This is a genomic window from Actinoplanes sp. NPDC026670, from assembly GCF_040638175.1.
Lineage (GTDB): Bacteria > Actinomycetota > Actinomycetes > Mycobacteriales > Micromonosporaceae > Actinoplanes.
This window is the reverse complement of the sequence record NZ_JBEZXU010000002.1, coordinates 168,646-225,874: the sequence shown is the minus strand read 5'-3', so window position 1 is coordinate 225,874 and position 57,229 is coordinate 168,646. Positions and strand designations below refer to the sequence as shown.

At 71.6% G+C, this 57,229-nt stretch carries 49 protein-coding genes and 1 pseudogene (2 of these 50 running past the window's edge); 24 read left to right on the top strand and 26 right to left on the bottom strand.

Annotated elements, in window-relative coordinates; translation table 11 throughout:
• Both AB0E94_RS02780 and AB0E94_RS02775 read right to left on the bottom strand, forming a co-directional pair.
• Positions 1–581, bottom strand: the 5' portion of a protein-coding gene (locus AB0E94_RS02780) for a CBS domain-containing protein (RefSeq protein WP_360321479.1). The gene continues 106 nt to the left of window position 1, outside the view; only the first 581 of its 687 coding nucleotides appear in the window; it begins with the start codon at positions 579–581; the stop codon falls past the left edge of the window.
• Positions 582–692: 111 nt separating this feature from the next.
• The gene (locus AB0E94_RS02775) at positions 693–1,310 is read right to left on the bottom strand and encodes a TetR/AcrR family transcriptional regulator (RefSeq protein ID WP_360321476.1); all 618 of its coding nucleotides are present in this window, start codon (positions 1,308–1,310) and stop codon (positions 693–695) included.
• A 67-nt stretch (positions 1,311–1,377) separates the two neighbouring features.
• Between AB0E94_RS02775 and AB0E94_RS02770 the strand changes: the two genes are divergently transcribed.
• Positions 1,378–3,384 carry a 2Fe-2S iron-sulfur cluster-binding protein gene (locus AB0E94_RS02770; RefSeq protein WP_360321473.1) on the top strand — a complete coding sequence of 669 codons (2,007 nt, stop codon included), beginning with the start codon at positions 1,378–1,380 and terminating at the stop codon, positions 3,382–3,384.
• Here the strand turns inward: AB0E94_RS02770 and AB0E94_RS02765 are convergent.
• Complete coding sequence (locus AB0E94_RS02765; RefSeq protein WP_360321470.1) at positions 3,374–3,835, bottom strand: hypothetical protein; 462 nt, start codon at positions 3,833–3,835, stop codon at positions 3,374–3,376. The genes AB0E94_RS02770 and AB0E94_RS02765 overlap by 11 nt on opposite strands.
• Before the next feature lie 17 nt (positions 3,836–3,852).
• The gene (locus tag AB0E94_RS02760; protein ID WP_360321467.1) at positions 3,853–5,316 is read right to left on the bottom strand and encodes a CHAT domain-containing protein; all 1,464 of its coding nucleotides are present in this window, start codon (positions 5,314–5,316) and stop codon (positions 3,853–3,855) included.
• A gap of 77 nt (positions 5,317–5,393) precedes the next feature.
• On the opposite strand from AB0E94_RS02760, the gene AB0E94_RS02755 reads away from it, so the two are divergent.
• Entirely contained in the window at positions 5,394–6,479 is a 1,086-nt protein-coding gene (locus AB0E94_RS02755) for a DUF6745 domain-containing protein (RefSeq protein ID WP_360321464.1), read from the top strand.
• A gap of 43 nt (positions 6,480–6,522) precedes the next feature.
• On the opposite strand, the gene AB0E94_RS02750 is transcribed toward AB0E94_RS02755, so the two are convergent.
• The 3 genes from AB0E94_RS02750 to AB0E94_RS02740 all read right to left on the bottom strand — a co-directional run bounded on the left by AB0E94_RS02750 (position 6,523) and on the right by AB0E94_RS02740 (position 14,311).
• A complete protein-coding gene (locus AB0E94_RS02750) occupies positions 6,523–8,154 on the bottom strand; it encodes a methyl-accepting chemotaxis protein (protein WP_360321461.1) in 1,632 nt (543 codons plus the stop codon).
• A 108-nt stretch (positions 8,155–8,262) separates the two neighbouring features.
• The gene (locus tag AB0E94_RS02745; RefSeq protein ID WP_360321458.1) at positions 8,263–13,320 is read right to left on the bottom strand and encodes an AAA family ATPase; all 5,058 of its coding nucleotides are present in this window, start codon (positions 13,318–13,320) and stop codon (positions 8,263–8,265) included.
• 163 nt (positions 13,321–13,483) lie between these two features.
• The gene (locus AB0E94_RS02740; RefSeq protein WP_360321455.1) at positions 13,484–14,311 is read right to left on the bottom strand and encodes an SDR family oxidoreductase; all 828 of its coding nucleotides are present in this window, start codon (positions 14,309–14,311) and stop codon (positions 13,484–13,486) included.
• Positions 14,312–14,418: 107 nt separating this feature from the next.
• On the opposite strand from AB0E94_RS02740, the gene AB0E94_RS02735 reads away from it, so the two are divergent.
• Positions 14,419–14,994, top strand: coding sequence for a TetR/AcrR family transcriptional regulator (locus AB0E94_RS02735; protein WP_360321452.1), 576 nt, complete (start codon positions 14,419–14,421; stop codon positions 14,992–14,994).
• A gap of 16 nt (positions 14,995–15,010) precedes the next feature.
• Here the strand turns inward: AB0E94_RS02735 and AB0E94_RS02730 are convergent, their stop codons facing one another.
• Together AB0E94_RS02730 and AB0E94_RS02725 are read right to left on the bottom strand one after the other, a co-directional pair.
• Complete coding sequence (locus tag AB0E94_RS02730) at positions 15,011–15,310, bottom strand: hypothetical protein (RefSeq protein WP_360321449.1); 300 nt, start codon at positions 15,308–15,310, stop codon at positions 15,011–15,013.
• Positions 15,311–15,399: 89 nt separating this feature from the next.
• Complete coding sequence (locus tag AB0E94_RS02725; RefSeq protein WP_360321446.1) at positions 15,400–16,437, bottom strand: tetratricopeptide repeat protein; 1,038 nt, start codon at positions 16,435–16,437, stop codon at positions 15,400–15,402.
• Between the two features lie 37 nt (positions 16,438–16,474).
• On the opposite strand from AB0E94_RS02725, the gene AB0E94_RS02720 reads away from it, so the two are divergent.
• From AB0E94_RS02720 to AB0E94_RS02710, 3 genes are all read left to right on the top strand, one after another.
• Positions 16,475–17,830, top strand: coding sequence for a phenylacetate--CoA ligase family protein (locus tag AB0E94_RS02720; RefSeq protein WP_360321443.1), 1,356 nt, complete (start codon positions 16,475–16,477; stop codon positions 17,828–17,830).
• 333 nt (positions 17,831–18,163) lie between these two features.
• Positions 18,164–18,976, top strand: coding sequence for an NAD(P)H-binding protein (locus tag AB0E94_RS02715; RefSeq protein ID WP_360321440.1), 813 nt, complete (start codon positions 18,164–18,166; stop codon positions 18,974–18,976).
• Between the two features lie 120 nt (positions 18,977–19,096).
• On the top strand, positions 19,097–20,227 hold the full coding sequence (locus tag AB0E94_RS02710; protein ID WP_360321437.1) for a molybdopterin-binding protein: 1,131 nt from the start codon (positions 19,097–19,099) through the stop codon (positions 20,225–20,227).
• Positions 20,228–20,346: 119 nt separating this feature from the next.
• On the opposite strand, the gene AB0E94_RS02705 is transcribed toward AB0E94_RS02710, so the two are convergent.
• Entirely contained in the window at positions 20,347–20,898 is a 552-nt protein-coding gene (locus AB0E94_RS02705) for a GNAT family protein (RefSeq protein ID WP_360321434.1), read from the bottom strand.
• A gap of 42 nt (positions 20,899–20,940) precedes the next feature.
• Here AB0E94_RS02705 and AB0E94_RS02700 point away from each other — a divergent pair, with 42 nt between their 5' ends.
• Genes AB0E94_RS02700 through AB0E94_RS02685 form a run of 4 tightly spaced genes read left to right on the top strand, consistent with a single transcriptional unit; the run spans position 20,941 to position 26,301 of the window.
• Entirely contained in the window at positions 20,941–22,182 is a 1,242-nt protein-coding gene (locus AB0E94_RS02700) for a hypothetical protein (protein ID WP_360321431.1), read from the top strand.
• Positions 22,183–22,214: 32 nt separating this feature from the next.
• A complete protein-coding gene (locus tag AB0E94_RS02695; RefSeq protein WP_360321428.1) occupies positions 22,215–22,733 on the top strand; it encodes a hypothetical protein in 519 nt (172 codons plus the stop codon).
• A 2-nt stretch (positions 22,734–22,735) separates the two neighbouring features.
• Positions 22,736–25,537, top strand: coding sequence for a DUF4132 domain-containing protein (locus AB0E94_RS02690; protein WP_360321425.1), 2,802 nt, complete (start codon positions 22,736–22,738; stop codon positions 25,535–25,537).
• Entirely contained in the window at positions 25,534–26,301 is a 768-nt protein-coding gene (locus AB0E94_RS02685; RefSeq protein ID WP_360321422.1) for a DUF4253 domain-containing protein, read from the top strand. Before AB0E94_RS02690 ends, AB0E94_RS02685 begins: the two co-directional genes overlap by 4 nt.
• A 1,129-nt stretch (positions 26,302–27,430) precedes the next feature.
• Here AB0E94_RS02685 and AB0E94_RS02680 read toward each other — a convergent pair.
• The gene (locus tag AB0E94_RS02680) at positions 27,431–28,078 is read right to left on the bottom strand and encodes a GPP34 family phosphoprotein (RefSeq protein WP_360321419.1); all 648 of its coding nucleotides are present in this window, start codon (positions 28,076–28,078) and stop codon (positions 27,431–27,433) included.
• A gap of 175 nt (positions 28,079–28,253) precedes the next feature.
• On the opposite strand from AB0E94_RS02680, the gene AB0E94_RS02675 reads away from it, so the two are divergent.
• Entirely contained in the window at positions 28,254–28,781 is a 528-nt protein-coding gene (locus AB0E94_RS02675; protein WP_360321416.1) for a hypothetical protein, read from the top strand.
• A 55-nt stretch (positions 28,782–28,836) separates the two neighbouring features.
• Here AB0E94_RS02675 and AB0E94_RS02670 read toward each other — a convergent pair whose 3' ends face one another.
• Positions 28,837–29,994 carry a HAMP domain-containing sensor histidine kinase gene (locus tag AB0E94_RS02670; RefSeq protein WP_360321413.1) on the bottom strand — a complete coding sequence of 386 codons (1,158 nt, stop codon included), beginning with the start codon at positions 29,992–29,994 and terminating at the stop codon, positions 28,837–28,839.
• Positions 29,995–30,125: 131 nt separating this feature from the next.
• Between AB0E94_RS02670 and AB0E94_RS02665 the strand changes: the two genes are divergently transcribed.
• Both AB0E94_RS02665 and AB0E94_RS02660 read left to right on the top strand, forming a co-directional pair.
• Positions 30,126–30,752 (top strand): TetR family transcriptional regulator, encoded by a 627-nt coding sequence (locus AB0E94_RS02665; protein ID WP_360321410.1) that lies wholly within the window; start codon positions 30,126–30,128, stop codon positions 30,750–30,752.
• Between the two features lie 191 nt (positions 30,753–30,943).
• The gene (locus tag AB0E94_RS02660) at positions 30,944–32,740 is read left to right on the top strand and encodes an NAD(P)/FAD-dependent oxidoreductase (RefSeq protein ID WP_360321407.1); all 1,797 of its coding nucleotides are present in this window, start codon (positions 30,944–30,946) and stop codon (positions 32,738–32,740) included.
• A gap of 63 nt (positions 32,741–32,803) precedes the next feature.
• Here AB0E94_RS02660 and AB0E94_RS02655 read toward each other — a convergent pair.
• The 3 genes and pseudogenes from AB0E94_RS02655 to AB0E94_RS02645 all read right to left on the bottom strand — a co-directional run.
• A pseudogene (locus tag AB0E94_RS02655) lies at positions 32,804–33,421 on the bottom strand (lipoprotein); the annotation flags it as partial.
• Positions 33,422–33,442: 21 nt separating this feature from the next.
• A complete protein-coding gene (locus tag AB0E94_RS02650; protein WP_360321404.1) occupies positions 33,443–33,604 on the bottom strand; it encodes a hypothetical protein in 162 nt (53 codons plus the stop codon).
• Between the two features lie 117 nt (positions 33,605–33,721).
• On the bottom strand, positions 33,722–34,849 hold the full coding sequence (locus AB0E94_RS02645) for a phospholipase D-like domain-containing protein (protein WP_360321401.1): 1,128 nt from the start codon (positions 34,847–34,849) through the stop codon (positions 33,722–33,724).
• Between the two features lie 52 nt (positions 34,850–34,901).
• On the opposite strand from AB0E94_RS02645, the gene AB0E94_RS02640 reads away from it, so the two are divergent.
• From AB0E94_RS02640 to AB0E94_RS02625, 4 genes are all read left to right on the top strand, one after another.
• On the top strand, positions 34,902–35,549 hold the full coding sequence (locus tag AB0E94_RS02640) for a hypothetical protein (RefSeq protein WP_360321398.1): 648 nt from the start codon (positions 34,902–34,904) through the stop codon (positions 35,547–35,549).
• Between the two features lie 97 nt (positions 35,550–35,646).
• On the top strand, positions 35,647–36,240 hold the full coding sequence (locus AB0E94_RS02635; protein WP_360321395.1) for a sigma-70 family RNA polymerase sigma factor: 594 nt from the start codon (positions 35,647–35,649) through the stop codon (positions 36,238–36,240).
• Complete coding sequence (locus tag AB0E94_RS02630) at positions 36,230–36,724, top strand: hypothetical protein (RefSeq protein WP_360321392.1); 495 nt, start codon at positions 36,230–36,232, stop codon at positions 36,722–36,724. The genes AB0E94_RS02635 and AB0E94_RS02630 overlap by 11 nt, the downstream gene beginning before the upstream one ends.
• Before the next feature lie 21 nt (positions 36,725–36,745).
• Entirely contained in the window at positions 36,746–37,954 is a 1,209-nt protein-coding gene (locus AB0E94_RS02625; RefSeq protein ID WP_360321389.1) for a S8 family serine peptidase, read from the top strand.
• 113 nt (positions 37,955–38,067) lie between these two features.
• On the opposite strand, the gene AB0E94_RS02620 is transcribed toward AB0E94_RS02625, so the two are convergent.
• The gene (locus AB0E94_RS02620) at positions 38,068–41,133 is read right to left on the bottom strand and encodes a CHAT domain-containing tetratricopeptide repeat protein (RefSeq protein ID WP_360321386.1); all 3,066 of its coding nucleotides are present in this window, start codon (positions 41,131–41,133) and stop codon (positions 38,068–38,070) included.
• A gap of 646 nt (positions 41,134–41,779) precedes the next feature.
• On the opposite strand from AB0E94_RS02620, the gene AB0E94_RS02615 reads away from it, so the two are divergent.
• Positions 41,780–42,025: a hypothetical protein gene (locus tag AB0E94_RS02615; protein WP_360321383.1), complete on the top strand. Its 246-nt coding sequence runs from the start codon at positions 41,780–41,782 to the stop codon at positions 42,023–42,025.
• Between the two features lie 533 nt (positions 42,026–42,558).
• Positions 42,559–43,092 carry a DUF4190 domain-containing protein gene (locus AB0E94_RS02610; RefSeq protein WP_360321380.1) on the top strand — a complete coding sequence of 178 codons (534 nt, stop codon included), beginning with the start codon at positions 42,559–42,561 and terminating at the stop codon, positions 43,090–43,092.
• A gap of 752 nt (positions 43,093–43,844) precedes the next feature.
• On the opposite strand, the gene AB0E94_RS02605 is transcribed toward AB0E94_RS02610, so the two are convergent.
• From AB0E94_RS02605 to AB0E94_RS02595, 3 genes are read right to left on the bottom strand one after another with little or no spacing between them, the layout of a single operon-like run.
• A complete protein-coding gene (locus AB0E94_RS02605) occupies positions 43,845–45,092 on the bottom strand; it encodes an alpha/beta hydrolase (RefSeq protein ID WP_360321377.1) in 1,248 nt (415 codons plus the stop codon).
• Between the two features lie 10 nt (positions 45,093–45,102).
• Entirely contained in the window at positions 45,103–45,582 is a 480-nt protein-coding gene (locus AB0E94_RS02600) for a DUF1877 family protein (RefSeq protein ID WP_360321374.1), read from the bottom strand.
• Positions 45,583–45,623: 41 nt separating this feature from the next.
• Positions 45,624–46,094 (bottom strand): nitroreductase/quinone reductase family protein, encoded by a 471-nt coding sequence (locus tag AB0E94_RS02595; protein ID WP_360321371.1) that lies wholly within the window; start codon positions 46,092–46,094, stop codon positions 45,624–45,626.
• A gap of 194 nt (positions 46,095–46,288) precedes the next feature.
• Here AB0E94_RS02595 and AB0E94_RS02590 point away from each other — a divergent pair, with 194 nt between their 5' ends.
• The 4 genes from AB0E94_RS02590 (at position 46,289) to AB0E94_RS02575 (ending at position 48,565) form a co-directional block, all read left to right on the top strand.
• Complete coding sequence (locus AB0E94_RS02590; protein WP_360321368.1) at positions 46,289–46,765, top strand: macro domain-containing protein; 477 nt, start codon at positions 46,289–46,291, stop codon at positions 46,763–46,765.
• A 72-nt stretch (positions 46,766–46,837) separates the two neighbouring features.
• Positions 46,838–47,224 carry an STAS domain-containing protein gene (locus tag AB0E94_RS02585; RefSeq protein WP_360321365.1) on the top strand — a complete coding sequence of 129 codons (387 nt, stop codon included), beginning with the start codon at positions 46,838–46,840 and terminating at the stop codon, positions 47,222–47,224.
• A 10-nt stretch (positions 47,225–47,234) separates the two neighbouring features.
• Positions 47,235–47,960 carry an STAS domain-containing protein gene (locus tag AB0E94_RS02580; protein WP_360321362.1) on the top strand — a complete coding sequence of 242 codons (726 nt, stop codon included), beginning with the start codon at positions 47,235–47,237 and terminating at the stop codon, positions 47,958–47,960.
• A 53-nt stretch (positions 47,961–48,013) separates the two neighbouring features.
• The gene (locus tag AB0E94_RS02575; protein ID WP_093613220.1) at positions 48,014–48,565 is read left to right on the top strand and encodes a thymidine kinase; all 552 of its coding nucleotides are present in this window, start codon (positions 48,014–48,016) and stop codon (positions 48,563–48,565) included.
• Between the two features lie 7 nt (positions 48,566–48,572).
• On the opposite strand, the gene AB0E94_RS02570 is transcribed toward AB0E94_RS02575, so the two are convergent.
• From AB0E94_RS02570 to AB0E94_RS02550, 5 genes are read right to left on the bottom strand one after another with little or no spacing between them, the layout of a single operon-like run.
• Positions 48,573–49,190 carry a helix-turn-helix domain-containing protein gene (locus AB0E94_RS02570; protein WP_360321359.1) on the bottom strand — a complete coding sequence of 206 codons (618 nt, stop codon included), beginning with the start codon at positions 49,188–49,190 and terminating at the stop codon, positions 48,573–48,575.
• Positions 49,191–49,192: 2 nt separating this feature from the next.
• Complete coding sequence (locus tag AB0E94_RS02565) at positions 49,193–50,815, bottom strand: glycoside hydrolase family 36 protein (RefSeq protein WP_360321356.1); 1,623 nt, start codon at positions 50,813–50,815, stop codon at positions 49,193–49,195.
• Complete coding sequence (locus AB0E94_RS02560; protein ID WP_360321353.1) at positions 50,812–53,637, bottom strand: glycoside hydrolase family 2 TIM barrel-domain containing protein; 2,826 nt, start codon at positions 53,635–53,637, stop codon at positions 50,812–50,814. Before AB0E94_RS02560 ends, AB0E94_RS02565 begins: the two co-directional genes overlap by 4 nt.
• Positions 53,634–54,932 carry a glycoside-pentoside-hexuronide (GPH):cation symporter gene (locus AB0E94_RS02555; RefSeq protein WP_360321350.1) on the bottom strand — a complete coding sequence of 433 codons (1,299 nt, stop codon included), beginning with the start codon at positions 54,930–54,932 and terminating at the stop codon, positions 53,634–53,636. Before AB0E94_RS02555 ends, AB0E94_RS02560 begins: the two co-directional genes overlap by 4 nt.
• Before the next feature lie 48 nt (positions 54,933–54,980).
• Positions 54,981–55,715 carry a hypothetical protein gene (locus AB0E94_RS02550; protein ID WP_360321347.1) on the bottom strand — a complete coding sequence of 245 codons (735 nt, stop codon included), beginning with the start codon at positions 55,713–55,715 and terminating at the stop codon, positions 54,981–54,983.
• Between the two features lie 47 nt (positions 55,716–55,762).
• Here AB0E94_RS02550 and AB0E94_RS02545 point away from each other — a divergent pair, with 47 nt between their 5' ends.
• Complete coding sequence (locus AB0E94_RS02545) at positions 55,763–56,128, top strand: helix-turn-helix domain-containing protein (protein ID WP_360321344.1); 366 nt, start codon at positions 55,763–55,765, stop codon at positions 56,126–56,128.
• Between the two features lie 62 nt (positions 56,129–56,190).
• On the opposite strand, the gene AB0E94_RS02540 is transcribed toward AB0E94_RS02545, so the two are convergent.
• Positions 56,191–57,009 (bottom strand): GNAT family N-acetyltransferase, encoded by an 819-nt coding sequence (locus tag AB0E94_RS02540; protein WP_360321341.1) that lies wholly within the window; start codon positions 57,007–57,009, stop codon positions 56,191–56,193.
• Between the two features lie 210 nt (positions 57,010–57,219).
• On the bottom strand, positions 57,220–57,229 hold the 3' end of the coding sequence (locus AB0E94_RS02535; protein ID WP_360321338.1) for an MFS transporter. It continues 1,217 nt past the right edge of the window; only the last 10 of its 1,227 coding nucleotides appear in the window; its start codon lies off the right edge, out of view; it ends in the stop codon at positions 57,220–57,222.

Here is a 57,229-nt window from a genome sequence, read left to right as displayed (position 1 = left end):
CGTTCGGCCAGGATCGCGGTGGACCAGCGCTCGACCCGTCCGGTCAGGGTGACCTGGCCGCGTTCGACTGTCGCGCTGACACTCCCGTCACGTTCGGTGAGGGTGGCCTCGTGGACCGCGGCGTGCACGTCGACGAGGATGTCGTCGTCGTGGCGCAGGTGTTCCTTGAGCAGGTCGCTGCGGCTCACGATGCCGATCAGGCGGCCCAGCAGGTCCTCCACCGGGAGCTGCTTGACGTGTGCCTCGTCCATCCGGCGGGCCGCCGTGCGGATGCCGGTCGTGGCCAGCACCACCTCGGCCGGCGCGGTCATCAGCTCTCCTGCGGTCAGGGCGCCTGCCTTGCGCCGCGCGGCCCGCCCTCGGATCTCGAACCACTGCGGGCGGTCCGACCCGGCGTATTCGACCTTGCGGAGCAGGTCCGACTCGGACACCACCCCCAGGACGCGCCGGTCGGCGTCGACCACCGGCACCGCGTTGATCCGGTAGGCCGCCAGCAGGGCGACCACCTCCCGGTAGGGCGCCGCCGGGCCGACCGTGACGACATCGCTGGTCATCACGTCACTGACATGCCAGATCCTCATCTTCGATCCCTCCGCCACCGACGCTAGGCGCGGACCGGTCCGCCCCGGCAGGCCACAACGACCCGCCTGCCCGGGACCATCGGCAGGTCCGGACGGACAAGCCGGACGGGATCAGTCGCCGCGCAGGTAGCGGGTCACCATGTCGGCCAGTTCGGTGGCGAAGGTCTCGACCGGCACCGAGCCGGGCGCGGCCATCAGCTTGTGGGTGTTCATCTCGATGGTGAACAGGATCAGGTCGGCTGCGGTGCCGACGTCGCCGACGCGGACGTCCGGATGTCTGGTGAGCAGGTCGCGGATCTGGGCGGTACGCACCGCGCCGTGCCGTTCGATGGCGTCGAGGAGGTCCTGGGACAGTGGCGCCTCCTCGATCATGATGCGCAGCAGCTGCGGATCCTCGCTGTGGCTGTCGATCGCGTCGCGGACCAGGGCCTGGACTGTTTCCCGCAGCGTGCCCGGGGCGAGGGAGAGCCGGTCGGCCCCGGTCCAGGTGCCGCGGTCGATGTGCCGGATCAGCAGCTGGGCCAGGATCGCGTCCTTGTTCGGGAAGTACTGGTACAGCGAGCCGATCGAGATGCGGGCCCGTTCGGCGATGCGGTTGGTGGTGCCGGCGGCGTATCCGTGTTCGGCGAAAACGTGAGCAGCCGCGGTCAGGATCCGCTCGCGGGTCAGCTCCGCGCGGACCTGAAGCGGCTTGCGACGTGGTTGAAGACGGCGGTCGGCCGATGGCATCCCGGTGCCTCCTCAGGCGGTGGAAAGCGAGTAGCAGAATAGCTGAGCTATTACTCACAATAGTAGGGTGAACTGGGAAAACGCGAAGTCACTGACCACCGTCGACGAGGTCGAGGCACTGATCGGCCGGGCCCCCGCGCCGGTGCTGCGGAAACAGATCAGCGCGCTCGACGAGGGCTGCCGGGCGGTGCTCGCGCGCAGCCCGGTGGCCGCGTTCGGCTACCGCGACGCCGGCGGGACCATCGTCACCACGTTCGTCGGCGGGCGGCCCGGGTTCGCGCGGATGCTGTCGCCCACCCGGCTCACGTTCTCCGCGCCGCCGGCGGCGCTCGGGCCGGCTTCGCTGTTCTTCCTGCTCCCCGGGGTCGGCGAGGTCCTGCGGGTGAACGGCACCATCACCGCCGACGGCGTCCTCGGTGTCGAGGAGGCGTTCGTGCACTGCGCGCAGGCCGTCCTGCGGTCCCGCCTGTGGCAGCCTCCGGCGCCGGCCGGCCCGGTCGACGGGGTCACCGGCGACGGTCCGCTGGCCCGCCCCGGGGTGGCCGCCTTCCTCGCCGCCGCCCCGTTCCTGGCGCTGTCCACCTGGGACGGCCGGGGCGGCAGCGACACCAGCCCGCGCGGCGATCAGGGCGCGGTGGCCCGGGTCGTCGACGGCCGGACGCTGCTCATCGCCGACCGCCGGGGCAACAAGCGCGCTGACGCGCTGCACAACCTGATGAGCGACGACCGGCTCGCGCTGGCCGCGCTGGTGCCGGGCCGCACCGACGTGCTGCACCTGCGTGGCCGGGGCGCCGTCACCACCGACCCGGCACGGCTGGAGACGCTGGCGCTGCGCGGCTCGCCACCGCACGCGGCGCTGCTCATCGACGTCGAACACGCCGAACTGGCCACCGGCCCGGCGGTGGCCGGCGCCCGGCTGTGGTCGCCCGCCGGGCACGTCCGGCCGGGTGAGGCGCCGGACCTGATGATGCTGGCCGGCGAACATCTCGCGGCCAACACCGCGCCCCGGTTCGTGCTGACCGCGGTCCGGGCGATCCCGGGACTGGGCCGGCTGCTGCGCCGGGTGATGAACCGTGCCTACCGTTCCGGGCTGCGTAAGGAGGGGTACGCCGACGGCGTGCTGCGCGAGGTCCGGGTCGCCGAGGTCCGCCGGGAGACGCCGACCGCGGTCACCGTGGTGCTGGCCGACGGTCAGCCGTTCGATTTCCGGCCCGGCCAGTTCTTCACCGTCGTCACCGAGGTGGACGGCCGTCCGGTGCGCCGTGCCTACTCCGCCTCTTCGGCGCCCGGCGCCGACCGGCTGGAGGTCACCGTCAAACTCGTCGACGGCGGACGGTTCTCCACGCACGTGCACCGGAGGCTGCGGGCCGGCGACCGGCTGGCCCTGCGCGGCCCGTCCGGCACCTTCCATCCGCCGGCCTCGGCCGAGATCGTGCTGGTCGCGGCAGGCAGTGGGATCACCCCGATGATGAGCATGATCCGGACCCGGCTCGCCGGCCCGGACCGCGGCCGGATCGCCCTGCTCTACAGCAGCCGCGACGAGACCGAGATCATCTTCGGGGCCGACCTGGACCGGCTCGCCGCCGAACACCCGGACCGGCTGTCGGTCACCCACGTGTCGTCGCGCCGGGACGGCCGCCTCGACGCCGACGGCATCCGCCGCTGGGTCACCGGATCGGCGCCGGACCCGGCGGCCCACTACTACGTCTGCGGGCCCGAGGCGCTGACCGGCACCGTCCGGGCCGTCCTGACCGGGCTGGGCGTCCCCGCCCGGCAGGTGCACAGCGAACGTTTCGTCAGCGGCCCGGACACCGTGACGACCGAGCCGCAGGAGATGACCGTGACCGAGAACGGGCGTCTCGTCGGGACGGCCGTGGTGGCGCCCGGGCAGACGCTGCTGGACGCGGGGCTCGCCGCCGGGCTGCCCCTGCCGTACTCCTGCACGGTCGGTGGCTGTGGCTCCTGCACGGTCCACCTGACCAGCGGCGACGTCACGCAGACCGAACCGGACGGGACCGTGCTGGCCTGTGTGAGCTGCCCGCTCTCGGCGGTACGGCTCGACATCAGACGGTGAGCTCCGCTGACGGTGGGGCGATCCCGCGGATGGTCACCTCGATCGACTCCGCGGTGAGATCGTGATGCGGCAGGCGCACCTCGGCCCGGAAGGCCGGGCCGGTGACGACGGCCGTGGTCGACTCGGAGCCGCCGACGGTGGACGTCACCCGCAGATCCGGGAGAGACGCGGCGAAGCCCAGCTCCACGGCCCGCTGACGGGCGCTGACCTTCGCCAGCGCCTCCAGCGCCGCCTGCATGTCGACCTCCGACGAGTCGACCGGGCCTGACCTGTTCCGCCCGCGCAGCCAGCGCGTCAGGGCTTTCAGCCCGTCGTACGACGCATTGCCCAGCACGCCCGAGGCGAGGACCCCCGAGGTCCACTTGCCGATCTCGACCGCGGGTGGGAGATAGTCGGGCCACGATGGTCTCCGGTCGATCTCGAACCATTCGTCGGGGTCCGGCTGTGCCAACTGATCCTCCCTGAGGGTCATCCGTGTGCTCGCATGGTGGCCCAGCGGCGGGGGTCGGCGAAAGCGTCGCCGGGCAGCCGCTCGAAGGGCGCCTGGTACTCGCGCAGGAGCTCGGCCTGTTCGGCGGGGAGCGCCGCCAGCTGCTCGGGACGCAACAGCGCGGCCTTCCACGAACAATTGCGGAACGCGCGCTGCAACGCCGTCAGCGAGTGCGCCGGCGGCTTCCCCGCCTGAAGGAAAGACGAGGTCAGGCGTACGGCGGTGAAGGTCGCCACCGGATCACCCAGATCCCACATCGACGCGGCCACCGATCGCGCCCCGGCGATCCGGAACGCGACATCGAGCCCGCAGTACTCGTCGACCACCGGCGTCAGCGCCCCGTCCACCGCGCTCTGGCAGGAGGCCAGCACGACGTGCGGCCGGCCCGGCAGTCGCCAGGTGGTGGCGATCGTGCGCCCGGACACGACATCGTCGCCGAGCGTCAGGTAGCTGGCGCCCCACGCGTTCGGGCTGGAACGGCCGTGCCCGTGCCAGTTGACCCAGGTGTCGCCGGTCTGGAAGCCGCCGGGCAGGTCGCCGAGACGGTGCAGATCGTCGATCCGGATCTGTCCGCCGAGCTGGAGCCGGAGGGCGTCGAGCATCTTGCGGTAGAGCTCGACCCCCGGCAGCGGCGAGTCCCGCTCCATCACGGACACCAGCCGTGGCCCGGTCTGCGGGTGGCCGGGTGGCGCCACCCAGGTGCCGGAGGTGAGCGCGTCGAACAGCGACGAGCAGAACCGGATCGAGTTGACGACGTCGTGCAGGTACAGGCCGCTCGCCTCGTGCAGGACCAGGGCGTGCAGTGGCAGCGCGTGCAGGGCCTTGTGCGGCACGAAGATGACCTCGTGCACCGGCTGCCCGCCGAGCAGCGCCCCGACCGCGTACCCGAGTTCGGCGAGCGGCTTGCTCAGCAGGGCGAGGTCGGGCGCGCCGCGGTCGACCGACCGGCTGAAGGCGGCCACCGACTCCAGCAGGCCGTCGTCGATGCGGTTGATCACGGCGCAGCGGTACTCGACGCGGCCGTCGCCCGGCTGGCCGCCCATCGGATAGTTGGCCGCCGAGATCATCAGCAGCTGCTCGCCGGAGACCAGGTGGAAGGAGACGGCCGCGGTCGGCCGGGGCCGCTCGTTCAGATAGCTCTCGACGGCCGAACGGTGGGTCACGGCGATCCGGGCGTCGGCCGTGGAGCCGCTGTGGCCGGTCTGCGACTCGAACATCAGGTGGCGTGCCGACAGCCCTTTGACGCAGTCGAGCAGGGCGAACGCGTCGCCGAGGTGCATCTCGCCACGCTGGACGGCCCGGGCGACGGCGGCCACGCCCAGGTCCAGGACCTCACGGTTGTGGTCGATGAACGCGAGCAGCCCCTGCGCGTCGGCGAATCCGCCGGCCATCGCGACGACGGTCATGAACCTCCGGGTGAGCGCCCTGTCGGCGATGTCCATTCGCACCCTCCAGACAACGGCAACTATGGCACGGGCGCCGTCCTGCCACTATGGACTCAGGCCGGAGGGGGTGCCCCGTGGCGCAGACGACCGAAACGCAGCCAGCCGAGCGTGCACGCCTGGTGGACGGCATCCGCCGCCGTTACGAGGCGGCCGGTCTGCGCTGGCACGGCAACGTGGTCTGGGCGGCGTCGCCACGGCAGGGTCGCGTGATCACCGCGGAGCTGGCCCGCCGGCACGCCCGGCGACGTGACCGGTTCACCGGAGTGGCCGGGTATGTGTTGCGGGCCGCCCGCCCGGTGTGGATCGGGGTCTTCCATGTCGGGCTGTCCCTGGCAGCGTTCTGCGGCGGCTTGACGCTGTTGCTGTTGCTGCTGCTGACGGGTGAGACGGCCGTCATCTACCAGCCCGGCCCGCCGGATCCCGAGCCCGGGGTCTGGATCGGCGGGGCCGTCGGTGGCCTGCTCGTCACGCCGGTACTGGTCTGGGCCGGGGACAAGAACGACTGGCACCAGATCGGCACCGTCACGCACGTCGTCTTCGCCCCCGTCATCGGTCTGTTCTCCGGGCTCTTCACGTGCCTGTATGCGATCCCGCTGGCACTGATCGGGGTGGTGGCCGGAGAGGCGCTGAGCTCCGACGGATCCGGCCCGCCGACCACGGCGTGGATCACGCTCCGGCTCGGATGGATCATGGGGCCGGTCATCGTGGCCGGCACGATCGGCGGCATCGTGCGCCTGTGGCTGATCTATCCGCCGGGTCCGCTGCGTTTCCGCGATCCGGTGCACCGGCGGCTGGCGCGTGCACTGCCGGAAACGCGTGACCGAGACGACTTCGTCCAGGTCGACCGGGCCGTCGAGCGAGCTGTCGACTGGTCGGATCCGCGCGGGCCGGGGCGGTATGTGGTGGGTCGTTTCACCCACTGGGCCGACGACGCGCCGGGCACCTGGTCCGGCTGGTGGTGGCCGCACACCGGATTCGTCGTGATCACCGAACCTCCGGTGACCCTCCGGGTGGAACACGCCGGCTCGGCCGCTCCCGGCCGGCCGGCCGTCTGGCGGCTGCACAGCCTGGACGAGCCGGCCGCCGAGTGGTCCGACGGGTTCCGGTTCCACGCCAGCCACGGTGCGGTCGACCCGGAGATCCGTTCCGAAGCCGGGTGAAACAGTGCGGCCGGGCCACCCGGCCCGGCCGCACTGTCATCGGTCACACCTTGTAGACGGCGATCGTCTGGTGCAGTTCCTCGGCCATCCGGGCCAGCTCCTGCGCGGTCGACTGGGTTTCGGTCGCCCCGCTCGCCGCGGAGCCGGCCGACTGGGCCACGCCGGCGATGTTGGAGGCGATGTCGCCGGCGCTGGACGATGCCTCGGAGACGTTGCGGGCCATCTCGTTGGTGGTGGCCGTCTGCTCCTCGACGGCGGCCGCGATGGTCGCCGCGTAGTCGTTGATCCGGGCGATGACCTCGGTGATGTCCCCGATCGCGAGCACCGCCTGCGCGGTCTCCTCCTGGATGGAGCCGATCCGCTGGGTGATGTCGTCGGTGGCCCGTGAGGTCTCCTGGGCGAGGTCCTTGACCTCGGAGGCGACGACGGCGAAGCCCTTGCCCATCTCCCCGGCGCGGGCCGCCTCGATAGTGGCGTTGAGGGCAAGCAGGTTGGTCTGCTCGGCGATGCTGGTGATCGTCTGGACCACGCTGCTGATCTCGGCCGAGGACCGGCCGAGTTTCGCCACGATGCCGTTGGTGCGCTCGGCGGTCTGCGCCGCCTGGTTCGACACCTCCGCCGCCTGGGTGGCGCTGGTCGCGATCTCCCGGATCGCCTCGCCCATCTCGTCGGCGCCGGCGGCGACGGTCTGGACGTTCTGCGACACGATGTCCGCGGCGCCGGACACGACGCCCGCCTGCGCGGAGGTCTCCTCGGCGGCCGACGACATCTGCATCGACACCGAGGACAGCTCCTCGGAGGCGGTGGCGACGTGCCGGGCGTTGTCGGCGACCTGCCGCACCATGCGGGCCATCGAGTCGGTGGACTCGTCCAGGACCCGGGCCAGCACACCGACCTCGTCCTTGCCGCCCAGGCCGGTGCGGACGGTCAGGTCGCCGTCGTGGACCGCGGTCAGCACCTTCACGCAGCGCGCGAGTGGCCGGGTGATGAGCCGGGCGATGCCCAGGGCGGCGAGGACCCCGATCACCATGCCGGCGACGATCAGGGAGATGACCAGGTTGCGGGCGGTGGCGTAGGCGGATTTCTCGGCCGTCTGCACCTCGCGGGCGTGGGCGATCGTCCGTTCCGACAGCACGTCCATGTCGTGCCGGGCGGTGGCCACCAGCGGATCGATCTGCTCCTTGCGGACCTTCGCGACCTGGGCGTCCCGGCCGTCCCGGCTCAGCGGCAGCAGCGTCCCGTCGAGCAGGGTGACGTACTGCGACCACGCCTCGTCGTACTCGGCGAGCGCGTCGATCCGTTCCGCGTCGAGCTCGTACGCCTTGAACCGGTCCTCGGCCTCGGCAAGCGCCGCCAGGTCGGTCTTGATCGCCTTCTCGGCGTCGGCCTGGACCGCGGGGTCGTCGGTGATGAAGTGGTTGAGCGAGTCGATGCGGACGCGGTTGAAGGCGTTGCGCATCTCAGCGATGGTCTCCAGCTGGAGAGTGCCGGAGTACACCTCGTCGGTGCCCCGGTTGATCTCCGCCATCTTCGTCACCGCGTACGACGAGACGCCCACACCGACGACGGCGACGGCGAGCACCGCCGAGAGGATCTTCGTGCCGACCCTCCGGTCCCCCAGCCAGCCCCTCGATTCGAACCCGCTCGTGGGCTCACCCGTCGACCTCGGCTCCATCACACCTGCTTCCCGACTGGCGGCCGCGCAGGATCGCGTCCGCTGGTGACAGTCAGTTCGGAAGGTCCCGGCGACCGCTGACGCTCAGGGGGAATCGACACCGGATTACTACCGAGGGACCACCTGCGGAAGGGTGAACCAGAAGGTCGCCCCCTGTCCGGCCGCGCCCTCGGCCCAGGTCTGCCCGCCGTGCCGTTCCACCGCCCGGTGCACGGTGGTCAGCCCGATCCCGGTGCCGGGGAAGTCCTCGGCGCTGTGCAGGCGGGCGAACGGCTGGAACAGTTCGGCGGCCTTCCCGGCCGGGAAACCGACACCGTTGTCGCGTACGAAGAAGCCCCGTGCCGTGCAGCCGATCTCCACGGCCGGCCGTTCGGCGTCGCGGGTGAACTTCACCGCGTTGTTGATCAGGTTCTCCAGCACGACCCGGACCAGGCCCTCGTCGGCGTCGGCGGTCATCGCGTCGTGCACGGTGAAGTCGACCTTGAACTCCGGGTTGCGGGACTCGACATCGTCGATCACCTGGTGGGCCGTCGCGGTGAGATCGAACGGCGCACGGCGCAGCCGGCCGCGGCTGGCCTGGGCCAGGATCAGCAGCGACTCGACCAGCTCGGCCATCCGTCCGGCGGCGGCGTGGACGCGGCCCAGCCGGCGGTGGCTCTCCGGGCTGAGCCGGCCCTGCTCGTCCTCGAGCACCTGCTCGGAGTAGCTGCTGATCACCTGGAGCGGCCCGCGCAGGTCGTGTGAGACCGAGCCGGAGAACGCCTCCAGCTCCCGGTTGCGCCATTGCAGCTCGGCGACCAGGGCCGCGCTGGTGGCGGTACGCTCGGCGACCTTGCGTTCCAGGGAGGCGTAGAGCAGGGCGTTGTCGACCGACACGGCCAGCTGCCCGGCGATGAGGCGGACGGCGTCGAGCCGGTCGGCGGTGAACGCGCCACGGGCGAGCCGGTTCTCCAGCAGCAGGATGGCCCGTGGCACGCCCTGCGCGAAGATCGGCAACACCATCAGCGAGCAGCAGGCCAGACTGGTCAGATAGGGATCCCGGGCGAAGCGGTCATCGTGTGCCGCGTCGTCGACCAGCAGCGGCTCGCGGGTGCGTTCGGCGTACCGGACCACCGACATCGGCACCAGACCGCGCGCGGCGCCCTCCTCGGCCGTGACCGTCACCCCGGGATCGCCGGGCGGGACCGGGAGACACCAGCTGCCGTCCTGATCGTCGCGCAGCAGGACCTGCACGGCGGTGGCGCCGGTCATGGCGCTCAGCACCCCGCTGACCCGGGCCCGGATGCGATCGAGGCTGGTCTCCGAGCTGAGCGCCTGGGAGGCGTTGAGAACGGCGAGCAGGTCGATGGCGTCGGTGGACAGGTCGCCGGTGCTGTGCCGGCCGTCCACCCGGGGTTCGGCGGGCGAGCCGTTCAGGCCCGGGTGGGCCAGGTCGATCAGGCGGACCTTCGCCGTGGCGCCCCACGTCTCGTACCCGGCGCGGGCCTCGGCCAGCAGGGTCCGGCCGGTGTGTTCGAGTCCGTGCGCGGTGTGGAACTGGGCGGCACGTTCGTGGATCAGCGCACGATGCCAGGGCCGCCGGGTCGTCCCGGCCGTGCGGATCGCCGCATCGAACGCGGACGCCGCCGCCCAGGTGTCCCCGAGAGCCCACGCCTGCTCGGCCTCGATCAGGTGGGCGATGTGCGCGAAGTTGGCCGGCGCGTCCGCGGCGCGGGCCACGAACCAGCGGTGGCAGGCGGCGAGGGCGGTGGTGGCCGGCTCGTCCGCAGGTGCGGTCCGGACCTGCTCGGCGAGGGCGATACCGCGTACCAGCTGGGCGATCGCCGTGCAGTACTCGCCCGGACTGTCCGGTAGCAGGGCGGTCAGCACGGTCGCGTAGACGGTGAGTCCCGGCCCGCCGCCGCAGAGGAGCTGGGCGATCCCGTGCATCGCGTGGAACGTCATCGCCACGATCGGGTTCGCGGCCAGCCGGGCGACGAACGCCGGCTCGTCGAACGACTCGTCGTCGAAGGATCCGGGGGCCTCGGTCTCGCCGCGCAGCGCACGGGCCAGCTGGCGGATGGGCGTCAGCGCGTCGATGGCGTTCGGGTCGCAGGTCTCGCCGGTGCCGGCGATCGCGGCGTCCACCTCGGTGACCAGGTCGGTGAGCGTGGGCGCGCTGTCGACCAGGGCGATGCCGAGCGCGACCCGGCAGTAGGCCGCGGTATAGGGGTCCCCGGCCCGCAGCAGGCCGTCGTGGGCCCGGCGCATTGCGGCGACGGTGTCCTCGAGCCGTTCGAACCAGTGCGCTGCGCCGGTGTTGAACACCATGAGCGCGACCGGGGCGGTGGCGTACCGGCGCGCCTCGGCGACCTCGGCGGCGTGCCGCGCCACCAGGTAACCGGACCGGCGTTCCGGGCGCACCGACTGCTCGACGAAGGGCACGCAGGTCATCGGGACGACCAGTTCGGCGCAGGGTCCGTGCTCGACCCACCGGCGGCACGCCTCGAAGACCAGCCAGCCGTACATGGCCGGATCGCCCACGTGCGCGGTGGGCATCACGCGGGTCAGCAGCCCGGCGACGGCGAGCACCGGCGGATCGGTCACCGTCGGCCGGTCCCGGTCCGCGGCCGGTCCGCCGGCGGCCACCCAGCGGTCGAGGGCGGCCAGACCGTCCATGATCCCGGCGCGCACCGCCTCGGCCGGCGGCACCGCGACACCGAGGCGGCCGAGCAGGTCCAGGCCCAGCATCATCGCCTCGTTCACCCGGCCGCGGTTGACCAGGCTGGGGATCTGGGTGTTCGCGGCGGCGGCGAGCGCTTCCGGGCCCGGATCGCGGCTCTGAATCGACTGGTGGACCTCGTCTGCCTCCGCCAGCCGGCCCAGGGCGAACAGGGCGGCGTGCCGGTCGATCTCCAGCCGTACGAGCAGCGCCTCCCCCGCCACCGGACGGTCGCCGCCGACCAGGGCCAGTGCCGCGGCCAGCAGGCGTTCCGCCGTCACCGGGTCGACCACGCGCAGCGCCGCCGCGCGGTCGCGGAAGAGGCCGGCCGCCAGCAGCCGTTCGTCGCGGTCGACGATCTCGCCGGCCGCGGGCAGATATTGTTCCGCCGCGATGCCCCGGAACCGCGGGACCGCGGCCAGCCGCCGGGCCAGAGTCAGCCGCAGGCCCGTCCGGTCCGGCGGCGCCAGGTGAGCGAACGCGGCCTCCTGGACCCGGTCGTGCCGGAACCGCACCGCGTCGGTGGTTTCGCGCTCCATCAGCAGCAGGCCGTCCTCGAGCGCGGGCAGCAGGCGCTCCTCGACGACCTCGGCGCAGTGGCCCGCGGCGACCGCCAGCAGGTCCACCGTGACCTCGCTGCCCAGCAGGGCGGTCATCGCCAGCAGCTCGCGGGTGGGCGGCGGCAAGGTGTCGATGCGGGCCATCACGAGTTCCAGCACGTCCGCCCGGCCGACGTGGCGGCGCACCGCCTTCGCGTCCCACTGCCATCCGTCACCGCCGAGGACGAGCACGCCCTCGCGGCGCAGCGAGTTGACCACTTCGACGCTGTCGTAAGGGTTGCCCCCGGTCCGGGCGACCAGCGCCTCGGCCAGGCCGGCTGCACGGTCCGGGTCCAGTCGCAGCATCTGGGCGAGCAGCACGGCCAGGTCGGCCGGCGGCAGGTTGGCCAGCCGGATCCGGTCCGGGACCGGGCACCGCGACAACGGGTGCGCCCCGTGGATCTCGGTGTCCCGGTACGCGCCGACCAGCAGGAGCCCTCTGATCTGCGGATCGGTGAGCACCGCGTCGATGAAGCCGACCTGCGCGGCCCCGGCCCACTGCAGATCGTCGAGGACCAGCACCACCGGCCGCTCCGGCGAGGCGACGACCCGCAGCACGTCGAGCCCGATCCGTACCAGCCGCCGTTCGACGGTCATCGGGTCCGGCGGCGTCACCTCCGGCGTCACGTCCATCAGCACCGCGAGCTCGGGCGCGATCGCCGCGGCCAGGCCCACGTTGGCGCCCAGCGTGGCGTGCAGCCGCTGCCGCAGGGTGGCGATGGCCTCCTCCGGCTCGGCCAGCAACAGCCGGCACATCGCCCGCAGGGCCTGCCGTCCGGCGTCGGCGTCGATGTCGCGGCGGTACTGGTCGAACTTGCCCGACACCAGCCAGCCGCCACGCCCGGTCACGTACGGCCGCAACTCGTCGATCAGGCTGGACTTGCCGACCCCTGGCCCGCCGCTGACGAGCACGCCACGCCCCCGGCCGGCCATCATCTCGTCGAAGGCGGCCCGCAGCCGGGCGATCTCGGTGTCCCGGCCGACCAGCCGGGACGGCGGCGCCAGCCGAACCGGGAAGTCCCGCTCGCCCAGCGGGAACACGGCCGGCCCGGCGCCGCGCAGGCCGTCCCGCAGCCGCGACAGGTCATGGGCCAGGCCGTCGGCGCTCTGATAACGCCGGTCCGGTTCCTTCTCCAGCAGCCGCCGGACGATGTCCGACAGCAACCGTGGCACCAGCGGGTTCACCTCGGCCGGCGCGGCGGGCGTACGGGCCAGATGATCGTGGGTCAGCCGCAACGGGTCGCCGAACCCGAAGGGCGGCCCGCCGGTCAGCGTCTCGTACAGCGTCGCGCCGAAGCCGTACAGGTCGGCGCGCTGGTCCACCGGGCGGGCGGTGCGCCCGGTCTGCTCCGGCGCCAGGTAGGCCAGGGTGCCGACGATCTGGTTCTGGTGGGTGAACGCCGGCCGTTCCTCGGCGAACGTCGTCGCCAGGTCGAAGTCGATCAGCGCGGGACGCCGGAGCGGCCCGCACAGCAGCACGTTCGCCGGGCTGATGTCCCGGTGCACGACACCGCGGCGGTGCACCTGGGCGAGGATGCCGGCCAGGTCGGCCGCGAGGTCCAGGGCCTCCACCGGATCGAGTGGCCCCGCGGTGAGCGCCGAGGCGAGGCTGACACCGGCGACGTCCGGGTAGACGATCGCCTCGTCGTCGTGGTGGGCGAGCCCGGGCACGCCCTCGACTCCGGCCAGCCGTTCCAGGATCGCCCGCTCGTGCCGGCGCCGCCCGGCCGCGTCGGGCCCGAAGGCCTCCTTACGGATCACCACCCCGGCGCCGTCGGCCGGGCACACCCGGGCCACCCGGGTGCGGTCGCTCTCGTACAGCACCTCGTCGCCGGCTTCGGCAGCCGAGGTCCCACCCGTCGCCATGAGTCACCCCTCAAGCGTCATGCCGGGCTCGTACACGCGGCACCTCCTTGATCCTTCCCCTCGGGAGTGAGCAACTTCGGATTTCGCCGAGGCCCGGCAGAGCGTTCGAGCGGCGACTAGATTGCCCGGCGATCCCGGCCGCTCGGTGCGCCCTCCCGAGATCTCAGCGTGGCGTCGCGGTCAGCGCACCGGACCGGACCGCCGCCACCACACCGCCGTCGACCAGCAGATCGGTGCCGGTCACGAACGTGGCGTCCGGGCCGAGCAGGAAGGCCGCCGCGGACGCGATGTCGGTGGCGGTGCCGGTGCGCCCGGTGCCGGAGGCGGCGATCATGGCGCGCATCGCCGCGCCGCTGTCACCGGCCAGCTCCTCCTGACCCATCGGTGTGGCGATCACGCCGGGCGAGATGCTGTTGATCCGGGCGCCACGGGCGCCCCAGGCCAGGCTGGCGGCCTGCACACGCACCTGGTTGGCGCGCTTGGCGAGCGCGTACGCCGCACCGGGATCGTCGATCGCGGCGAGGAACGGCAACGACAGCAGCTCGCCGGCTCCGGTTGCGGCGAGGGCCCCTTCCAGCTCCGCCGGAAAAGCGCCTGCCGCCATCGAACCGGCCATGCTGGCGATCACCACACCGGCGCCTCCGGGTGCGATGACCCGCCCGAACTCCTCCAGGAAGTACGCGACACCGACCAGGTCGACCCGCAGGATGGCAGCGGTGGGCGCCTGCATCGGCGACAGCCCGGCGGTGTGCGCGACCTGGACGACCGGGCCGAGTGCCGCCGCGGCATCGGCGAGGGCGGCCATCGACGCACGGTCGGACACGTCCACCTGCTCAGTCCGGACGGTGAACCCTTCGCCGGTCAGCGTCTCGGCGACCCGCTTGAGCGTCGCGGTGTTGAAGTCGGCGAGCAGCACCTCGCGGCCGGCGCCGAGACGCCGTGCGATCTGCTCACCCATGCCACCGACGCCGATGACCACTACGACAGCCATGGTTTTCCGCCCTTCTTCGCTGCTGAGCCCTGGCACCTTCACTATACGAGACTTTTTGTCTCGCAAAAGAGGTGCTCGCAAAAGAGGGCCGGGATATCCTCGGCCGCATGGTTGAGGTCCGCCGCGGCCGTGTTCGCAACGAGGCCGTGCGCCAGGCGATCCTCGACGCCACCCGCGACGAGCTCGCCGCCCACGGATACGACAAGCTCTCCATCGACCGCATCGCCGCGGCGGCGGGCGCCGGCAAACAGACCGTCTACCGGTGGTATCCGTCGAAGACCCAACTGATCGCCGACTGCCTGCTGGAGGCCGACGTCCTCGGGCCGCTGCCGGCCCTGGACGACAGCGGAGACCTGGGCTGCGACCTGCGAGCCTGGCTGCGGGCGTTCACCGCACAGCTGGCGAACCCGGGCACCGCCGCCTTCATCCGCGCCGCCACCGCGGCCGCCGCCGAGAACGACGAGGTGGCCCGCCGCTTCTACGAGCGCAACACCTCGGTGGCCGAGGCCGCCCTCACCGACCGGCTCCGTCGCGGTGAACAGGCCGGACAACTGCGCCCCGGCACCTCGTCGGTGGCCGCACAGGCCCTGGTCGGCGCCGTCATCTACCGGCTGCTCACCCGGCAACCGGTCACGACCGGATTCGCCGACGATCTCGTCGACGCGATCTGCGGCAAACCGTAGCGGCGCGACCGTCCGGTCAGGAGTCCGGCGCCGCCGGCGTTCGCAGCGGATTGACCTGGGCCTCCTCGGCGGCGAGGGCAGCCATCGCGGTTCGGTAGGACTCCCGCGAGATCTTGCCGGCGCGCAGGTTCCCCAGCAGAGCCTTCTCCGGATCGGGGGCCGGTGGCAGCGGCAGGTCCAGCAGCGGGGCCAGGCACGGGTCGGGGTGTTGCGGTAGCGGGGTGGGTGGGCGATCGACCAGGGAGAGGGCGATCAGGCCCACGACTTTCATCAGCAGGATCACGGCGAACAGCACCAGCACGGCGGCCATGGTCACGTCACCTCCGATGAGGCCAGGAACACCGGTGACGTCCGCCGATGTCTCCGGACTCAATGTCACCACGTGAACGCCCGTAGTGATAGGGCTTATCGGCTCCCCTTGGTCACGGTCAGGGTGCTGACCGGGACAGGGTTCAGGGCGTTCATCCGGGTGCTGGTGTTCCCCCAGGTCCCGGCGGCGATGGCGGCGTCGCGTTCGGCGATCAGGGTGCCGAAGGTTTCGGTGGTCAGGCGGTCCAGGCGCAGTTGCCACGGCACCCCGGCGCCTTCCGGCTCGGTCGAGCCGAGATAGACGGTGTACGGCGCGGCGACACCGTCGTAGAGGTCGACCTTGCCGTCCAGGTAGCAGTGTCCGGCGACGCATATCGACAGGGCGATGACCGTATTGGTGGCGGTGGCGTCGGCCGCCGAGACGGCGAACTTCGCGTCGAACGGCCACGGGACGGTGCTGTCGTTCGCCGGGGAGACGACCGCGGTGTTCGGGGCGGTATCGACCGTACGAGATGGGACGGCAGCTTCCGGAACGGGCACGGGATCGTCATCCGCAAGGACGACGATGCCGGCGGAGACCATGGTGACCACGCCGATCGCCGCAGCGGCAAGCATCCAGGACAACCGAGACCTCGCCGCAGGCACCGACGACGGCGTGACCCTGGTAGGCGCGGGTGCGGGGATCTGACGGACCGGCGCAGGCGCGGGCTGGTCGGCGCTCAGGTAGTCGCGGGCCCGGATCACCGCCGGATGCTCCGGGCCGAGCACCGCCGGCCCGGCGGCCGCGACCTTCGCATGGTTGGCCCGGGCCACATGCCGGTTGCCCAGTTCTTCGGCGACGACGGCCAGGTCGTGGGCGAGCCACACCCCGACCGGATCCGTGTCCGGCAGGCCGTGCCCGACTTCGAGGGCCTCCTCGAGGACCCGCCGGGCCGCCATCGGGTCGTCCGCGCTCAGGTGGATCCCGGCGAGCTGTCGCATGGTGGACAACAACTCGGCGTCGCCCTGGGCCAGGTGGGTCCGCCCGATCTCGATGGCACGTTCGAGCAGCGCCTGGGCGTCCTCCAGGCGGCCCGCGCCGGCGAGGGTGCCGGCGTGTCGGCGGGCTTGGGCGAGGGCGGGCGAGTCAGGCACCCGATCATGCTGCCAGACCGGGTCTAATCTGATTTCCATGCAGGTGCTGGAGTTGTTCCGGGACACAGTCGCGCACGTGCCCGCCTACCGGTCGTTCCTCCGGGAGCAGGGCGTCGACCCGGATGCGGTGACCGAGCCGGCCCAGATCCCGCTGATGACCAAACAGGACTACCATCAGCGCTTCGATCTGCCGCAACGCTGCCGGGGCGGCCGTCTGGACGCGGCCGCAATGGTCGCGGTGTCGTCGGGTTCGTCGGGCCGCCCCACGGTCTGGCCGCGGACGATCGCCGACGAGGCCCCGGTGACGGCCCGGTTCGCGCAGGTGTTCCTCGACGGTTTCCAGGCCGACCGGCGCAGCACCCTGGCTGTGGTGTGTTTCGCGCTGGGCAACTGGGTCGGCGGCATGTATACGGTCGCCGCCTGCCGTCAGCTGCCGGTGACGGTGGCCGCTCCCGGCAACGACATCGACGAGATCCTGCGGGTGGTCGGCGAGCTGGGCGGCCACTTCGAGCAGACGGTCCTGCTGGGCTATCCGCCGTTCGTGAAGAACGTGATCGACGCCGGCGTGTCCCGCGGTGTCGACTGGCCGTCGCTGCGGGTCAAGCTGGTGCTGGCCGGCGAGGTGTTCAGCGAGCAGTGGCGTGACCTGGTGGCGGCCCGGGCCGGGATCTGCGATCCCGAGACCGACATCGCGTCGCTGTACGGCACGGCCGATGCGGGGGTGCTGGGCAACGAGACCCCGTTGAGCGTACGGGTGAGGCGTTTCCTGTCCACCCGGCCCGAGGTGGCGGCGAAGCTGTTCGGCGAGTCCCGCCTGCCGACGCTGGTCCAGTACGACCCGGCCACCCGCCTGTTCGAGCCGGCACCGGACGGCACGCTCGCGTTCAGCGCCGACGGCACAGTACCGCTGGTCCGCTACCACATCGCCGACGACGGCGGCCTGATCCCGCGCGACGACCTGGTCGCCCTGTGCCACGAGCACGGTTTCGACCCGGGCGACGGCCCCGACCTCCCGTTCGTGTACGTCTTCGGCCGCTCCCTGTTCACCGTGTCGTTCTTCGGCGCCAACGTGTACCCGGAGAACGTGACGGTGGGCCTGGAACGCCCCGACATCAGCGCCTGGTCGACCGGCCGTTTCGTGTTGAGCACCGTGGAGGACACCGACCACGACCGGCACCTGTCGGTGGTGGTGGAGCTGGCCCCGGCCGCCGAGGCGACCCCGGAACGCGCCCGGATCGCGGCGGAGTCGATCCGGGCCGAGCTGATCCGCCTGAACAGCGAGTTCGCCAACTACGTGCCACCCGGCTACCAGACTCCCCGGGTCGAGTTGCGCCCCGCCGACGACCCGGAGTTCTTCCCCAGGGGCGTAAAGCACCGGTACACCCGCCGCTAGAGCCTTCTCGCAGCAGTCACCCAGCAACGAAGCGCGGGCACCTTTCCGAGGATGCGGACCCTGCGCGATGACGCATCCTAAGCGCGATCTTGCAGGGTTCTTCATGTCTGGGTGTGGTTTGTCGTGCAAGGTCTACCGCGCCGGGGAGACCTTGCAGCCTTCTTCCTGCTGGGAGGCGCAAAGGGCTGCAAGATCGGCGCGCGGATGAAAAGTCGTGCAAGATCGCCGAGAAAGGGTTGCGGGCCCCTACCAGCCGTCGGCCTGGCACAGAACGCCCCGGATCCGCCGTATCTGTCCCCCGCACGGGCGTAGTCGCCAGGTTAGCGTGGGGTGATGAGCATTCTGGTGATCGGCGGGACCGGAACGGTCGGCGGACGCGTGACCGCACAGCTGCGGCAGGCCGGGCACGACGTGCGCGTGGCGTCGCGACATACCGGGCCACGGTTCGACTGGACGGACCCCGGCACCTGGGCGGCCGCGCTGAACGGCGTACCGACGATGTTTGTGCTTCTGCCCGATCAGACCGAAATGCCGGAGGCATTTCTTCCGGAGGCGCTACGCGCCGGGGTGCGCCGGGTGGTCCTGCATTCCGATCGGGGCCTGGACGTGATGGGTCTCGGTCACCTGCAAAAAGCCGAGGCTCAGGTACGGGACTCCGCCCCCGAATGGACCATCGTCCGCCCCGACTGGTTCCAGCAGGACTTCGAGACGTTCTTCCGCCAGCCGGTGATCGACGGCCGCCTGTGCGTGCCGGTCGGTGACGCCAGGCAGGGTTTCATCGACGCCGACGACATCGCCGCGGTCGAGGTGGCCGCCCTGACCGGTGACGGGCTGCTCGGCCGGCTGGTCGAGGTGACCGGCCCGCGGGCGCTGTCGTTCGGTGAGGTGGCCGCTGGGATCGCCGCCGCCATCGGCCGCCCGGTCGCCTTCGACGGTTCTCCCGGCGCGTATCGTGCGGCGATGCGCGCCGACGGCCTGCCGGACGGGATCGTCGAGTCCCTGATCGAGGGTTACGGCCGTCTGCGGGCCCGCGGCGACACCGAGCCGACGGGCGTGGTCGAGGAGGTGCTGGGCCGTCCCGGGCGGGACATCGCCGGCTACATCGCCGACGCCGCCGCACGCGGGGTCTGGAGCCCGGCCGGGTGACACCTGTCTCATAGAGGCAGGATCGGGTCACAACGGGAGCAGACAGTGGGTGAGGTTTTGGTCGCACACCGGCATCAGGGTGGGCACACCGCCGACACCGGGGGCGGATCTACTCGTGCGGTGCACAAGTCGTGGCCGGACGCCCATGCCATCGCGCGGGACGCCGCGAAACCGCTGGCCGCCGAGTTGACACCGGTGGTGGCGGCGACCGGGCGGGTGCTGGCCGCAGCGGTCCGCTGCGAGCGGCCGGTCCCGGCGTTCGACAACGCGGCGATGGACGGCTACGCAGTCACCGGTGACGGCCCGTGGGCGATCCGAGGGCGGGTGCTGGCCGGCTCGGCAGCCGCCGGTTCCCTGGCGCCGGGCACCGCGGTGGAGATCGCCACCGGCGCGCTGCTGCCGGAGGGCGCCGAGGCGGTGCTGCCCTACGAGGACTGCCGCGTCGAGGACGACCTGGTCATCGGCGTGATCGGGCCGCGACGCCACATCCGGCGGGCCGGTGACGCGCTCAGCCCCGGCACGCTGATCGCACCGGCCGGGCGGGTCGTCACGGCCACCGTCGCGGCGGCCGCGCTCCAGGCCGGGGCCGAGCAGGTGCTCGCGCACCGGTCGCCCACGGTGACGATGCTGGTCACCGGCGACGAGGTGATCACGGCTGGTTCGCCGGGGCCGGGCCAGGTGCGGGACACGTTCACCGGACTGGTCACGGCGGTCACCGCCCGGGCCGGCGGGCGGCTCGCGACGTCGCAGCGGCTGCCGGACGATCCGGCGGCGCTCACCGCGGCCCTCGCCGCCGCGGGCACCGACGTGATCGTGGTGAGTGGATCGTCGTCGGCGGGGGCCGCGGATCATCTGCACCGGCTGCTCGGCGAGGCGACGGCGACGTGGCTGGTGCGCGGGGTGGCCTGCCGTCCCGGGCACCCGCAGGCGCTGGCGGTGCTGCCGGACGGGCGTTTCGTGGTCAGTCTGCCCGGTAACCCGTACGCCGGCTTGGTCGCCGTCCTGACCCTGCTGGAACCGCTGGTGGCCGCACTCGCCGGACGCCCGCCCACGTCCCTGCCGACGGCGACGGTGACCGGCCCGGCCAAGCTGATGCCGGGCGGTGTCCGCATCGTCCCGGTCGGACCGGACGGTGATCTCGGCACCGCCGGCCCGGTCGGCCTGCACGCCGCGGCGGCCGCCGGAAGCCTGGCCGTCCTGCCCGGCGACTGGACCGACGGTGATCCGGCGGTCATCCTGGCCGTCCCCTGAAACTCAGGTGCGCCGGAGCCTGACGGTTCCTATCATCGACGGCGACGGCGGGCGGCCATCGCGGGGCTTCCTTCTTCTCACACTTCCAGGATTAGCCCCGCCTCTCTCCGCCCGCCGCCTCACATCGGCGGGTCGTCGTTGAGGATGCGCTCGTAGAGGTAGCTGTCCTGCCACCCGCCGTTGAGGAACAGGTGGCCGTGCGCGGTGCCGTAATGGGTGAAGCCGTTCTTGACCAGCACCTTCTGCGACGGCACGTTGCCCGGTGAGGTCGCCGCCTCGATCCGGTGCAGGCCGCGCTCCCCCGCCTCCTCCAGCAGGTGCGCGACTGCGGCGCTGGCCAGGCCGCGACCCTGCTCACCGGCGTCCGTCCAGTAGCCGAGATCGGCGCCGCACAGCGGGACCGGCGTGATCCGGGTCAGGCAGGAGAACCCGACGACCGTCCCGCCGCGGACCATCACCCGGCTGATCAGCTCGCCGTCGCGCTCCTTGGCCACGATCGACCGCATCCGGTCACGCTGGCCGTCGAGGGTGAAGAACGACTCCGGGCGGGGAAATTCGTACGGCGCCAGGTGCGCCCGGTTACGCACGTGCACGTCCAGCATCGCGGCGGCATCGTCCTCCCGCAGCGGGCGCAACACGACCCCGGACGGCAGAACCACCGAATCGGACATCGACGGATCCTACCGTGGCGCCGGTCGGGCAGACTGTCCGCCGTGGAGACCCTCGCCTGTGGTCACGTCGCCCATCCCGGCGCCCGACGCGTCTGCCCGCACATGCTGAACCCGGCCGAGAACGAGGACGTCGCGTACGTCCGGTTGCTCGCCGGCAACGGCCTGGACGGTGATCTGTGCTGCCTCGACTGCGACCGCGACGGTGATCCGGAGCTCACCGTCGTCTGCGAGGGCTGCGTGGCCCTCTACGACGATGACGAGTCCGGATACTTCGAGGGCTGGCGGGGTGAGCCGGGCGTTGTCGAGCGGCCGGAGCCGGTCGACGGCACGGTCACCGCGACTCCCCTGCCGGGCCCGGTGCTGGATCTGGCGCCGCTGCCGTCACCCCACGGCGAGCCGTCGTGGCTGGTGCTCGGCGAGGACGGGCAATGGCTGCTGCGTCTCTCACCGCGCGACACCGCGTACCACCGGGTCTGCCCGGTCGCGGTCCCGGCGGAGGCGAACGCCCAGCGCCGGCTGCACGTCTCGCCGGACGGCCGGTTCGCCGCGGTCGTCAACGACCGCGGCCGGTTCGGCCGGGTCTACGACCTGGCCTCCGGCAAGGCGACGATCAAACTCGACGGCGGGACCTACCACTGCGATCAGGTCCCGCTCTCCCTCGTTTTCTTCCGGTACGCGGGAAGCACTCTCGTGGCACACCGGACGGACTGGAATCGTCTCGACATCAGCGATCCGGCCACCGGACAGCTGCTGACCGGGCGGGCCCAGGACCGGATCGCCGGCCTGTTCCACGGCGAGCTGCGGGTGTCGCCGGACGGCCGGTGGATCGCCGACGACAGCTGGGCGTGGGCGCCGGCCGGCATCCCCTACGTCTGGGACCTGCGGCGCTGGGCCGGCGACAACGTGTGGGAGTCCGACGACGGGCCCAGCCGGCAGCGGCTGTGCCAGCGGTTCTACTTCTGGAACGAGCCGATGTGCTGGATCGGCGACAGCCTGCTCGCGGTCAGCGGAATAGGCGCCGACGACGAGGCGATGCTGCCCGGAGCCCGGATCTTCGACGCCGAGACGGGCCTGGAACTGAACACGTTCGCCGGGCCGAGCGGCGCGCTGTTCAGTGCGGGGCGGCGGCTGTACGCGGCCGGGGCGGACGGGCTGACGATCTGGGACCCGTTCACCGGCGAACGCACCGGCACGGTCCCCGGGTTCGTGCCCACCCACCAGCACCGGGACGCCGGGGTGCTGGCCGCGATCCGGGACGGGCAGCTGCTGACCTGGGCGTACTGAGAAATGTCGTACCCCTGTTCTAGGGTTCCGGCATGGTCGAGGTGGGAGTGCCCAGCGGTTCCGGCACGATCGATGTCGAGGTGCCCAGCCGTTCCGGCACGATCGATGTGGAAGTGCCCAGCGGTTCCGGCACGGTCGATGTGGAAGTGCGCAGCCGGGTCACCGGCACGGCCGGGGGTCTGCCGCCGGTGCTGGTGCGGCTGGCCGGTGAGAGCACGACCGCGCGCGAGCTGATCCGCCGGGCGGTCGAGGAGCAGATCCGGCTCGCCGGGGCCGACGCGGTCCGCTGCCGCCAGGCGCTGGACCGGCAGTTCCTGTCCGACGACGATCTGCGCGCCCAGGCGGCCACCGGGGTGATCCGCATGCCGTCCCGGCCAGCGGTCACGCCTGACGCCGAGGCGGAGGTCGCGCGGGCGCACCAGGCGTTCCGCCGGGGCACGTTCGTGATCTTCAACGGCGGCCGTCAGGTGCACTCGCTGGATGAGCCGGTCACCGTGCGGCTCGGGCAGCCGGTGGTGTTCCTGCGGCTGGTCGCGCTGGTGGGTGGCTGATCATGGATTCCACCGCCGTGATCCACTCCGAGCGGGCCGCCCTGTCCGAGCTGGTCGAGACGGCACGGGTCGCCGACCGGGCCGCGCTGGCGATCCTGGCCGACGAGATCACCCGCCGGATCGAGCGGGGCAATCGGCTGGCCGGCGGCCATCTGAGGGCGCATGTCGGCCACCTGATCGTTCAGCTCGACGAGATCTTCGACGCGGCGTTCCCGGTCGGTGATCCGGGCGACCTGCGCGACCTGCTGGACATCCCGTGGCCGACCGGGTCCCGCCACGCCCTGCTGTCCCGGGCGCTCGGCGTCGAGCGCGGGCGGCTGGTCCCGCTCGACGAGACCGCCGAGCAGGCCATCGCCGCCGGTGACGTGCGTCTGCTGCGCGTGCTGGTCCACACTCCGCTCGGCTGCCTGGCCCGGCATTCCCGGGCCCGGCTGCTGCAGGCCCTCCACGTGGCCGGCGCCTTGGACGCGGCGGCCGTCGAGCGCTCCTTCACCGCAGACCGCTACCTGTGGGACGGCATCGACGGCCGGTCCGGGCTGACCTGCGCCGACACGGTCCGCGACCATCTGGATGCTTTCGTGTGGCGCCTGGTGACCGCACCCGAGCCACCGCCGTGGACGGAGTTCCCCGAAAGGCCGTCCCCACGCGGCCTGCGTTTCCTGACGGCCGCACTCACCTGGCCCGGCGACCGCGAGGTCGCCGACCACCTGGGCCGGGCCGAGCTCACCTCCGCCGAACAGTCCGAACTCATCACGCTGCTACGCAACGACTCGCCGCCCGAGCCCACCACCCCACGCCACGACCATCCCGCCACCTCGCCGCACGTCGGCCATTCCGTCACCTCACGGCACGACCAGCCAGCGGCCGAACCCGTCACCTCACGGCACGACCAGCCAGCGGCCGAACCCGTCACCTCCCGGCACCACCAGCCGCAACCCACACCCTCCACCTCGCCACATGACCAGCCCCGCGCCGCGCCCCTCACTCCGCAACACGACTTGCCTGTCACCTCGCCGCACGACCAGCCCCCAGCCGCACCCCTCACTCCGCAACACGACTTGCCTGTCACCTCGCCGCACGACCAGCCCGGCGTCGCGCCCCTGCCCTCACCGCATGACCGGGTGGAGGCCGACCGGCAACGGGTCTGGCGATGGCGGGTGGCGGCCGGTGACGCCGAGGCGCTGCTGCCCGCGTTCGGCCTGGAGGCGGCGGCGCCGCTGCTGCGCCTGATCCAGGCGATGCCCGACGGTCACGAGCCGTTCCGGCAGGACCGGGCCGAGCTGCTTGCCGTCGTCGAGGCCGTCGGTGTGGAGACCGCCCGGCAGCTGCTGAAACGGCAACCGCACGAGCTGGTGTCGGCGGTCCTCGGCGACAACCGGGCCGCCGTGCTGAAGCGGGTGAAGAACAACGCGCTCCAGGGCATCGCCGCGTTCGGGATGCTGCCGCTCGCGCCGGAGGAGACGGTCCTCGACCGCTACCTGGCGCTGCGTGAGGTCGCCAGACGAGGCCCGGCCCTCGGCCCGAACCGGCGCATCTCGCACGCTGCGGCGGTCGACGTCGCCCTCGATCACCTGGCGCAGGTGACCGGGGCGGCCGACCCGAGCCGCCTCGAGTGGGACTGCGAGGCGCGGATCGCCGCCGAGACACCCACCGCCGCCGACGCCGGCGACTACCGGATCGAGCTCCGCTTCGACGGCGCCGAGCCACTGCTTGCGGTGAGCCGGGCCGGGAAGCCGCTGAAGTCGGTTCCGGCGGCGGTCCGGGCCGACCCGTCCTACCGGGAGTTACGCGAGCACCAGGACCGGCTGCGGGAGCAGGCCCGGCGGATGCGGACCGGCCTGATCGAACGCCTGGTCGCGACCGCGGCCACGCTCACCCCGGACGAGTTGGCCCGGCTACGGTCACTGCCGGCCGGCGCGGCGATGCTGCCTGACCTGATCTGGCGTGACCAGGGCGGTACGGTCGGCCTGCTCGACGACGTCGACACCACCGGCCCGGTCCGCGCCGTGCACCCGTTCGACCTGCTCACCGAGGGCACGCTGGCTGCCTGGCAGCAGGAGGTCGTGCGGCGGAGGCTGCGGCAGCCGGTGAAACAGGTGTTCCGCGAGCTGTATGTGCTGACTCCCGCCGAACGGGCCGCGGTCGATGTGTCGCAACGGTTCGCCGGGCAGACGGTCACCGGCCGGGTCGCCGCCCAACTGCTGTCCGGCCGGGGTTGGAGCACCGGCCACGAGTACGGCGATCACCAGGCGACCCGCCCGGCGGGCGACGGTCTCGTGGCAGCACTGAGCGCCGACCTGCACGGTTACTGGGGCATGGGCGACGTGGTGCTCGGCGGCCTGCGGTTCCTGCGCGACGGACGGCCGATCGCGCTGTCCGGCGTACCGTCCGTGGTGTTCTCCGAGGTGATGCGCGACCTCGACCTGGCCGTCTCGGTCGCCGGGACCACGCCGGAGCGTTGGGGGTCGCCGCCGCAGGCGGAGACCCGCGCTCGGGTGCTGGCCGCCCTGATCAGCGACCTGGGCCTGACCGGCGTCACCGTCGACGGCGCGGCCGCGATCGTCCGCGGCACCCGGGCCACCTACCGGGTGCACCTGACCAGCGGCAGCATCCACGTCGAACCGGCCGGCTACCTGTGTGTCGTCCCGGCCGGTTTCGGGGCCACCGGTCACCCCCGGTTGTTCCTGCCGTTCGCCGACGACGACCGGATGACAAGCGTGATCCTCTCCAAGGTCCTCCTGCTGTCCGAGGACGACCGCATCACCGACCCGTCGATCCTCCAGCAATTGAAGGCGCTGACATGACCTCACCTGATCTTGGTGTGCTCGCGACCCGCGTCCCGGACATGCCACCTGTCGAACGTGTCGTGGTGACCCCGTCCGGGGCGGAGATCGTCGGTTTCCAGGCCGACAGCGACACGGCCCTGACCTGGTGGCGACGGTTGCGGGAGATCTATCCGGAGACTCGCCTGTGGCCGTTGCTGATGGATTCCGACGCCGGCGAGTACCTGGAGGATCCGTATACGTACGCCACCGTCGAGGAGTCCCTGGCCCGCGCGCACACCCTGGACGGCGCTGCTCTGCTGGCCGGTTCCGGCGAGCGTTCGTTGCGGGAGAGCTCACCGGAGTACGCGGCCGAGCTACGAGCCGACCTGGCCGGCCAGGGAAAATGGCCCGAGGAGCCGGAGCAGCCGGGTTTCGGGTTGCGCCACGACTGGAACGGCCGCCCGCTGGCCATCACGGTCGCTCTGGTGCCCGCCGCCGAACCCTGGCTGGTCCCGGTGACCCTGCACTACGGCGGCTGGAACAAGTACCCCGATCCAGCCGAACACGCCGCCATCATGCGCCACTGGCTGGACCGTTACGGCGCCGAGCCGGTCGTGTGGACCGGCACCACGCTCGACTACGCGGTCGCCCGTCCACCGTCCACCCGCCCGGAGGCGATTGCGCTGGCCTGGGAGTACCGCCAGTACAACGACGGCGAATACGACCTGTACCGCGCCGAAACCCTGACCGACCTGGCCGCCGGCCTGCTGAACGCCCCAGTCTGGCGCACGTGGTGGGACTGACCACCCAGCTCGGCCCGGAGCAGTGCGGCACCAGCCGAGCCGGCCAGCCCAGGTGGCCACCTGCCGCTCACATCCGACCACATGTCCACGCCGCCGGGCTCTGCCGCCCGCGTGGACATCTGCGACCCGATCCGAACCGAAGGTCACCACGCCGGGTGGTGAGAGCCCCGGCGGATGCACCTGACCCTGCTGACGGAAGCTCTCGGAGCCGAGGTCTGCGCCCACCCACCGCGATCTTGTTGATTTCGGACAAACCTGTCTCGCGCTCGAGTTTCGCCATTTGGGGATCGTTTGCGTCGGTCGCGCCGGCCTTGTGGACGCCGCCGCCCACGGTGACAGCGCACCGGGTGCCCGTCGAGATGGACGGTGGGAAGGAGCATCTACGAACCTTGCCCTCCGCTCCAGAAGGGGGCTGTTTGTTGATGCTTCAGGTCGTGGCGTTACCGCGGTCCTGGGTTCGGCAAGCCCCGGTCGCAGACCTTCCGCCAGCTAGCGCTTGGCCCGACGCGGTCGCCGGCTCTCGGCCCGACGCCGTCGCCGGCTCTCGGCCCGACGCCGTCGCCGGCTCTCGGCCCGACGCCGTCGCCGGTGCTCGGCCCGACGCCGTCGCCGGCGTGCGACGACCAGCGCACACAATGCGGCAACGTGCGATTTCACCCTCGCCGGAACAACGGCAGGCGCACACGGACGGCACAACGCGTGCTCCCGTCCCCGTCAGAACGAAGCAGGCGCACACGATCGGCGAACGTGTGCGCTGACCATCGCTGCGGTCCGGCGAACGTGTGCGCTGACCACCGCTGCGGCCCGGCGAACGTGCGCGCCGGCCATCGCTGCGGCCGGCGGACCCGCTCTCGGCGGCCCGCTCCCGGCATCGCCTCTGCACGGCCGCCCAAGGTCATCAAACCTCACGATGATCTTGCAGAGTTGGCTGAGGATGACGCTGACCAGGACGAATGCAAGACTCACTTCAGCTGTGACCCTGACCTGGAATGTCACGGCGCAAAATGGCGAAAATCGAGTCTCGGGCAACTCCACAAGATCGGCGGGAAATTCCGGGCATAAGGCGCGAAAGGAATCCGGAATCGGCGTGGTGCTGCCCCTTCCCGGCCGTTTGGCAGCCAGGATTCGCTCAGCGGGCGGGTGCCGGCACGGCGTCGGCGGCGGTGGCCCGCGTGTGTGCCACCAGCTGGGCGAGCGGCGGCGGCATCCGGCGGCGGAACTGGTCGGAGAGGCGGGCCCGGTCTCGTGGGTTGCAGGTGTCGAGGACGAACGCGTCGAGGCCGGTCGCCAGGATCAGCCCGGCCAGCATGAGATCGGCGGTGTCGAGGTCTTCGTTGTAGGACAGGTGGGTCCGGATCCGGCCGGCCGGCTCGCCTGGGCTCTTCGGGTCGGCGAACACCAGGGTGGTGGTGCCGGCGCCGAGGAGCCGCCGCCTGGTCTCCACACGCAGGACGCCGGCGGCGACGAGGCGACGTTGAACGTGCTCTTCTGCGCCGGTGGAGAAGTATCCGATCCACTGCCCGATGCTGTACGGCCCGCCGCCCGTCATCCGTTGGAGGATCGCGGCGGTGGCCGGGTCGCCGGTGGGCGTGGCGTCGACCACATGCAGCAGGTCTCCGTCGACCAGGAGCCGGCGCCAGAACATCAGCTCACCGATCAGGGACGCGGCGAGGCCGACGCCCAGCACCCGTTCGGGCAGCAGCGCGCGGCCGCCTATCCCGTCGTGTGCGGCCAGGTAGAAGTCGTCGGCCGGCGCTAGTTTCGGCGGCGATGTCATCGGCTCAGCCCCAGAGATCGACGTCCGTGTCGAACCGCCACGCTAGCCGAAAATGGTTGCCGCAAGGTTGCCGCCCGGTGAGAGGTGGCTGGGTAAAGCCGACGTAGGGTGAGCAACGGCTCTCACGTGCGGCACTGCGGTGTCGATCGCGTGGTCGCATCGGAGCGGAGGTCGGATGGACGAGTACGGTACGGATTCCGCCGGGGTCGGAGCGGCTCCTTCGGTGGCGCGGCTGCTGCTGGAGCTGCGCAGCCGGGCCACCGTCGACGTGAAGACACTGGGTAAGTCGTTGCAGGTGCGCCCACAGGGCAAGACGGGCGTGGCGGTGCGGATTCACCCGGGCGGGGTGGATTTCGCCGTGGACCGGGAGCGGGCCAACGATGTGGCGCTGGGCATCCCGGGTTCGTTCGTGGTCGACCCGGACGACCCGGACTGCTGGGTGTCGGTGCAGGCGGACTACATCGACGACAACTACGACGCTCTGCTGGACGCCTCGGTCGAGGCGGTCGAGCTGCGGGCCGCGGGCAAGCCGGCGCCGGTGAAGCGGGTCCGGGCGGCCGCCGCACCCAAGGCCGAGCGGACCACCACGCCGAAGTCACGGGCCGCGGCGAAGCCGGCGCCACGTCCCGAGCCGCCCCGCTGCCCGAAATGCCGCCAGTACGAGCTGCTGGCCAGCGGGGAGTGCCCGTCCGGGTACTGCTGATCGGGCGAACGCGAAGCGTCGACCGCGTGGAAGCCGGCCCGATTCGAGGCGCGGGTCAAGGTGCGGGTGGGACGGGTGGGGGCGGGAAGGTCACGACCATCGCCACTCCCGGTTCGCGGGCCTCGGCGGCCGCCTGGCCGCCGTGGGCCACGGCCAGCGCCCGGACGATCCACAGCCCGAGCCCGACGCCCTGCTCGCCGCCGACCGCGAACTGCCCGAACAGCCGCGGCCGGAGATCTTCCGGGATGCCCGGCCCGTGGTCGCGGACTTCGAGCCGGTCCCCTGTGCCGTCGCGGGCGAACCGGACGATCACCGGCGGCCGGCCGTAGCGCAGCGCGTTGGTGATCAGGTTCATCAGGATCTGCTCGAACCGCTGCTTGTCGACGTACACGATCAGGTCCTCGTCGACCTCGGCACGCACGTCGGCGTCCTCCCGGACGTACGACAGAGCGTCCTTGACCAGCAGATGCGCCGGATACGGCGCCCGGTCGAGCTTGAGATGGCCGGTGCTGTCGATGCGCTGGACGTCCAGCAGGCCGTCGGCGAGGCGCGCGATGCGCGCGGTCTGCCGCAGGGCGGCGCCGATCATCGGGGTCTGCGGTCCGGTCGCGGTCTCCGAGATTTCTTCGAGCACCAGCCGTACGGTGCTGAGCGGCGCCCGGACGTCGTGCGCCAACGTGTTGATCATGGCGGCGCGCCACTGCTCGATGCGGGACAGCCGGTCCCGGTCGTCCCGGAGACGGCGGGCCTGCGCCTCGATGAGGAACGCGACGGCTAGCGCGATCGGCATGAGCACGAACGCGCTGCCGAGCACGAGTGGCGGCTGGCCGGTGAGGATCAGCGGGACCAGGTAGGCGAGGGTGGCCGGCAGCGCGTACAGGCCCAGGATCCAGCGCGGGAAGTGCAGCGCCGCCCACGCGTAGAGGAGCACCAGGAACGGGCCGGTGCCGGCCGCCACCCCGCCGAACGACCAGGTGGACAGGCCGAGCACGGCGAACCCGGCGAGCCCGAGCAGCGCCGGGGCGTGCCGGCCGAGGCGGCGCCACGGGATCAGCAGGCCGGTGAGGGCCAGCGTGAGGTCGCAGGCCGCGACGAAGAGCAGCCGCCCGGTGTGCTGCGGGGTGTTGGGGATGCCGACGAGGGCGAGCAGCCCGGCCACCGCGAAGAGCAGGGCCGCCTGCCGGGCCGCTGCTCGCGGTCCGGTTCCCAGCAAGCGAAAGGGTCCGTTTTGCACAACTCTGGCAGCATATAGCGACCCGGAGGTGTGAACGGGCGACTCCGGTGGCACATCCGGGCCGGGACAGGCCCTATCCTTGCGCTTTCCTCACGGCACGGAGTTCGACGATGAGCACGGGCGGGCGGCGCGCGCGGACCGGACAGGCGGAGCAGACGCGCGCGCTGATCCTGGCGACGGCCGAGCGGCTGTTCGCCGAGCAGGGTGTGCACGCGGTGTCGAACCGGCAGGTCGGCGAGGCGGCCGGGCAGGGCAACAACGCGGCGGTCGCCTATCACTTCGGGACCAAGAACGATCTGGTACGCGCGATCATCCGCCGCCATTCGGTGCCTACCGAGCGGATCCGGCGCCGGCTGCTGGCCGTGCACTCGGGCAGCGACGATCTGCGGGACTGGGTGACGTGTGTGGTCCGCCCGATCACCGACCACCTGGCCGACCTGGGGCATCCGAGCTGGTACGCCCGGTTCTCGGCGCAGTTGATGACCGAGCCGGCGTTGCTGGAGGTGGCGGCCGAGGAGTTCCGGGACGCGGCCGGGCTGCTCGCGGTCATCGACGGGCTTCAGCGCTGCCTGCCGGAGCTCTCCGCGGAGGTACGGCAGGAGCGCACCCACATGGCGCACACCCTGCTGGTGCACTTCTGCGCGCAACGTGAGCGGGAGGCGGCGCCGGCGTGGGATGTCACGGCGGCCGGACTGATCGACGCGATCGTGGGCCTGTTCATGGCGCCGGTTACCTGACGATGCTTCTTTCGCTACCGGTGGTGGCGTCCGATCGTACGATATGAGGCTTTTTAAAGGGGTCTTGTCTTTGTTGAAGTTGAATTTTCGGACATCCATGATGTCGAGCACGCTTTTGGTAAGACAAGTGCTTTAAATTGTGCCCTCTGAGTTTGGTCGCACCACCGGATCAACCCCGCGAAAGGGCCCGCATGTCCCCCTCAACCCCCATCCCCCACCGCCTCAAGCCCGAGGACCTCGCAGCGTTGCGCGAGCGTTACCGGCTGGAGCGGGACCGGCGCATCCGGCCGGACGGTGCCACGCAGTACCGGCGGGCCGCCGGCGAATTCGGCTACTACGCGAAGGACCCGTACACGGAGCGGGCCGAACGGGATCCGAAAACCGATCGTGTCGAGGCGGTGGTGATCGGCGCGGGATTCGGCGGGCTCCTGACCGGCGCCAAGCTGCGGCAGGCGGGCGTGCAGCAGATCCGCACGATCGACGAGGGCGGAGACTTCGGCGGCACGTGGTATTGGAACCGTTATCCGGGGATCCACTGCGACATCGAGGCGACCATCTACATGCCGCTGCTGGAGGAGGTCGGTTATGTGCCGAAGTGGCGGTACGCGCCGGGCGAGGAGATCAGGCAGCACTGCATCAACATCGCGAAGCGCTTCGACCTGTACGCCGACACCCTGTTCCACACCCGCGTCACCGGCCTGACCTGGGACGAGGAGAACGCCGAGTGGCAGGTGACCACCGACCGCGGCGACGACTTCCGGGCCCGCTACGTGGTGATCTCCTCGGGCACCCTGACCCAGCCGAAGCTGCCTGGCATCCCCGGCGTCGAGGAGTTCAAGGGCCACACCTTCCACACCAGCCGCTGGGACTACGACTACACCGGCGGTGACCAGTCGGGTGGCCTGACCGGGCTGGCCGGCAAGCGGGTCGCCGTGGTCGGCACCGGCGCCACAGGCATCCAGGTGATCCCGCACCTGGCCGAGGCCGCCGAGCAGCTGTACGTCTTCCAGCGCACCCCGTCGACCGTCGACGTCCGGGACAACCGGCCCACCGACCAGGCCGTCCTCGACAGTGTGCGGCCCGGCTGGCAGCGCGAGCGGATGGAGAACTTCCTGCTCAACGTCACCGGCGGCTGGGCCGACGAGGACCTGATCGACGACCGGTGGACGTCGACGGCGAAACTCCAGCGGCAGATGCTCACCGGCAGCGTCGACGGCAACATCTCCGAGGAGGAACGCGAGCACCTCGACGAGATGGCCGACTTCCGCAAGATGGACGAGATCCGCGAGCGCATCGACTCGATCGTCACCGACCCGGCCGTCGCCGAGGCGCTCAAGCCCTGGTACCGGTACATGTGCAAGCGGCCCACGTTCAGCGACTTCTACCTGCAGACGTTCAACCGGCCGAACGTGACCCTCGTCGACACCGCCGACCACGGCGGCATCACCGCGATGACCCCGTCCGGGATCGTCGTCGGCGAGCAGGAGTACGAGGTGGACGTCGTCATCTTCGCCACCGGTTTCGAGGTCGGCATCTCCGGTGTGCTGTCCGGCACGCTGCCGGTCACTGGCCGGGGCGGGATGCCGCTGCTCGGGCACTGGCGCAACGGGCCGCGGACGCTGCACGGCTTCTACAGCCACGGCTTCCCGAACCTGTTCCACCTGGGGTCGCTCCAGAACGCGGCCGCCGTCAACTTCGTGCACGTGCTCCAGGAGCAGGCCACCCACATCGGCGCGGTCGTCGGTGCGGCCGCCGAGCGGGGCGCCCGCTGGATCGAGCCGACCGCCGAGGACGAGGAGGCGTGGGCGGGCGTGATCTTCCAGACCGCGCCGAAGACGTTCAAGTTCCAGTCCGAGTGCACCCCCGGCTACTACAACGGCGAGGGCAACCCGCGGCCGGTGATGTTCTCCTACGGGCCCGGGCCGGTCGCCTTCCACGAACTGCTGCGCGAGTGGCGGGCCGACAGTATCGGCAGCGTCCTGAAGTGACCTGTCGTCCCGGGGCGGACCCACCGCCCCGGGACGATGCGTCTTCTTCGCGGACGTCTTGGCCAGCTCGTAGGCGGGCAGCATCGACGCGTGCTCGTCACTGTCGAACGGCGCCAGCTGCACGACCACCGCGCCCGCCTTCGTGTTCACCGCGAAGGCGGTGTACTTCTTCTCCATGTCGAGCTCCTTGTCGACCTTCTCCCAGGTCACCTCGGCGGCCTGCGCCCCACCGATCTGCACGTCGGTGTAGGTGGTGGCGGGCGCCTCCCCCGCGCCGGTCCGGTCGGACGCCTTGACGAACGCCGCCAGATGCTCCCGGGGCGCGCCGCTGAGCCCGTCGGCCACGTGCACCCGGATGAACCCGATGCTGCCGGCCGGCTTGGCGTCGATCTCGCACACCACGGTGAAGTCGCCGACCTTCGCCAGGTCGGCCAGCTCACCGAGCTCTTTCAGGTCGATCGGCTTGGCCTTCCAGTCGGCCGCGGTCTGGAACTCGAACGGCAGCTCACAGGCACTGCCCTTGGCCCCGATCGCGGCGCCGGCAGCCGCGGCGGGCGCGGCGGCGGGAGCGGCCGGGGCACTGCTCGCGGGCGCCGCCGGCGGCGCCGTTTCCGGCTCCGCCGACGAACAACCACTGGCAACAAGGAGTACGGCAAGGGCGACCCCCGCCGGAGAATGCATGATCTTCACAGTTGCGAGACCCTACACAGGGGGTACGACACTCCGGTCACGCAGTGCGTTCAGCCGCCGGGCCCGCTCCTCGGCCTGGCGCTGGGAGTAGGTGCCGAGCATCGGAAGGGGCAGCACGTCCTCGCCACGGGTCAGGACCGGGCTGTAGATCGGCAGGAGGCGCCAGTCGGTCACCCGCCAGTCGATCGCGGTGATCTCGGACCACGGGACGAACTCGTGCCTGGTGTCGAACCCGCGGACGTGGACGCCCTCGGCGTCGAAGGTGACACCCGTCCGGAACAGCGCATCCCCCTATGCCGGGACCGGACGGGACAGGTCGGTCACGATACGGTCGATCTCGGCCAGGGCGTAGGCGGCGAGCCGGCGCTGGGCGGTCTCGGCGGCCGGATCGGTCTCCTCCAGATCGCCGAGGATCACCAGGTTCTCGTCGTTGAGGGTGTTGGCCGGCGCGGTGAAGTTGAAACTGCCGGCCACCACCAGCCGCCGGTCGATGATCATGAGCTTGTGGTGGACCTTGCGGACCCCGTTGCCGAAGGCGTTCTCGTAGAGCTCGGCGCCGGCCGCCTTCAGGCGCTTGGTGGCGGCCCACTCCTGCGAGCCCTGACCCCGGTCGAGCACCCCGCGGATCGGGATGCCGGCGCGCAGCAGCCACTCCATGGTGTCGTCGATGCCCGACGACTGGGCGAACGTGAACATCGCGAAGTCCACCCGCTCGGCCGCCTTGAGCATCTGCTTCATGATCTCCATCTCCGGCCCGTGGTAGGGCGCGAAGATCGGCTTGACCCGGATCTTCCCGAGCCGGAACTCGGCCGGGCGCGGGGTGACCCGCTCCTGGAGAGCGCCGAACGTGCCGGACCGCATCCGCTGGAACTCGGCCAGATACAGGCTCGCGGCCGTCTGCCCGCGCAGGATCACCAGGTGGTTGAGGTTGTTGCCGGGCTGCTCCGGGTTGTCCGGCGGGTTGATCCCGGTGTCGGTACGGGTGAAGTTCGTCGACCCGGTGAGCACCGCCGCGGTGTCCTTCCCGGCGTCCCGGACGATGAACTTCTGGTGGAAGATCTTCGGGTTCAGGTCGGTGATCAGGTCCACCCCGGCCCGCAGCAGAGCGGCGTGGATGACCCGGTTGGCCTCGTTCGCCCCGTCCACCGCCCACGGGTCGGCCCGCGGCGGATCCTCGCGCAGGTAGTCGCCCTCCAGAATGATCTGGATGCGCACCTTGCGGAGTTTGGCGGCCAGCACCGCCTCGGCGATCGGCCGGGAGTCCAGCTCCTGCACGGCGATCAGCAGCGTCTCGTTCGCGCCGCCGATGAACTCGCGGATCACCCCGTCGAGATCGTCCGGCCCGCCGAGCACGGTCGGTCCGGTGTAGAACTCGACACTTCCCAGGTCCACGCCCATGACCCCAGTGTCGGCGGTCATCCCCGGCGCGTACCTCGTTTGATCGGATTGTCTGATCGTAGGATCCGGTCTCATGTTCGACACCACAGCCGAGCTCCGGCCCCGCATCGGCGACCGCGCCGGGGTGTGGGAGTTCCTGCGCCTGTTCACCGCCGCGTGGGACCTGACCGGCGCTGGCCGCTCGTTCGACGAGCCGATGCCGGCAGCGCTGCGGGAGGCGTACGAACTCGGCGCGATCCTGAACGCCACCAGCCGCCCGTACCCGGAGGACGGGGTGCTGGTCTTCCACCACGCCGACCCGGAGATCACCGAAACGTGCTGGGGTGTCCCGCTCGACATGATCGGCCAGGACGATCCGCCGGTCGTCATCGACACCGGGAAAGGCTGGCTGCCGTACGTCGATCGGGTGTCCCTGGCCTGTGTCGACATCGCCCTCACCACCGTCGTGCAGGAGCATGAATTCGAGCTCTGCAACGCCGCCGAGCTGCCGGCCGACGCGGTCGAACCGGCGCTGGCCCCGTTCGACCGGGTGCCGCTGCCGGACCTGCCGATGTGGATCGACATCGAGGAGTCGCCGGTCCGCTGGTACTCGGCGCCCGGCCAGTTGCTGCGCGCCCACGGCGAGGGCGGGGTGTGGGTGTGGGTCAGCGCGCAGTCCGGCACCGCCCTGGACGCCCTCTACACGGCGATGCCCGCCGCACGAGGCTGCTGGAGCAACTGACCTCCGGCGTCCACGTCATACTGATCGACCCGGCCGGACGATTTGTGAAATCGTTTCAGGGCGGGCCGGGTCATGGGGAACGACGAAGGAGGGCTCGATGGAGCCGGTGGAGACGGCAGCGCTGGTACGCCGGGCGGCTGCCGGTGACGCGTCGGCCTGGGAGGAACTCGTCCAGGCGTACGCGGGTCTCGTCTGGTCCGTGGCCCGCGCCTACCGGCTGGGCCGGGCCGACGCGGAGGACGTCAGCCAGACCACCTGGGAGCGGTTCGCCCGTTCCCTGGACAAGCTGACCGACCCCGGCCACGCCGGCGCCTGGCTGTCCACGACCGCACGCCGCGAGTCGCTGCGGGTGCTGGCCGCCCGCAACCGCATGGTGCCGACAGGTGACCTGGCGTGGATCGGCCCGGCCCGGGAGGACCAGTCACCGGAGGAGATGGCGGTCGCCGCCGACGAGGAGGTCAGACGCGACGCCCTGGCCGGCCGGCTGTGGCAGGCGCTCAACCAGCTCGGCGACAACTGCCAGCGGTTACTGCGAATACTGATGGGCCAGCCACCGCCCTCGTACGCCGACGCGGCCGCCGCCCTGGGTGTGCCGATCGGGTACCTCGGCCCTACCCGCCGGCGGTGCCTGGAGAAACTTCGCAAAATCGCGGATGTATCAGAGCCGGCGGAGCAGGGTCATGACTGGTGACGAAGACCTGCCGCCGTCCGAGAGGGAAACCGACGACATGAACGTTGAGGCGGCGCTGAGCGCACTGATCGCCCGGGTGGATCCGATGCCACCCGAGGTGGCACGGTATGCGGTCGCCGCGTTCGCGTTCCGCTCCGACGGTGAGGACTTCGCCGATCTTGAATGGGATTCGCTGACCGACGCCGAGGTCCTCACCCGCGGGCCGGACGACGTCCGGATGCTGGTGTTCGGCCCGGCCGGTCCCGACGGCATCCGGGTACACCTCGGCCTCGCGCGTACCGCGTCGGGGTTCGAGGTCGACGGTTTCGTCGAGCCGGCCGGCCACACCGAGGCGGAGCTGCTCCACGACGGGGGCGCCGTCCGCCGGCCGATCGACACCGGGGGCCGGTTCTTCACCGACCTGCCCGTGGTGCGGTCGATCCGGCTGCGGCTCCGGGGCACCGAATCCGCGCCGATCGTCACCGGCTGGGTGGCCCTCGGCTGACCGCGAGAAAGCGAGACGACGATGCCCGGAGAGACCAGTTTCCCGAACCCGTGGGCGCTTGACCCGCGGGTCCGGCGTACTGGCAACACCTACTACATGGCCAATGAGATCCTGGTGGCCGCCGACGACGCCGGAATGGTCCGCGGCGCCATGCGGGGCCTGGGCGCGCAGCGGAGCGAGGCCCCGGACGGGATCGACGAATACGTGCACCGGTACGTCCTGCCCGACACCGGTGACGACCCGCCGGTCGTGCCGCAGGTGGTGGGTCAGCTGCGTGCCCAGGGCAACAGCCCGCGGGTCGGGCTCAACCACGTGTTCGCGGCCAACGCGATCCCGATCAGCGGGCAGCCGAAACTGCACGGCGGCACCGCGACCGACCCGGTTCCGGCGCCGCAGCCGGAGATCGGCGGCGTGGCCACCGACAGCCGCGTGGTGCGGGTGGCGGTCATCGACACCGGCCTGGACCCGGCGGCACTGACGCTTCCGGTCTTCTACCAGCACCAGCGGCACGGCCGGCACGAGCCGGACGCGGTCTACGAGAACCCGGCGGTCCGGCGGATCGGCCTGATGGGCGGTCACGGCACGGCGGCGGCCGGGATCATCGCGCGGTACGCCCGGCGTGCTCACCTGACGTCGATCCAGGTCCTCAACGTGCACGGGATCTGCGACGAGTGGACGCTGGCGGCGGGCATCCTGCGAGCCCGTGACGCCGGTGCCGAGATCATCAGCATGTCGCTGGGCGGCACCTACGTCGGTGACGAGGAGCCGCTCGCGCTCAAGGCGGTCTTCGACGACCTGCCGGCCGGGACCGTCGTGGTCGCGGCGGCCGGAAACGTGGACGCGGCCACCCCGAACTTCTACCCGGCCAGCCGGCCCGGGGTGGTCTCGGTGGCCGCGATCGACACCACCGACCCGGCCGGGACCGAGGTGCCCGCCACGTTCAGCAACACCGGTGACTGGATCACCGCCTGTGCTCCGGGGGTGCGGGTACACGCGCCGTACGTGTTCGGCACCTGGAACTACGGGACCAACCCGATCGACTTCACCGGGGCGGTCGCGTGGAGCGGCACGTCGTTCGCGACACCGTTCGTGGCGGCGCAGATAGCGGCCAACACCACGTTGAAGGAGACGTGCGCGGAGGCCGCGGACCGGCTGTTCGGCGGGCTGACCCGGTCGTTCGCCGGGTACGGGCGTTATGTCGCGGCGCCACCCGGGTTCATCCTCCAGTGATCACCTCACGCGGTCAGGTGACCGGCCATCATGCTCCGATGTCCGGCCACCCGACTCCAACGGCCGGGTAACCGGGCGGCGGCGCGCCGGGTGGCCGGTCCCTGCCCGGTCGGTCACCCGGCCCCGTAACAGACGTACGCGGCTGCGGCCGGGTCGTCGCCGGACTCACGCTGGGCCTCGGCCAGAGCGGTGGCCGGTGACTTCCCGGACCGTAGGTGCTCGTGCAAGCGGAGCATCACGTCGCGGGCGGCACCGTCGCGCACGGGGGCGACGGTGGCGATCACCGAACGGGTGCCCATCGCCAGCAGCGCGGCGGCGAATCCCATGATCTCGTCGCCGCGGTGCACGGTGGACATGCCCGAGTCGCACGCGGACAGCACCACCAGGCCCGGGGGCTTGCGTAGCCCCTCCAGGTCGTACACGGTCAACGGCCCGTCACCCAGTCGCAACGCCGAGAACTGCGGGTTGTCCGCCCGGAACGTTCCGTGCGCCGCGATGTGCGTACGCCCGGCGCCGTCCATGGCCGCAAGGACCGCCGAAACCCGCGCGTCGGCGCCGGACAGCGCGGACGTCGCGCCGTACCGCCCGGAAAGCGCGCTGATCTCGTCGGCCGCGCCGGGCAGGCCCGGTCCCGCCACCAGCACCGTCGCGTCCCCGGACGGCTCGGCGGTGACGGCCCGCAGCCAGGCGGCGGCGCTCGGCGCCACCGACAGGGTCCGATCCCGGCAAGCCGGAAGAAGCCGCCACGGTACGCCGTGCAGGCGCCCGGACGGCACGATGACCAGGTCGGCGTCCCCGATCCGGTCCCGTAGCGGGCCGAGCAGGATCGCGTCGAGCCGTTCCCCGCCGGCGCCGCCGCCACCGGGCCGCAGCGACATCCGGTGCAACGCGAACCGCAGCCCGCGCACCTCGGCGTCGACCGCCGTCACCGGTCCCAGGTCGTGCCGGGTCAGACGGCCGCCGGCCAGCACCACCGCGTACATCATGTCGCCGACGGTGATCAGCTCGACGAGCGCCCGGTCCCCGAGGCACGAGATCAGCGCCGGGACGTCCCACCCGGCGGCCCGCCCCGAGTCGCCGGCCGACCGGCTGGGCCCGGCGCGGCGGGTCCGTTCCCGGATCGAGCGTTCCAGCTGGGCCTGGCGGTGGCTGTGGCGGCGGGCGTCGCGGCCCTCGGCCAGCGCCTGTTCCCGGTCTGCGGCCACCGCCCGCAGTTCAGCGATCTCGGCGGCGAACCCGTCGTCAGCCGGCGGAAGCGCGGGCCGGGCCTGCTGGGCGGCCGCCCGTCCACGTTCCGCCCAGGTGAGCAGGGCCAGCGCCGACCCGTCGGCCACCGCCGCGTCCATCGCGGTACGCACCAGGTCCAGCCCGTGTTCGGCGGCCCGGACCCGCAGCTCGGTGGCGCCGAGGGTGAGCCGGTGCTCGTCGAGGGCACGCAGTCCGGCCCGCAGGGCGGCGTGCGCGCCACGCCGGTCCTCGCCGGCGATCCGCAGCAGCGCCTCGGCGTGCCAGGCGCTCACCCGCTGGGCGGCCGGGCTTCCCGCGCCACGGGCCCGGCCGGTGTGCCGCAGCAGCTCGGTGGCCTCCTCGGTCCGCCCGGCCGCCAGCGCGCACCGGGCGGCGATCAGCGCCGCATCGGCCGCGGCCACGGCCCACCCGCCGGCCCGTAGTTCCTCGCTACCGGCGACCGCCGCTCGCAGCAGGTCCGGGCCGTGCCGGCCGGCGGCCCAGTCGGTGCGGATCAGCATGTACCGGGCCACTGCCGCCCAGCCCGGCCGTCCCTGCTGGTCGAAGGCCCGCCCGGCCAGCCGCGCCGCCTTGCGTGCCTCGCCGGTCGCCCCGCAGGCCAGCGCCGCCGCGGCCAGCAGCAGCCGGGCCTCGGCCAGGTCGGCGGCCATCCGGCGGCGGGCCAGCTCCCGGACGGCCGCGGCGGCGACCTCCCGGGCCTCCTCGTGCAGGCCCGCCGACAGCAGCACGTCACACCGGTCCATCATGATCAGCGCCGCTGACAGGTGGTTGCCGACGTAGTGCTCCTCGGCCGCGGCCAGATGCGTCAGCGCGGCCACGACCTGCCCGGCCCGCCCGGCCGCGAACCCACGGTTCCATCGCACGTCGGCGACCGCCAGATCCTGGCCGAGCTTGCCGTACAGCTCCTCAGCCCGCAGCAGGTCCGCCTCAGCCGGGCCGGGCCGCCCCCGGTACGCCTGGAGCACGCCCCGGTTGTTGAGCACCTTCGCCTGCCACAGCAGGTCACCTTCGCGCCGGAACACGGCGAGCGCGCCGCCGTACTCCTTCAGTGCCTCCTCGAGGAGGCCACGTCGCTGCGCGACGACGGCGAGTTGATGACGCAGGCGGGCCGCTTCCAGACCTTCGAGGTGTACGGCGGCAGCCTCCCCCAGCCGTACGGCGCCCGAGATGTCGCCTTGGTCGGCCCGAACCAGTGCCAGCGTCATCCTCGCCCGCGCCGCCGGAACCGGAAGCCCCGCCTGGTCGGCGACCGCGACCGCCCGCCGCAGATGAAGCGCCGCCGAACGCATCCGGTTGCTCTCCCGGGCCGCCAGCCCGAGAACGCGCTCGGCCGCCGACTCGGCCCCGGCGTCACCCGCCCGCCGGGCCGTGGCCCGCAGGCGCAGCGCCTGGCCCTTGGCCACCCGCGGGTCGATGTGCACGAGCCGCATCGCCTCCGCCGCGACCTCGTGCAGCCCGCCGGAGTCCGGGACCCGCTCGGTGGCCGGCGGCTGGTCGGTGGCCGGCGGCTGGTCGGTGGCCAGCGGCTGGTCGGCTGCTGGCGGCTGGTCGGCTGCCGGCGGGCCGCCCGCGAACCGGGCGTCGGCCGGCGCGTCGTCCGCGGCCAGCACCTGCTCGACCAGCGAACGGCCGTCCACCGCCACCGGCCCGTCGATCGCCCGCAGGTCATCCGCCTCCAGCACCCGCTCAACCATCAGCGGGGCCTCCGCCAGCGGCAGTCGATCAAGTGGTTCGAGGATGTCCGGCGCCTGCGCTGGTCCGGCCGGTATGCGACGGTCTGCGGCCAGCGCCTGTTCAGCCGATGCGAGACCGTCCGTGACCAGCGCCTCCTCGGCCGAGGTGAGGACCTCTACGGCCAGTGCCCCTTCGACCGGCGCGAGGGCCTCCGCGACAATTGCCTCTCCGGCCGATGCGAGGGCCTCCCCGACCATTGCCCCTTCAGCCGATGGGAGGCCGTCTGCGACCATCGCCTCTTCGGCCGGTGTGAGGACGTCTGGGGCCGGCGCGGGGTCTGCCGGTTCGGGCGCGTGTGTGACCGGCGGCTGGTCGGCGGACGACGGCGCGCCGTCCGGTGGGGCGTTTCCGGACAGCGGGCTTCGGTCGGCCGGCGGTGTCGGACCGGTCGGCGGGGTGGGATCGGCCATGAAGTCACCGCCCCCTGGATGTATCAGGGTGGACACTGGCCCCTCCTTCTGTACATGACACCGGTTGAGAAGGCGAACTGGATCATCACATCGGTGATCCAGAGTGGATTCGACGTAGGCAGTGTGCCGCTGTTCGCGTTGATGTCCGCACGCGGATCGCCGAGTCCTCACCCGTGACTTCTCCCAGGCGGCCGGGCCGGTTCGCCCGCCGCCCCTGATCCGTGACTGGTTCGCTGGTCAGCGGCTGGTTCGGCGGCTGACCAAACCAGGCGGTTCACTGCGGGCGCCGCAGATCGCCCGCTTCCGTGGTTCCGCTGGGGCAGCTGCGGGCCGTCACGGGGCCGTTCCCCGGCCGGACCACCAATCCGAAGCAAAGTCACCGGGCATCGTGCGCGAGCCCGGGCATCACGTTCACCGTTCCCAAGGAGCAGAAGTGATCGACGCTGACCTGATGGACAAGATCCTGATCGGGCTGATCGGGGTGACCGCCGACGTCTCCGATCGAGTCCTTGACCTGGTCTCGGAATTCGCCGACGAACTCGGCGACCTCTCCCACGAGGACGTCGTGAAACTCGTCGAGGCCGCGGTGACCGCCACCGCCAGCACGGCTGTGACGGCAGCATTCAACAAGCGAAAGGCCCTGGCTAACGCCGACGGCGGACTGACCCCGATCGCCTGAGCCCCGACGCGACACCGCAAACAGGGAACAAGACCACGCCGAAATACGCTGGTCGATCACAGATGGACGGCCGGGGTAAACGCCCGGGCGATAGCTCGGCCGGCCCGGCAACGGGGTTTGGCCGAACTGAGGGAGAGCGGTCAGACCGAGGGGGGCCCGGTCAGATCGAGGGGACCCGGCCGAGCCCACGGGCTCGGCCGGGTCGGTGGGTTCCGGCCAACGAACCGGACTACCCGGCTGGGCCGAGGGCTGGACTGCCCGGCTGGGCCAGGGGGCTGCGCCATCCGGTTAGGGCCGAGAGTTGGGCGACTCGGCTAGGCCAAGGGCTGCGCCATCCGGCTAGGGCCGAGGGCTCGACTGCTCGGCTAGGGCCGAGGGCTACGCCATCCGGTTAGGGCCGAGGACTCGACTGCTCGGCTGCGCCGGGGCTGGGCTGCTCGCGTTACTATCGGCGGCGATCGCACAGGCCAGGCGGTTCTGAACCGTGGACGGTGCGGCCGGGACGCTCACCAGCACCGATCGAGGGGGCGGCGATGAGCTACAACCCGTATGAGCCGAACCACGACCCGTATCAGACGCCGCCGCCGCAGTTTCCGCCGCAGCCGTACTCGCCTGAGCCGGATCCGGTGTATCCGCCCCAGACCTACCTGCCGCCGAGTCCGGCACAGCCGTTCGCGCCGCCGCCTCCGGGCCATCACGGTCACCACCCGCCGCATCCGGGCCATCTCCGGCACCACCAGCCGCCTCCGGGTTTCCACGGGCACTACCGGCCGCATCCGGTCTTCGGCTACCAGCAGCCGATGTTCGCGCCGGCGTCCGGATGGGCAACCGCGTCCCTGGTCCTCGGCGTCGTCGGAATCCTGGTCGGCTGGTGCCTGGCCGGAGTCCCCTCGCTGATAGCGATCGTCGCGGGCCACATCGGCCTGGCCGAGACGAACTCGGGCACCCGCAGCGGACGCGGCCTGGCGATAGCCGGCCTGACCCTCGGCTATCTCGCAGTGATCCCCGGAGCGATCCTGTTCTTCCTGACCGTCGTCGGCACCCTGAACGGCGCCGGCACCCCCTGATCCCCGGCGGCACAGCCCGAGGCAGCACCCCGGTTCCGCTGGAGACCCTCCGCAGGGGCCCATCCGCCCGAACTTCACGACGTGGCGCGTCGAGTCCCACCCGGCAGTCCTCACCGTAGCTGTGACGAGCGCACACGTTGACGTTGCGCGTGCGCTCGTCACCGTCCCAGCGTGGACGAACGCTCACGATCGTCCGTACGCGTGCTCCGGCCCCTGCTCCGGCAACGACAGAATCGCACGAAACGTCAACGTGTGCGCTGGTCAACGTTGCTGGCCAAGGAGGCACGCAACCGACAGCGGCGGGCCCCGCAGAACATCACGCAACCGACAGCGGGAGGCCCGCAGAACATGCAGCGGACCACCGGCCGTCGCTGAGACCGGTAAAACCACCCGCATTCCAGTGGTGGGCGACGGCTCACGGTCTCCAATGCCACTTAAGTCGATCTTGCGCGGGCGCACTTCGGGTTCCAGGGTTCGGGTTCCAGGGGCTTGACCTGCACGCATGCGGCTGAGGCATGAATTGTGGCCCCGCCGGACGCCGACGACTCTCGCCGAGAACCTACAGGTCACAGCCTTGATCAACTTAAGCTAAGTGGCATTGCACGGTCTCAGCCGCCACCCAGCCCCGGAAACCACTCCCACTTCCGGTGCTCAGCGACGGCCCACGGTCACGGCGGGAAGGGAGCCGGCGGATCCCGGCCACTCGTTGGCTTTACGCGGCACGGTGCTGTGGTGACTCGGCAAGGGCAAGGTCACTGTGGTGGGTGGGCTGTGGTTGCGACTATGTGGTCGATGATCGCCTGGCGGCCGGGGCGGGCCTCGGGGACCGGGAGCAGTGGGTAGACGTGCACGGCGCCCGGCTCCTCGTGGTAGGTGAGAGGCACCGTCGGCGGGAGGCGGTCGCGGAGCAGGCGGCAGTCGGGCAACGTGATGTCTCGGGTGCCGACCAGGATCTGCAACGGGGGCAGACGGGTCAGGTCGCCGAACAGCGGGCTCAGCCGGGGGTCCTGGAGCGGGATCTCGCCGGCCCAGGCTGCCGCCAATGGGCGCAGGCCGGGGCGGCGCAACCACGGGTCGTGCGGCTCGACCTTGTCGACCTCGGGATTACTGATCGACAGGTCGAGCCAGGGGGCTATCGCGGTCACGCCGACCACTCCCCCGAGAACGCCGGTGCCGCCCGGCGCTCCCCCGAAAACGCCGGTCCCAGCGGTCGCGACGACGGCTGGGTCAGGCGGGTCGGCGGTCCCAGCCGTCGCGACGGCGGATAGGTCAGACGCTCCGCCGGTCCCGCCGGGAGCATCGGCGGACCGGTCAAGCGCTCCGCCGGTCCCGCCGGGCGCGACGGCGGATAGGCCAGACGCTCCGCCGGTCCCGCCGGGAGCATCGGCGGACGGGTCAAGCGCTCCGTCAGTGCCGCCGGGCGCGACGGTAGCTGGGTCAGGCGGAACGCCGAGCGCGACGGTAGCTGGGTCAAACGCCACGCCGGTTTCGGCGGTGGCGTTGGTGGGTGGGGTGGGGTTGCCTGCTGCGGCCTGGGCGGCCAGCAGCGCCAGGCCTCCGCCCGCTGAGTCGCCGGCCAGGTAGCAGCGGCGGCCCTGGGCTGTCTCGGCGGCGATCACCGCCGTCACGAAAGCCAGGGCCTCCAGGCCGGTGTGGGTGGGGGCCAGGCCGTAGATCGGGACGAGCACCTGGTGGCCGGTCCGGTCGGCGATGTGGGCGATCAGCGACCAGTGCTGGCTGACGATCTCGCTCGTGTACGCGCCACCGTGCAGGTAGATGACGGTCACGCCGGTGTCGGGGCCCGGCGGGCGGAGCCGGTGCAGGTCGAAGCCGTGGTCACGGGTGGTGCTCACGGCGTACGCCCGGAGGATCGCCGAAGGCGGCTTGGATGGGCCCTTGGGGCGCGCGAGGGTGCGCAGCCCCGCTTCCTCGGTGGTGAATTTCCGCTGGTAGGCGAGCCTGGTGAAGGCGGCCACCACGGTCATCTGCCAGCTCGTCACGGTGCCTCGCTCACATCGCCGTGAAGATGACGGACCGGCCCGCGGCGGCGGCCCGCTGGTAGAAGCCCTTGAGGCAGACCAGGCCGTCCCACGTGTAGTGGAAATCGTCGTCGTCGGCGGCGCCGTCATAGTCGTCGTCGAAGTCGCCGAAGCGTGCCCGCAGCCATGGCTCGTCGATGTCGGCCAGGGCCTCGGCCACGGCCCGGACCTCGTCGGGCGCCACATACACCACATACATCTCGTCGTGCAGGTGGCGGCCGCCGACGACGGCGAGGGCGAGCGGCTGGGTGCCGCCGTCGGGGTCGAGCGTGCCGTTGGTGAGGCAGCGATGGATCGCATCCCACGCCTTGTCGGTGTCGGCTTTGAGGGCGTCGTCGGCCCAGTCCTCCTCGAGGGCGCCGATGATCTCGCTGACCGCGTCGTCGTCGCCATCGGCGTCGAGCAGCAGTTTCTCCTGCTCGGCGGTGATCGCGTAGTGCACTCCCAACATGGCGCCGATCATAGGACGCCCCACCGACAAAAACGCGAGGGTCACCCGGCTCGGGGCTCCAGGATCACGACGGCGGTGGGGGTGGTCCGGTTGGAGGCGAAGGCGTCGAGGTCCTTGTTGGTGGTGCGCCACAGGTCCCAGAGGCGTTCGCGTTCGGCGCCCTCGGCGGCCCGCGCCCGGACCAGGCCCTCGCCGCCCGGCCAGACGACGTGGGCGTCCGGGTTGGCCTGCAGGTTCAGCCACCAGGCGGGGTCGCCCTCGCCCCAGCCGTTCATCGCCAGGGTGGACAGGTTCGGGCCGTCCTCGATGTAGGCGAGGATGACGGGGCGTTCCTGGCCGCTCTTCCGGCCGGTCACGGTGACCCGCATCGTGCCCCACTTCTCGGGCTTGGCCCGCTGGAGGGCGAACCGGCCGCCGGTGATCCGGTAGAGGCCCCGGTGCACCGCCCAGGCGGTCCGGATCACCCAGCGTGGCGGGAGCCACGGGCTTTTCAACTGACGGTTCTCTGACACACCGATCACCCCTGACGGGAGACGAGTCCGACGGCTTGACCATCCACTGTGTCAGCTGGGCGCATGCTGAGCGCCGTTCAGTGGACACGGCTGTACAGCAGCGGTCGCGGATCCCGGCAATCCCGGCGTGATGCGTCGGCCGCGGGGTCGTATTGCGGTCGCGGCGCTCGGCGTCCGTACGCGAAGATCGTCTGGTGTTGGAATTGAAGTTCGTCAAGGGTGACGCCACCAGTCCGCAGGCCAAGGGCCCCAAAATCATCGCGCATGTGTCGAATGACATCGGTGGATGGGGCAAGGGGTTCGTGGTGGCGATCTCCCGGCGCTGGAAGGAGCCGGAACGGGCGTTCCGGCAGTGGCACCGGGAGCGCGCCGGCAACGACTTCGGGCTCGGGGCGACGCAGTTGGTGCAGGTCCAGCCGGACGTGTGGGTGGCCAACATGGTCGGCCAGCGGGGCATCAGATCGGGCAGCGGCGGCCCGCCGGTGCGGTACGAGGCGATCGGCCGCTGCCTGCACACGGTTGCCGATCATGCCGCCGAGCTGAGGGCTTCGGTGCACATGCCGCGGATCGGGTGCGGGTTGTCCGGCGGCAAGTGGGAGCGGATCGAGCCGATGATCGTGGCCGCGCTGTGTGAACGCGACATTCCGGTGACCGTCTACGACTTCGACTGACGTTCGGGCGTAGGGTGGCGGTGACACCTTCAGCAGTGAGGGGCCACCGCCGCGTGCCTGACAGGGGTCCTGATGAATTTCGGCCATTCCACCATTCGGCTCACCGTCCTGGCAGGCCCGCTCGAGGCTGACGGGCAGGTCCGGGTGTCGCTGATCGGCGAGCTCGACCACGACGAGGCCGGCCGTCTCCGGGACGCGGTGTCCGACACGGTCGAGCGCCTTGCTCCCCGGCACGTCACGCTCGACGCGGCCGAGTTGACCTTCCTCGATTCGGCCGGGATCCGGGCGCTGCTGGAGTGTCGGGACCTGGCGGAGAAGGCCGGGGCGAGCCTGTCGGTGGCTGAGGTGTCCCCGATCGTGTTCCAGGTTCTCCGGGTGACCGAGCTGGTGGACTACTTGGCCGTGACCAGGGCTTCGCTCCCGGTGGCAAATGGCGCGGGGGCCGAAAGGACTGAGTGACAATGGGCGGGTGACGGCCATCCGATGCGACGTCGAGTCGATCGGCACGCGGCTGCTGGTGCGGGTCACCGGCGAGCTGTCCGTGTCGTCGGCGCCGCAGGTCCGCCTGGCCCTGATGAAGTGCCTGATCGAGCAGCCCGACGCGGTGGTGCTGGATCTCGCCGGGATGGCGGTGGCCGAGTCGGCGGCCGCAGCGGTGTTCCTGGCGGTGTCCCGGCAGGCCGCGGTGTGGCCCGGCACTCCGCTGCTGCTGGCGGCGCCGGTTCCGGCGATGTCCCGGCTGCTGGTCGGCGGCGGTTTCGGCCGGCTGGTCGTGTTCGACACGGTCGACGCGGCGATGATCGCCGAGCCGGGTCCGGGGCTGCCGGCGATCAGCGACATGTTGCTGCCGGTCACCGGTGCGCCCCGCCGGGCTCGGGACGTGGTCGCCGCCGCGTGTCTGCGGTGGGCGCTGCCGCACCTGATCGATCCGGCGTCGGTGATCGCCGGTGAGCTGGTGACGAACGCGGTGGTGCACGCGCGGACGATGCTGAGCCTGCGGCTGACGCTGAGCCAGCGGTATCTGCTGCTGGCGGTCCGGGACGGTTCGGCTGAGGTGCCGCGTCTGCCCGGTCCGGCGTTCGCTGATCCGGCCGCGCCGCGCGGGTTGCTGCTGGTGGACGCGATGTCGGCGCACTGGGGCAGTCAGCCGACCGGGGACGGCAAAGTGGTGTGGGCCACGCTGTCCCGATCATAATTTTCCCGATCATGATTTGAAGCGCGGCCGGGTGGGATGGCACGGTGTGCGGCATGGATTTGACCGTGATCCTCGGCCCGATGAAGGGCGGCAAGTCGCTGGAGATGATCAGCCTGCTGTCGCCGCTGCAATATGCGAACATTCCGCACCGGGTGTTCCAGTCGGCGCGGCACGGGCGGGACACCGCGGTGACGTCACGGTCGGGCGGCAGCCTGGAGACGGTGAAGGTGCACACGCTGGCCGGGGCGGCCGACGGCGGGGTCGAGGTGATCGGCGTCGACGAGATCCACATGTTCACCGTCGACGACATCGCGGTCCTGGGCGCGGCGGTGCGGTCCGGGGTGCGGGTGGTGGTCGCCGGGATCGACCTGGACCATCGGGGGCAGTTGTTCGCGCCGGTGCGGGCGCTGTTCGAGCTGGCGCCGGCCGAGGTGATCTACCGGCGGGCGGTCTGTGACGTGTGCCGGTCGCTGGACGCGACGCACACGCAGGTGCTGGAGCACGGCAAGCCGATGATCCGGGAGCTGGCGCCGTCGACGGCGCTGCCCGACGACGGGACGTACACGTATGAGGCCCGCTGCCGCCGATGTGTGGTCCTGCCTTGAAAAAAGCCTAGACGGCGCCCAGCCCGGTCAGGAACAGCCGGCCCAGCTCGGTCAGCATCCGGCGGGGCTCGATGCCCTGCTCGTCGGAGAGCCGGTCGCCCATGCCGTAGACCCGCTGGGCCAGCCCGAGGTAGGCGTTGGTCATGGTGGACGCCATGAGTTCCGGCGGCACCGCGTAGACCAGCGTGCCGTCCCGGCGGCCGGCGTCGAGGATCTCCACGATCGGGGCGAGCAGCTCGCGGACCGCGGCGTGGAACTGCCGGCCCAGCTCGTCGGTCACGTTGACACCGGGCTGGGCGTCGAAGACGCGGGTGAAGCGGACCTCGTCGGCGGCGTCGTCGACGAGTTGTTCGATGTCGGCGAACGCGGACCGCAGCCGTTCGGCGCCGGTGCCGGTCCAGCGGGGGCGGTACTCGTCGAGCAGCCGCCCCCATCTGTGCAGCACGTCCACCTCGACGGCGAGGGCGACCTGCTCGCGGGTGGCGAAGTAGCGGTAGACGGTCCGCCTGGTCACGTCGCAGCGGTCGGCGATGTCGTCGATGGTCACCTGGTCGACACCACGTTCCAGGAACAGCTCCCGGGCCGCGGCGATCAGCGCCTCACGGCGTCGTTCCCGTACGCCCACGACTACCCGACCACGCGGCCGGTGCCGTCGCCGAGCGCGAGGCCGAGCGCCCCACGGTCGGTGACCAGGTGGTCCACTCCCCCGGCCCGGGAGTGCTGCCGGACCACGGCGGCGCCCGGCGGGTCCCAGCCGGCCAGCAGCGCCGTGGTGGCGTCGTCGTAGCCGGCGATGTCGTCACTGACGAACACCAGCGACCCGAGGGTGGTGTTGACGGTGAACAGGGCACGGCGTTCGGCGTCGGTGAGCCGGGTGTCGTCGGTGCGCAGGATGACCACGTCCGGGTCGTTGCCGAACCAGGTGCCGTCCATCCAGGCGCGGGCCACACTGCTGCGCATCGACGACACGGTGGAGATCCGTTCCGGGTAGCGCAGGGCGCGCTGTACCGGGTCCTCCCATTTCGCGGCGACGTCGGCGCCGACCCGGCAGTACTCGACCAGCCCGGCCGCGCTGACCAGGGGCACCCCGCAGCCCAGCATCGCAGCGTCGCCGCACCATTCGCGGAGCAGGTTCATGGCGCGCCGCATCCGCTGGGCGCGGGTGGCGCCGGGCCGGCCGTCGAGCGCGGCGGCGTACAGGAAGTCGAGTTTGAAGAAGTCGAAACCCCACACGTCGCGGGCGGTACGGATGACGCCCGCGAGGTGCTCGACGACTTCGGGATGTTCCAGGTCGAGGGCGTGGAAGGTGCCTTTCCAGCCCGGGTTCCAGCCGGCCGGCACCCGGTGGCCGCGGTCGTCGCGCAGCAGCCAGTCGGGGTGCTGTGCGGCGAGGTCGCTGTTGCGGGCGGCGACGAACGGGGCGAGCCACAGGCCGGGCCGCATCCCGGCGCGGCGGGCGGAGGTGGCGAGCGGGGCGACACCGTCGGGGAAGCCCGGTGCGAAGGTGGTCCAGTCGCCGACCCGGGTCTGCCAGCCGTCGTCGATCTGGAACACGTCGAACCGCACCCCGGACCCGGCGAGCACGTCGATCTCGCCGGTCAGCCTCTGTGCGTCGATGTCGTTGTAGTACCGGTACCAGCTGGTCCAGCCGGTGACCGGGCCGGCCGGGCGGGCGGTGGCGACCGATCCGGCCCAGGCGCGCAGCAGTTCGGGGGCGTGTTCGCCGCGCTGGTGGTCGATCCAGGCGACCCGGACGGTGCGGCCGGGTTCCAGGCGCCAGCCGGCCACGTCGACGACGATCCGCAGCTCGCCCCGGCCGACCTCGATGATCGTGTACGCGTCGAAGCCGAGCCGGGACCCCCACAGTTGAGCGCCGTCGGCGTTCTGGACGGCGAGGACCTCGTGGGAGCATTCGGCGCGCGGGTCCCGCTGGCCGGTGGCGATCGCGGCGTCGCCGTACCTGTCGAATTTGAACAGCCGGCCCACCGGGTGCATGGGCCGCCGCCCGGCCCGCAGCGGCCGGACCTGTGACTCCGACCAGGTCTGGTATCCGGACAGCCAGGCGAGCTCGCCGGGCGAGACCTCGGCCGGCAGCCGGATCACCAGGTGGTCGAGTTCGAGTTCGCCGGTGCCGGGGGTGACGTCGAGCCAGAAGCCGGGCCCGTCGCCGCCGGTGGTGACGGTCGCGTCGGTGGCGCTGATCGGCGCCACGGTGCCGCGTCGCCGGACGGCGAGCCTCCACTCGGTCACTTCGTCATCCCTTCGATCAGCCAGGCGGTGTGCCAGGTTCGTCCACGGGCGAGGCGAGCGGCCGGCTGTAGCCGCAGGTCACCCGGTTTGTCGCCGCCGACCCCGCGGTGCGCGACGTCGAGCGACAGGGTGGCCGGTCCGGTTGCCGGAAGTTCGTCAGCGTACGCGGCCGCGGCGAGCTGTTCCTGCGTGTACGGGCGGACCGACGCCTCGAACGGGTTGCCGGCGATGCGCCGGACCGTCAGGGTCAGGCCGCCGCCGGTGAGGGTCAGCTTCTCCAGACCGGTACGGTTCCCGTTCTCCTGCGGATGTGCGTAGGCGTGCGGGAATTCCTCGACCGAGCGGGACCACCGGCCCAGCGGCGAACCGGAGCAGCGGTCGCGGTAGTTCTCGCCACGGCCACGGCCGATCCATTCGACGTGGTCGAAGCGGCTGTCGAGGGTGCCGGTGAGCCCGGCCCGGACCAGTTCACGACGGCCGGCGGCTGCCCACATCTCGACCCGGACGCCACGGTCGGTGGCCTCGACGGCGAGCCTGATGTCGGCGCCGCGCACCCGCCAGCGGCTGCGGCCCCGGTCGGAGCGGTAGGGACGGGCGCGCCGGTTGGCCCGCCGCCACGCGGACACGCCGGTCAGCGGGGTCAGCACCGGCGCGAAGCTGGCCAGGCCACGATCGTTGTCGGTCGCGGCGCGCCACAGGTTGAGCCGCAGCGGGCTGCTCAGGAACTCGACTCCACCGAACCGCAGGGAGGTGATCGCGCCGTCGTGGGTGTCGACGGCGGCCCATTCGGAGAAGCCGGTGGCCGGGATGCGGGCCAGTTCGAACTGTTCCCAGGCGGTGTCGCCGACCTCGACCATCAGCGCCCACAGTCCGGGCCCGGCGACCGGCATGATCGGCAGGCGCACCTCGCGGCTCGCGCCGGGCGCGGTCACGATGTCCTTGACCTGCCCGGACGCGACGGTGGCGCCGTCGCGTTCGAGCCGCCAGCACAGGGCCCGGCCGGTCAGGTCGTCGAAGCTGTGCCGGTTGGTCAGCCGGACCCCGTCCGGAGTGCGGGTGATCACCACGTGCTGGTAGACCTTGGCCAGCTCATCGTAGGCGGGGTGCGGGGTGCGGTCGGCGGCGACGACGCCGTTCGCGCAGAACCAGCGGTCCGTCGGCGTCTCCCCGAAGGCGCCGCCATAGGCCTGCCGGACGAGATCATCCTTCAGCGGTACGGCGATCGTCTGGTCCACCCAGTCCCAGACGAAGCCACCGGCCCAGTTCGGGTACCGGTGGAAGTTCTCGACGTGGTCGGCGACGTTGCCGAAGCTGTTCTCCATGGCGTGCGCATACTCGCAGGCGATCACCGGCCGGCCGGTGTACCGCGCCGCGGGGAACGCCTTGTCGTCGCCGGCGAGTTTGTTGAACAGTTTCTGGATCAGGTTGATCCGCACGTCGCGGTGCTCGCCGATGCGCCGTTCGAGCTGCGGTGTCGGGTACATCAGCGAGTACACGTCGGAGGTGGTGAGGGTGGTGTCGCCCTCGTAGTGGACCGGGCGGCCGTCGTCGAGGGCGAGGACCGCCCGTTTGGCGGCGCGGAAGGCCTCGCCGTCGCCCGCCTCGTTGCCCAGCGACCACATGATCACGCTCGGGTGGTTGCGGGAGCGGCGGACCATCGCCTCGACCCGGGCCAGCACCGACGGCTGCCAGGCCGGGTCGTCGCCGGGGATGCCACGGCGGCGCACCCCGTGTGACTCGACCTCGGCCTCGTCCATGACGTAGAGGCCGTGTTCGTCGGCGAGCCGGTAGACCTGGTCCGGGTTGGGGTAGTGAGACAGCCGGAGGGCGTTGACGTTCGCGGCCTTCATCAGGGCGATGTCGTGTTCGCGGACGTCGGCCGGGACGTCCCAGATCCGCTCGGGGTGGAAGTCGTGGCGGTTCACGCCGTGCAGGACGATCGGACGGCCGTTGACTCGCAGCTGCTCGCCGACGATCTCGACGCGCCGGAAGCCGGTTCGCAGGTGCCGCACGTCACGTGTGCCGTCGTCCGCGGTGGTGGTGACGCGGAGATCGTACAAAATGGGGGTCTCGGCGCTCCACGGGCTGACCCGCAGGTCGACCGCCTCGAGTGACCCCGCGCCCTCGGCGATGAGATCGTCGCCGAGGTGGACCTGGACGTGGGCGTCGGTCTCGACCCGCAGCGAGCCCCGGTTCTCGACATGGTCGAAATCGGTCGTGACGACGATGTCCCAGGGTGCGTGGGCGGGTTCGGCCTCCAGCCAGACGTCGCGGGTGATGCCGGAGAGGAACCACATGTCCTGGTCTTCGAGGTATGTCCCGGTGGAGTAGCGATGGACCACCACGGTGATCTCGCTGCCGGTGGTGGCCCGATCGGTCAGGTCGAAGGTGGCGCCGGTCATCGAGCCCTCGCTGTAGCCGATCAGCTCGCCGTCGAGCAGCAGGTGGAAGGCGGATTTGACGCTCTCGAACCGCAGCGTGACGCGGCGGCCGGCCCAGTCGCCGGGGATGTCGAGGCGGCGGCGGTAGATGCCGGTGGGCCGGTCGTGCGGGTCGAGGCGGCCGTCCTTGCCGATCGCCGGCGGGTAGCGGAAGGCCAGGTAGTAGGGGGTGCCGTAGCCGTTCAGTTCCCAGACCGCGGGAACCTCCGTCTCACCCCACGGGCCTTCGGCCATGGTCGGGCTCCAGGCGAACGCCCAGGTGCCGCGCAGGCTGATCCGCTCGATGGTGTCCGCTTCTGATCGCTCGGCACGTTGCGGCATCCGTCCCCAGCCGACGATCGTCGGATCCTCGACGTCGCGGCGCATCCGGTCCAGGTTCACGTGAGCTCCAGCTCCCGGACCAGCTCGGCGTGCCGGCTCTCGTCCAGGCGGTACCAGATCAGCGGGATCGCGGCGAGCACGCCGATGACGCCCGGGACGATGGTCATGGTCGCGTGCAGGCCGTCCAGGGTGGCCCGGGTCTGGTCGGTGTTGGCGACGTAGCCGAAGACGCCGAGCAGGGCCAGGCCGAGCGAGGCGCCGAGCGCGGAGGCGACCTTGGTCTTGAAGATGTTGCTGGAGAAGACCAGTCCCTCGGTACGCCGTCCGGTGCGCCACTGCCCGTACTCGACGGTGTCGGCCAGCATCGACAGCAGGGTGATGTTGGTGACGCCGTAGCCGAGCCCGGTGATCGCGATCCACACCAGCATCGGGGTCAGCGACTCGTATCCGGTCAGCCAGGATCCGATCGAGGTGACCGTGGTGACGGCGAGCCCGGCCAGCGCCGCCCGCCGCTTGCCCCACAGTTTCGCCACCGCCGGGCTGAGCAGCGACCCGGTGACCGTGGTGATCGCGAAGACCCCGATGAACGCCGGCACCAGGGCCTCGGCGTCGAAGTTGTAGCGCAGGTAGTAGGCCGGGATGATGCTGCGGATCGTGAACGCGATCTCGGTCAGCAGCATGGCCAGGAGCAGCAGCAGGAGCGGGCCGTTCCGGGCGAACAGGGCCAGCATCTCCCGGGCGCCGTAACGTGGCGACGGCACGTAGTCCTCGCGCTCGCGGACCCGGGCGAAGGTGATCCAGGTCAGGATGATCGCGGTGATCGCGTAGACGACCGAGACCGCCTGCCAGGACAGCGCGGCCACCAGCGGCAGCGTGACGATGTTGACGCCGATGAACCCGATGCTGGCCAGGGTGCGCGGGACCATGACGAGCGAGGTGCGCTCGGACGCGTCCACGGTGAGGGCCGCCGACATCGACCAGTACGGGACGTCCATGGCCGAGAACGACAGCCCCCACAGCAGGTAACTCACGTAGGCGAGGGCGAGGGTGGCCGACCCGTCGAGCTTCGGCACCGAGAACGCCAGCACGGTGAGCAGGCCGAGGACCGGCGGGGTGAACAGCAGGTAGGGCCGGAACCGTCCCCAGCGTGACGAGGTGCGGTCCACCAGCATGCCCATGACCGGGTCGAACAGGGCGTCGACCACCCGGACGATCAGGAACAGCAGCGACGCCGAGGCGGCCGCGATGCCCAGCTCATCGGTGTAGAACAGCGCCAGATACGTGGCGACGAACCCGTAGATGATGTTGTTGCCGAGGCTCCCCCAGCCATAGGCGAGTTTCGTGCTCCAGCCCATTTGCTTCTCTTCCTTCCGCTACCGCGGCAGGAAAATAACACACGTGTGTCATTTTTGGGTGTGCTGGATCACGTCGTACATGCGGGCGGCATCAGCCGGATCCGGCAGCGGCACCGCTTCTCCGCGCCGCAACGCCGTCAGCGGGGCGGCCGGCGGGGCTTCCAGCAGCTGTTCCAGCCGGGCGGCGGCCCTCCCCGTGGACTCGCCGAACACCCGCGCGGCGGCGCCGATCAGAGCCCGCGCCGGCTGATCGAAGTTGCGGTGCATGCCGCTGTCGACGAACAGCGGATTGTACAGCATGTACCGGATCGGCGTGCCCGGATAGCGGCCGGCGAACCCGGCGCCGAGCAGGTCGTTCGCCCGGGCCACCTGCATCGTCGCGGCGAACAGGGAGTAGCCGCGGGTCAGCGTCAGATCGTCCCAGTGGACGTGGCCGGCCCGGATGCCGCCGACGCCGCACAGGTTGAGGATCATCGGGTTCGGGCTGCGTTCCAGGGCCGGGCGCAGGCCGTCGGCCAGCAGGTGGCGGGCCAGCACACCGATCGCGAACGTCCGCTCGTGGCCCTCGGCGGTCACGACCCGCCGCCGGGAGAACTGCCCCGCCGACAGAACCAGGGCGTCGATCCGGTCCGGCAGCCGGCCGACCAGCTCACGGGTCGCCCGCATCGACGTCAGGTCGGCGTCGGCGCTGCCCAGCGCGATCACGTTCGCCTTCGCCCTTGTCGACTCGGCCAGGGCCCGGCCGATTCCGCGGGTCCCGCCCGCGATCACCACAGTGCGCATACTGGGATCGTCGACGCCGCCGGACGCGCCCGAAAGAAGGCACATTTATGTCACCGGTCCTGCCGCTGCCCGTCACCACCGCTTCGCGGGAGTCGTGCGAGGCGACCGACATCCTTCGGCTCGTCGGGGAGAAATGGACCGTCCTGGTGCTGGTCATCCTCCGCGACGGCGGCCCGTCCGGCTTCAATCGCCTTGATCGTACGGTCGAAGGGCTCAGCCGGCGCATCCTCACCCGCACGCTGCGCGGCCTGGAGGAGGACGGCCTGGTCAGCCGCCGGATCACCGCGTCCCATGTCGAGTACGCGATCACCGGCCTGGGCCGTTCCCTGCTCCCGCTGATCCTCGCGGTGGGCGAATGGGCGGTCGCCCACGCCCCGGAGATCGCGGCCGCCCGCGCCGCCTACCGCGCCTGATCGGCCGCCCTTCTCGCGTTTGAGAGGCCGGCACTGTCGCTTTGACAAGCCGGCCCGGTCGCCTATCGCAGCGGCTTCCGATACCGGTGGTGGCTCGTCGCGACCCGGAAGCCGAGCTTCTCGTAGAGCGTGCGGGCACCGGCCGGATCGTGCGCCTCGGTCCGCAGCCGGGCCGGCCCGCCGAGTTCCGCGAGCGCCCGGGTGAGCAGCGCCGACGCCAGCCCGCGCCGCTGAAAATCCGGGTCCACAGCCACGTCCTCGACCTCGTCACCGTGCACCGCCACGAACCCGGCGATCCGCTCCCCCGACGTCGCCACCAGGAACGACGACCGATCCGACCGATGCAGCCAGTCCCGCAGCCGATCCTGCGACGGCAGGCTCACGAACGGCCGCCCGGCCCACGCTCGCTGCGCGAGCCGCCACAGATCCCCGGCATCGTCCACGGTCGCGTTCCGGACCGCGATCCCTTCCGGCAGATCCTTCTTCGGTACGGGCGAAGCCTCCCGCCGCATCCAGACCATCGTGAAGATCCGCGCATATCCCCGGCTGGCCAGCAGCGCCGCCCGGTCGTCCTCCCCGTCGTCGGCGTTGCCCCCGAGCATGACCGTCCCACCGAGCCGCCGCTGCTCGGTGAGCCTCGCGGCGGCCGCCTCACTGGCGTCGAGCAGCAGCCCACCGAGCCCACGCCGCCGGTCACCGGCCCGAACATGCCCGTGGGTCAGAAACAGATGAACCCCGTCATCCTCGGTCCACGACCGCAACGACGCCCACCCCGCCACGGTCCCGTCATCAGCGTCGGCCACCAGCGACCACTCCACCGGCCCGAGCCGCTCACCGACAGCTTCCCCCACCCGCAACGGCCGCAGCCGGTAGCCCGCCATACTCCCGAACTCTAGGCATCCGCCCGCCCCCGGTTAACCCCCAGACTTCACCCACCCACCGCGACGCCATCAGCGTGGTGACCCGCGGCCCGATCCGAACCACATACGTCCACGCGGGCTGGCCGGCCCGGCAGCGTGGTGACCTGCGGCAATGAGCAGTTGCGCGTCGGGCCCGAAGCGGGGTTCGGCTCGGCGGGCCGCCGACGGTCTCTACTGGTGG

Coding starts and splice junctions, on each gene's coding strand:
- AB0E94_RS02775 (WP_360321476.1), bottom strand. CDS start 1,310: ATGCCATCGGCCGACCGCCGTCTTCAACCACGTCGCAAGCCGCTTCAG.
- AB0E94_RS02760 (WP_360321467.1), bottom strand. CDS start 5,316: ATGGACATCGCCGACAGGGCGCTCACCCGGAGGTTCATGACCGTCGTC.
- AB0E94_RS02750 (WP_360321461.1), bottom strand. CDS start 8,154: ATGGAGCCGAGGTCGACGGGTGAGCCCACGAGCGGGTTCGAATCGAGG.
- AB0E94_RS02745 (WP_360321458.1), bottom strand. CDS start 13,320: ATGGCGACGGGTGGGACCTCGGCTGCCGAAGCCGGCGACGAGGTGCTG.
- AB0E94_RS02740 (WP_360321455.1), bottom strand. CDS start 14,311: ATGGCTGTCGTAGTGGTCATCGGCGTCGGTGGCATGGGTGAGCAGATC.
- AB0E94_RS02735 (WP_360321452.1), top strand. CDS start 14,419: ATGGTTGAGGTCCGCCGCGGCCGTGTTCGCAACGAGGCCGTGCGCCAG.
- AB0E94_RS02720 (WP_360321443.1), top strand. CDS start 16,475: ATGCAGGTGCTGGAGTTGTTCCGGGACACAGTCGCGCACGTGCCCGCC.
- AB0E94_RS02715 (WP_360321440.1), top strand. CDS start 18,164: ATGAGCATTCTGGTGATCGGCGGGACCGGAACGGTCGGCGGACGCGTG.
- AB0E94_RS02705 (WP_360321434.1), bottom strand. CDS start 20,898: ATGTCCGATTCGGTGGTTCTGCCGTCCGGGGTCGTGTTGCGCCCGCTG.
- AB0E94_RS02695 (WP_360321428.1), top strand. CDS start 22,215: ATGGTCGAGGTGGGAGTGCCCAGCGGTTCCGGCACGATCGATGTCGAG.
- AB0E94_RS02690 (WP_360321425.1), top strand. CDS start 22,736: ATGGATTCCACCGCCGTGATCCACTCCGAGCGGGCCGCCCTGTCCGAG.
- AB0E94_RS02685 (WP_360321422.1), top strand. CDS start 25,534: ATGACCTCACCTGATCTTGGTGTGCTCGCGACCCGCGTCCCGGACATG.
- AB0E94_RS02680 (WP_360321419.1), bottom strand. CDS start 28,078: ATGACATCGCCGCCGAAACTAGCGCCGGCCGACGACTTCTACCTGGCC.
- AB0E94_RS02675 (WP_360321416.1), top strand. CDS start 28,254: ATGGACGAGTACGGTACGGATTCCGCCGGGGTCGGAGCGGCTCCTTCG.
- AB0E94_RS02665 (WP_360321410.1), top strand. CDS start 30,126: ATGAGCACGGGCGGGCGGCGCGCGCGGACCGGACAGGCGGAGCAGACG.
- AB0E94_RS02660 (WP_360321407.1), top strand. CDS start 30,944: ATGTCCCCCTCAACCCCCATCCCCCACCGCCTCAAGCCCGAGGACCTC.
- AB0E94_RS02645 (WP_360321401.1), bottom strand. CDS start 34,849: ATGACCGCCGACACTGGGGTCATGGGCGTGGACCTGGGAAGTGTCGAG.
- AB0E94_RS02640 (WP_360321398.1), top strand. CDS start 34,902: ATGTTCGACACCACAGCCGAGCTCCGGCCCCGCATCGGCGACCGCGCC.
- AB0E94_RS02635 (WP_360321395.1), top strand. CDS start 35,647: ATGGAGCCGGTGGAGACGGCAGCGCTGGTACGCCGGGCGGCTGCCGGT.
- AB0E94_RS02630 (WP_360321392.1), top strand. CDS start 36,230: ATGACTGGTGACGAAGACCTGCCGCCGTCCGAGAGGGAAACCGACGAC.
- AB0E94_RS02625 (WP_360321389.1), top strand. CDS start 36,746: ATGCCCGGAGAGACCAGTTTCCCGAACCCGTGGGCGCTTGACCCGCGG.
- AB0E94_RS02620 (WP_360321386.1), bottom strand. CDS start 41,133: ATGGTCGGGGAGGCCCTCGCATCGGCCGGAGAGGCAATTGTCGCGGAG.
- AB0E94_RS02610 (WP_360321380.1), top strand. CDS start 42,559: ATGAGCTACAACCCGTATGAGCCGAACCACGACCCGTATCAGACGCCG.
- AB0E94_RS02600 (WP_360321374.1), bottom strand. CDS start 45,582: ATGTTGGGAGTGCACTACGCGATCACCGCCGAGCAGGAGAAACTGCTG.
- AB0E94_RS02585 (WP_360321365.1), top strand. CDS start 46,838: ATGAATTTCGGCCATTCCACCATTCGGCTCACCGTCCTGGCAGGCCCG.
- AB0E94_RS02575 (WP_093613220.1), top strand. CDS start 48,014: ATGGATTTGACCGTGATCCTCGGCCCGATGAAGGGCGGCAAGTCGCTG.
- AB0E94_RS02555 (WP_360321350.1), bottom strand. CDS start 54,932: ATGGGCTGGAGCACGAAACTCGCCTATGGCTGGGGGAGCCTCGGCAAC.
- AB0E94_RS02550 (WP_360321347.1), bottom strand. CDS start 55,715: ATGCGCACTGTGGTGATCGCGGGCGGGACCCGCGGAATCGGCCGGGCC.
- AB0E94_RS02545 (WP_360321344.1), top strand. CDS start 55,763: ATGTCACCGGTCCTGCCGCTGCCCGTCACCACCGCTTCGCGGGAGTCG.
- AB0E94_RS02540 (WP_360321341.1), bottom strand. CDS start 57,009: ATGGCGGGCTACCGGCTGCGGCCGTTGCGGGTGGGGGAAGCTGTCGGT.